General features: G+C 34.1%; 57 protein-coding genes, 2 tRNA genes and 2 pseudogenes (2 of these 61 cut by a window edge). 33 read left to right on the forward strand and 28 right to left on the reverse strand.

Annotated elements, in window-relative coordinates; all coding sequences use genetic code 11:
• Window positions 1–303 carry the 5' portion of an MFS transporter gene (locus N3Z16_RS02235; protein WP_282486570.1) on the reverse strand. 1038 nt of this gene lie to the left of the window's left edge, so only the first 303 of its 1341 coding nucleotides appear in the window; its start codon is at window positions 301–303; the stop codon falls past the left edge of the window.
• Window positions 273–398 carry a hypothetical protein gene (locus N3Z16_RS02240; protein ID WP_282486571.1) on the reverse strand — a complete coding sequence of 42 codons (126 nt, stop codon included), beginning with the start codon at window positions 396–398 and terminating at the stop codon, window positions 273–275. Before N3Z16_RS02240 ends, N3Z16_RS02235 begins: the two co-directional genes overlap by 31 nt.
• Window positions 399–404: 6 nt before the next feature.
• Between N3Z16_RS02240 and tnpA (N3Z16_RS02245) the strand changes: the two genes are divergently transcribed.
• Together tnpA (N3Z16_RS02245) and N3Z16_RS02250 are read left to right on the forward strand one after the other, a co-directional pair.
• Window positions 405–842, forward strand: a complete 438-nt coding sequence (tnpA, locus tag N3Z16_RS02245) for an IS200/IS605 family transposase (protein ID WP_282485546.1) — start codon at window positions 405–407, stop codon at window positions 840–842.
• A 166-nt stretch (window positions 843–1008) separates the two neighbouring features.
• Window positions 1009–1857, forward strand: coding sequence for a DUF2608 domain-containing protein (locus tag N3Z16_RS02250; RefSeq protein ID WP_223939602.1), 849 nt, complete (start codon window positions 1009–1011; stop codon window positions 1855–1857).
• Window positions 1858–1949: 92 nt separating this feature from the next.
• Here the strand turns inward: N3Z16_RS02250 and xseA are convergent, their stop codons facing one another.
• On the reverse strand, window positions 1950–3317 hold the full coding sequence (gene xseA, locus N3Z16_RS02255) for an exodeoxyribonuclease VII large subunit (RefSeq protein ID WP_410519630.1): 1368 nt from the start codon (window positions 3315–3317) through the stop codon (window positions 1950–1952).
• Between the two features lie 84 nt (window positions 3318–3401).
• On the opposite strand from xseA, the gene N3Z16_RS02260 reads away from it, so the two are divergent.
• Together N3Z16_RS02260 and N3Z16_RS02265 are read left to right on the forward strand one after the other, a co-directional pair.
• Window positions 3402–5513 carry an LPS-assembly protein LptD gene (locus N3Z16_RS02260; RefSeq protein WP_282486573.1) on the forward strand — a complete coding sequence of 704 codons (2112 nt, stop codon included), beginning with the start codon at window positions 3402–3404 and terminating at the stop codon, window positions 5511–5513.
• 9 nt (window positions 5514–5522) lie between these two features.
• Window positions 5523–6410, forward strand: coding sequence for a SurA N-terminal domain-containing protein (locus N3Z16_RS02265; protein ID WP_282486574.1), 888 nt, complete (start codon window positions 5523–5525; stop codon window positions 6408–6410).
• A gap of 291 nt (window positions 6411–6701) precedes the next feature.
• Here the strand turns inward: N3Z16_RS02265 and N3Z16_RS11600 are convergent.
• From N3Z16_RS11600 to lpxC, 3 genes and pseudogenes are all read right to left on the reverse strand, one after another.
• A pseudogene (locus N3Z16_RS11600) lies at window positions 6702–7310 on the reverse strand (IS256 family transposase); the annotation flags it as partial.
• A 208-nt stretch (window positions 7311–7518) separates the two neighbouring features.
• Window positions 7519–7595: transfer RNA gene (locus N3Z16_RS02280), tRNA-Arg, on the reverse strand.
• 65 nt (window positions 7596–7660) lie between these two features.
• A complete protein-coding gene (gene lpxC / locus N3Z16_RS02285) occupies window positions 7661–8521 on the reverse strand; it encodes a UDP-3-O-acyl-N-acetylglucosamine deacetylase (RefSeq protein ID WP_282486939.1) in 861 nt (286 codons plus the stop codon).
• A 280-nt stretch (window positions 8522–8801) separates the two neighbouring features.
• Between lpxC and N3Z16_RS02290 the strand changes: the two genes are divergently transcribed.
• Window positions 8802–9545, forward strand: a complete 744-nt coding sequence (locus N3Z16_RS02290) for a sugar phosphate nucleotidyltransferase (protein ID WP_223939368.1) — start codon at window positions 8802–8804, stop codon at window positions 9543–9545.
• A 30-nt stretch (window positions 9546–9575) separates the two neighbouring features.
• On the opposite strand, the gene N3Z16_RS02295 is transcribed toward N3Z16_RS02290, so the two are convergent.
• The 6 genes from N3Z16_RS02295 to rplM form a co-directional block, all read right to left on the reverse strand.
• Entirely contained in the window at window positions 9576–12854 is a 3279-nt protein-coding gene (locus tag N3Z16_RS02295; protein ID WP_282486576.1) for a DEAD/DEAH box helicase, read from the reverse strand.
• A 209-nt stretch (window positions 12855–13063) separates the two neighbouring features.
• Window positions 13064–13804, reverse strand: coding sequence for a DUF2608 domain-containing protein (locus tag N3Z16_RS02300; RefSeq protein WP_282486577.1), 741 nt, complete (start codon window positions 13802–13804; stop codon window positions 13064–13066).
• 149 nt (window positions 13805–13953) lie between these two features.
• Window positions 13954–14460, reverse strand: a complete 507-nt coding sequence (locus N3Z16_RS10890; protein WP_410519620.1) for a DUF6622 family protein — start codon at window positions 14458–14460, stop codon at window positions 13954–13956.
• 75 nt (window positions 14461–14535) lie between these two features.
• Window positions 14536–14612: transfer RNA gene (locus N3Z16_RS02310), tRNA-Met, on the reverse strand.
• A gap of 224 nt (window positions 14613–14836) precedes the next feature.
• Window positions 14837–15325: a 30S ribosomal protein S9 gene (rpsI, locus tag N3Z16_RS02315; RefSeq protein ID WP_223939364.1), complete on the reverse strand. Its 489-nt coding sequence runs from the start codon at window positions 15323–15325 to the stop codon at window positions 14837–14839.
• Between the two features lie 5 nt (window positions 15326–15330).
• Window positions 15331–15804 carry a 50S ribosomal protein L13 gene (rplM, locus tag N3Z16_RS02320; protein ID WP_223939363.1) on the reverse strand — a complete coding sequence of 158 codons (474 nt, stop codon included), beginning with the start codon at window positions 15802–15804 and terminating at the stop codon, window positions 15331–15333.
• 287 nt (window positions 15805–16091) lie between these two features.
• On the opposite strand from rplM, the gene N3Z16_RS02325 reads away from it, so the two are divergent.
• The 7 genes from N3Z16_RS02325 (at window position 16092) to nuoF (ending at window position 21430) form a co-directional block, all read left to right on the forward strand.
• Entirely contained in the window at window positions 16092–16466 is a 375-nt protein-coding gene (locus tag N3Z16_RS02325) for an NADH-quinone oxidoreductase subunit A (RefSeq protein WP_223939362.1), read from the forward strand.
• A gap of 30 nt (window positions 16467–16496) precedes the next feature.
• The gene (locus tag N3Z16_RS02330; protein WP_276571960.1) at window positions 16497–17003 is read left to right on the forward strand and encodes a NuoB/complex I 20 kDa subunit family protein; all 507 of its coding nucleotides are present in this window, start codon (window positions 16497–16499) and stop codon (window positions 17001–17003) included.
• Between the two features lie 2 nt (window positions 17004–17005).
• Window positions 17006–17608, forward strand: coding sequence for an NADH-quinone oxidoreductase subunit C (locus tag N3Z16_RS02335; RefSeq protein ID WP_282486580.1), 603 nt, complete (start codon window positions 17006–17008; stop codon window positions 17606–17608).
• A 12-nt stretch (window positions 17609–17620) separates the two neighbouring features.
• Window positions 17621–18823, forward strand: a complete 1203-nt coding sequence (locus N3Z16_RS02340) for an NADH-quinone oxidoreductase subunit D (RefSeq protein ID WP_282486581.1) — start codon at window positions 17621–17623, stop codon at window positions 18821–18823.
• Window positions 18824–18876: 53 nt separating this feature from the next.
• Entirely contained in the window at window positions 18877–19380 is a 504-nt protein-coding gene (gene nuoE / locus N3Z16_RS02345) for an NADH-quinone oxidoreductase subunit NuoE (RefSeq protein ID WP_282486582.1), read from the forward strand.
• 105 nt (window positions 19381–19485) lie between these two features.
• On the forward strand, window positions 19486–20178 hold the full coding sequence (locus N3Z16_RS02350) for a hypothetical protein (protein ID WP_282486584.1): 693 nt from the start codon (window positions 19486–19488) through the stop codon (window positions 20176–20178).
• Window positions 20159–21430, forward strand: a complete 1272-nt coding sequence (gene nuoF / locus N3Z16_RS02355; protein WP_282486585.1) for an NADH-quinone oxidoreductase subunit NuoF — start codon at window positions 20159–20161, stop codon at window positions 21428–21430. The genes N3Z16_RS02350 and nuoF overlap by 20 nt, the downstream gene beginning before the upstream one ends.
• 70 nt (window positions 21431–21500) lie before the next feature.
• Here the strand turns inward: nuoF and N3Z16_RS10895 are convergent.
• A pseudogene (locus tag N3Z16_RS10895) lies at window positions 21501–21701 on the reverse strand (transposase); the annotation flags it as partial.
• A 54-nt stretch (window positions 21702–21755) separates the two neighbouring features.
• Window positions 21756–21878, reverse strand: coding sequence for a hypothetical protein (locus N3Z16_RS02360; RefSeq protein ID WP_282485841.1), 123 nt, complete (start codon window positions 21876–21878; stop codon window positions 21756–21758).
• Window positions 21879–21884: 6 nt separating this feature from the next.
• Between N3Z16_RS02360 and tnpA (N3Z16_RS02365) the strand changes: the two genes are divergently transcribed.
• Both tnpA (N3Z16_RS02365) and N3Z16_RS02370 read left to right on the forward strand, forming a co-directional pair.
• Window positions 21885–22322: an IS200/IS605 family transposase gene (gene tnpA, locus N3Z16_RS02365; RefSeq protein WP_282485546.1), complete on the forward strand. Its 438-nt coding sequence runs from the start codon at window positions 21885–21887 to the stop codon at window positions 22320–22322.
• Window positions 22323–22408: 86 nt separating this feature from the next.
• Window positions 22409–22792: a hypothetical protein gene (locus N3Z16_RS02370; protein ID WP_282485819.1), complete on the forward strand. Its 384-nt coding sequence runs from the start codon at window positions 22409–22411 to the stop codon at window positions 22790–22792.
• Between the two features lie 10 nt (window positions 22793–22802).
• Here N3Z16_RS02370 and N3Z16_RS02375 read toward each other — a convergent pair whose 3' ends face one another.
• Entirely contained in the window at window positions 22803–23207 is a 405-nt protein-coding gene (locus N3Z16_RS02375; protein ID WP_282485820.1) for a hypothetical protein, read from the reverse strand.
• A 313-nt stretch (window positions 23208–23520) separates the two neighbouring features.
• Between N3Z16_RS02375 and N3Z16_RS02380 the strand changes: the two genes are divergently transcribed.
• Genes N3Z16_RS02380 through N3Z16_RS02390 form a run of 3 tightly spaced genes read left to right on the forward strand, consistent with a single transcriptional unit; the run spans window position 23521 to window position 25714 of the window.
• Window positions 23521–24111 carry a hypothetical protein gene (locus N3Z16_RS02380; protein WP_282486586.1) on the forward strand — a complete coding sequence of 197 codons (591 nt, stop codon included), beginning with the start codon at window positions 23521–23523 and terminating at the stop codon, window positions 24109–24111.
• Window positions 24112–24744, forward strand: a complete 633-nt coding sequence (locus N3Z16_RS02385) for a hypothetical protein (RefSeq protein ID WP_282486588.1) — start codon at window positions 24112–24114, stop codon at window positions 24742–24744.
• Entirely contained in the window at window positions 24734–25714 is a 981-nt protein-coding gene (locus N3Z16_RS02390) for an RP853 family protein (protein WP_282486590.1), read from the forward strand. The genes N3Z16_RS02385 and N3Z16_RS02390 overlap by 11 nt, the downstream gene beginning before the upstream one ends.
• Window positions 25715–25924: 210 nt before the next feature.
• Here the strand turns inward: N3Z16_RS02390 and N3Z16_RS02395 are convergent, their stop codons facing one another.
• From N3Z16_RS02395 to parE, 3 genes are all read right to left on the reverse strand, one after another.
• Window positions 25925–26416, reverse strand: a complete 492-nt coding sequence (locus tag N3Z16_RS02395) for an RNA pyrophosphohydrolase (RefSeq protein WP_223938367.1) — start codon at window positions 26414–26416, stop codon at window positions 25925–25927.
• A 108-nt stretch (window positions 26417–26524) separates the two neighbouring features.
• Window positions 26525–27886 (reverse strand): S41 family peptidase, encoded by a 1362-nt coding sequence (locus N3Z16_RS02400; RefSeq protein ID WP_223938384.1) that lies wholly within the window; start codon window positions 27884–27886, stop codon window positions 26525–26527.
• A 187-nt stretch (window positions 27887–28073) separates the two neighbouring features.
• Window positions 28074–30053: a DNA topoisomerase IV subunit B gene (parE, locus tag N3Z16_RS02405; protein ID WP_282486591.1), complete on the reverse strand. Its 1980-nt coding sequence runs from the start codon at window positions 30051–30053 to the stop codon at window positions 28074–28076.
• Window positions 30054–30521: 468 nt separating this feature from the next.
• On the opposite strand from parE, the gene N3Z16_RS02410 reads away from it, so the two are divergent.
• The 3 genes from N3Z16_RS02410 to N3Z16_RS02420 all read left to right on the forward strand — a co-directional run bounded on the left by N3Z16_RS02410 (window position 30522) and on the right by N3Z16_RS02420 (window position 35590).
• Window positions 30522–32363: a ribonucleoside-diphosphate reductase subunit alpha gene (locus N3Z16_RS02410; protein WP_282486592.1), complete on the forward strand. Its 1842-nt coding sequence runs from the start codon at window positions 30522–30524 to the stop codon at window positions 32361–32363.
• Window positions 32364–32406: 43 nt separating this feature from the next.
• Window positions 32407–33381: a ribonucleotide-diphosphate reductase subunit beta gene (locus N3Z16_RS02415; RefSeq protein WP_282486593.1), complete on the forward strand. Its 975-nt coding sequence runs from the start codon at window positions 32407–32409 to the stop codon at window positions 33379–33381.
• A gap of 157 nt (window positions 33382–33538) precedes the next feature.
• Window positions 33539–35590, forward strand: a complete 2052-nt coding sequence (locus N3Z16_RS02420) for an autotransporter domain-containing protein (protein WP_282486594.1) — start codon at window positions 33539–33541, stop codon at window positions 35588–35590.
• Between the two features lie 403 nt (window positions 35591–35993).
• On the opposite strand, the gene rsmA is transcribed toward N3Z16_RS02420, so the two are convergent.
• The 9 genes from rsmA to N3Z16_RS02465 all read right to left on the reverse strand — a co-directional run bounded on the left by rsmA (window position 35994) and on the right by N3Z16_RS02465 (window position 42020).
• Window positions 35994–36836 (reverse strand): 16S rRNA (adenine(1518)-N(6)/adenine(1519)-N(6))-dimethyltransferase RsmA, encoded by an 843-nt coding sequence (gene rsmA, locus N3Z16_RS02425; RefSeq protein WP_282486595.1) that lies wholly within the window; start codon window positions 36834–36836, stop codon window positions 35994–35996.
• Complete coding sequence (locus N3Z16_RS02430) at window positions 36829–37149, reverse strand: HesB/IscA family protein (RefSeq protein WP_282486596.1); 321 nt, start codon at window positions 37147–37149, stop codon at window positions 36829–36831. The genes rsmA and N3Z16_RS02430 overlap by 8 nt, the downstream gene beginning before the upstream one ends.
• Window positions 37150–37199: 50 nt before the next feature.
• A complete protein-coding gene (gene iscU, locus N3Z16_RS02435) occupies window positions 37200–37580 on the reverse strand; it encodes a Fe-S cluster assembly scaffold IscU (protein WP_223938359.1) in 381 nt (126 codons plus the stop codon).
• A 24-nt stretch (window positions 37581–37604) separates the two neighbouring features.
• Window positions 37605–38828, reverse strand: a complete 1224-nt coding sequence (locus tag N3Z16_RS02440) for an IscS subfamily cysteine desulfurase (protein WP_282486597.1) — start codon at window positions 38826–38828, stop codon at window positions 37605–37607.
• A 39-nt stretch (window positions 38829–38867) separates the two neighbouring features.
• The gene (locus N3Z16_RS02445) at window positions 38868–39977 is read right to left on the reverse strand and encodes a cysteine desulfurase family protein (protein WP_282486598.1); all 1110 of its coding nucleotides are present in this window, start codon (window positions 39975–39977) and stop codon (window positions 38868–38870) included.
• 4 nt (window positions 39978–39981) lie between these two features.
• Window positions 39982–40410: an Rrf2 family transcriptional regulator gene (locus tag N3Z16_RS02450; RefSeq protein WP_223938357.1), complete on the reverse strand. Its 429-nt coding sequence runs from the start codon at window positions 40408–40410 to the stop codon at window positions 39982–39984.
• Between the two features lie 132 nt (window positions 40411–40542).
• Window positions 40543–41034 (reverse strand): hypothetical protein, encoded by a 492-nt coding sequence (locus tag N3Z16_RS02455; RefSeq protein ID WP_282486599.1) that lies wholly within the window; start codon window positions 41032–41034, stop codon window positions 40543–40545.
• A 24-nt stretch (window positions 41035–41058) separates the two neighbouring features.
• Entirely contained in the window at window positions 41059–41481 is a 423-nt protein-coding gene (locus tag N3Z16_RS02460; RefSeq protein WP_282486600.1) for a DUF1284 domain-containing protein, read from the reverse strand.
• Window positions 41469–42020 carry a biotin transporter BioY gene (locus N3Z16_RS02465; RefSeq protein ID WP_282486601.1) on the reverse strand — a complete coding sequence of 184 codons (552 nt, stop codon included), beginning with the start codon at window positions 42018–42020 and terminating at the stop codon, window positions 41469–41471. Before N3Z16_RS02465 ends, N3Z16_RS02460 begins: the two co-directional genes overlap by 13 nt.
• Window positions 42021–42210: 190 nt before the next feature.
• Between N3Z16_RS02465 and N3Z16_RS02470 the strand changes: the two genes are divergently transcribed.
• Window positions 42211–43050, forward strand: a complete 840-nt coding sequence (locus tag N3Z16_RS02470; RefSeq protein WP_223938353.1) for an RMD1 family protein — start codon at window positions 42211–42213, stop codon at window positions 43048–43050.
• A 203-nt stretch (window positions 43051–43253) separates the two neighbouring features.
• Window positions 43254–43928 carry a DUF4131 domain-containing protein gene (locus tag N3Z16_RS02475; protein WP_282486602.1) on the forward strand — a complete coding sequence of 225 codons (675 nt, stop codon included), beginning with the start codon at window positions 43254–43256 and terminating at the stop codon, window positions 43926–43928.
• A 43-nt stretch (window positions 43929–43971) separates the two neighbouring features.
• On the opposite strand, the gene tnpA (N3Z16_RS02480) is transcribed toward N3Z16_RS02475, so the two are convergent.
• Window positions 43972–44409 (reverse strand): IS200/IS605 family transposase, encoded by a 438-nt coding sequence (gene tnpA, locus N3Z16_RS02480; RefSeq protein ID WP_282485546.1) that lies wholly within the window; start codon window positions 44407–44409, stop codon window positions 43972–43974.
• A gap of 6 nt (window positions 44410–44415) precedes the next feature.
• Here tnpA (N3Z16_RS02480) and N3Z16_RS02485 point away from each other — a divergent pair, with 6 nt between their 5' ends.
• The 11 genes from N3Z16_RS02485 to infB all read left to right on the forward strand — a co-directional run.
• Window positions 44416–45780, forward strand: coding sequence for a ComEC/Rec2 family competence protein (locus tag N3Z16_RS02485; protein ID WP_282486603.1), 1365 nt, complete (start codon window positions 44416–44418; stop codon window positions 45778–45780).
• A complete protein-coding gene (locus N3Z16_RS02490) occupies window positions 45780–47195 on the forward strand; it encodes a cbb3-type cytochrome c oxidase subunit I (RefSeq protein ID WP_282486604.1) in 1416 nt (471 codons plus the stop codon). The genes N3Z16_RS02485 and N3Z16_RS02490 overlap by 1 nt, the downstream gene beginning before the upstream one ends.
• 28 nt (window positions 47196–47223) lie before the next feature.
• A complete protein-coding gene (gene folE / locus N3Z16_RS02495; protein WP_282486606.1) occupies window positions 47224–47799 on the forward strand; it encodes a GTP cyclohydrolase I FolE in 576 nt (191 codons plus the stop codon).
• A gap of 101 nt (window positions 47800–47900) precedes the next feature.
• On the forward strand, window positions 47901–49202 hold the full coding sequence (gene proS / locus N3Z16_RS02500; protein ID WP_282486608.1) for a proline--tRNA ligase: 1302 nt from the start codon (window positions 47901–47903) through the stop codon (window positions 49200–49202).
• Window positions 49192–50436 (forward strand): lipoprotein-releasing ABC transporter permease subunit, encoded by a 1245-nt coding sequence (locus N3Z16_RS02505; RefSeq protein WP_223938348.1) that lies wholly within the window; start codon window positions 49192–49194, stop codon window positions 50434–50436. The genes proS and N3Z16_RS02505 overlap by 11 nt, the downstream gene beginning before the upstream one ends.
• The gene (locus N3Z16_RS02510; RefSeq protein WP_223938347.1) at window positions 50429–51115 is read left to right on the forward strand and encodes an ABC transporter ATP-binding protein; all 687 of its coding nucleotides are present in this window, start codon (window positions 50429–50431) and stop codon (window positions 51113–51115) included. The genes N3Z16_RS02505 and N3Z16_RS02510 overlap by 8 nt, the downstream gene beginning before the upstream one ends.
• A gap of 220 nt (window positions 51116–51335) precedes the next feature.
• Window positions 51336–51533, forward strand: a complete 198-nt coding sequence (locus N3Z16_RS02515; protein WP_223938346.1) for a cold-shock protein — start codon at window positions 51336–51338, stop codon at window positions 51531–51533.
• A 553-nt stretch (window positions 51534–52086) separates the two neighbouring features.
• On the forward strand, window positions 52087–53361 hold the full coding sequence (locus N3Z16_RS02520) for a DEAD/DEAH box helicase (protein WP_410519473.1): 1275 nt from the start codon (window positions 52087–52089) through the stop codon (window positions 53359–53361).
• 113 nt (window positions 53362–53474) lie between these two features.
• Window positions 53475–53957 (forward strand): ribosome maturation factor RimP, encoded by a 483-nt coding sequence (locus N3Z16_RS02525; protein WP_223938345.1) that lies wholly within the window; start codon window positions 53475–53477, stop codon window positions 53955–53957.
• Window positions 53958–53995: 38 nt separating this feature from the next.
• Entirely contained in the window at window positions 53996–55486 is a 1491-nt protein-coding gene (gene nusA, locus N3Z16_RS02530; protein ID WP_282486609.1) for a transcription termination factor NusA, read from the forward strand.
• A gap of 97 nt (window positions 55487–55583) precedes the next feature.
• Window positions 55584–57671 carry the 5' portion of a translation initiation factor IF-2 gene (infB, locus tag N3Z16_RS02535; RefSeq protein WP_282486610.1) on the forward strand. Its footprint extends 345 nt past the window's final position, so 2088 of the gene's 2433 nt are visible here — the first part of the coding sequence; its start codon is at window positions 55584–55586; its stop codon lies off the right edge, out of view.

Below are 57671 nucleotides of genomic sequence, written 5' to 3' on the forward strand. Positions count from 1 at the left end.
ACATGATAAAGACATCATCGTTGTGGTTATGATAACAGTAGCTTTACGGCCTATATTATCGCCGATATAACCAAAAATTAGTGCTCCAAAAGGCCTTAAAACATAGGTAGAACAAAACGCAAAAGCAGAATGTAGGCTTGCAGTAAAAGGGTCTGCCTTAGGAAAGAAAAGCTCGTTAAGGAGAACTGCCATGTGAACATACAGCAATAAATCAAAATATTCAAGAAAAGTCCCTATAGATAATAATCCAATTGCTTCTTTTTGCTGGGAGTTTAGTGAATGAGCTGTCTGAGTATTGTACATCTGAAATATTTATAGTCCCTTTGGTGGTGAAAACCTCCATCTTCCAGATGGAAAAGCTTTAGCTTGTCTAATGCGCCATGATGCGGTAGCATCATAAGTCTATGACTTACTATAACAAAAGATCACATTCAGTTTTTTATCATCGTTATCATATAGTATGGATAACGAAATATCGCTATAAGGTACTTACTTACGACATAAAAAAACGTGTTCGGGAACTAGTGTTACAGGTAGCTGAGGAAATGAGTATAAAGATAGAAAATGGCGTTGTATCAAGCGACCATGTCCATATATTTGCAAATATTCCTCCGCATATTAAAATTAGTGAATTTGTTCAGAAAGCTAAGGGAAGATCATCTAAAAGAATACAGGAAGAATTTCCGATACTAAAAAAGAAATACTGGGGTAGACATTTATGGGGCAGAGGATACTTCAGTTCAACTAGCGGTAATGTTACAGATGATATGATTAACGAATATATCAACAAACACACTGACGCTCATGAGACCGACTTTACTTCAAATATTAGGCTAGAATGAGCTTTAGCTTGATAAGCGACTTCTAGTCGCAAAGATCAAACTTTCATCTCTCAGATGAAAGTGGTTGATTTTGATTTTGGTTTACTCTTTTAGTATTACTAATTTATGTTTAAAATTAAACTATTATTTTAAATAATATTCGTAAATTATTCTAAAAATAGTTTTTATGAAAAATATCATTTGGGTAATTATTTTATACATTTTGGCAGCAACGAATATGACCGCATATGCTCAAATAACTCAAATTACCGATTTTCAACTTCTTGAATCTAATATTAAGAATATGGATTCAGATACTCTAGTAATTTTTGATGTAGATCACGTGCTGATCATGCCTACTGATGAATATAGCCTTAACAGAAACCCTTACCGCAAGCAATTATGGCACGAGTTTAAGTTAAGGTCTTCAGAAGAAGATTTCAAGTTTTTACGCAGTATTGCAGTATCATCAGCAAAATGGCGTCTAGTAGATCCTAGTATCATTACTGTCCTGTCTGATTTAAACAATAAAAATATCTCAACAGTTGCTTTAACCTCTCTTGCAACCGGCAAATTTGGTATCATAGAAAAAATGGAAGATTTGCGGATAAAAGAATTACAAAGTGTAGGAATCGACTTTACTAATTTAACACCATTTCATGGAGAATTATCCATAAACGAATTAAAAAGTATGCACGGTACTCCAATGCTAAAGGCCGGAATTATTTTAACAGCAGAAGTAGATAAAGCTAAAGTCTTGGAACATATTTTACACAAAAAAAATTACTATCCTAAAAGAATAGTATTTATCGATGATCAGCTAAATAACCTGGAATCATTGGAAAAACTTTGCGCGAAGCTAAAAATAAAATTTGAAGGATTTCACTATACCGCTGTATCTTTAATGACTACCTCTACTGTAGATGAACAACTGGAAAACTTGCGTTTTGAAATTTTAGAAAAAGAGCATCGCTGGCTCAGTTACAAGGAATTAGCTAGCAGAATGGATATCCCAAATTCTATTATTACCCCATAGAAAATCAGGTAATAAACATCAATAGGTAATTCCAGCCAAGGAAATATATTTTGATATAATACAAGACTTATGGTTTAGCCCATAAGAAAAAGTTAAGCATCTTTAAAGTTATTAAAGCTAGACAGCTTGATTTGACCGTCTTTAAGGTGAGCTGTTATATATTTAGAAGACTGAACTTTTGATACCGTTGAAATATAATTATCATTGGGATCTTTTAACATAGCATAACCTCTGGCTAGTACTTTATTATAATCCAGGCTAGCTAGAATAGAGCTGTTGATTGATAGTTTATGCTCAAATTGATTTAGCAAAGTAGCTTTTCTGATTAACAGGCTATTTTTAAAACTGTTTAACTGCAGATACTTATAATGTAATATTTTTGTTGGTTTAAAACGAGAATAAGGAAAATATTGAAGGGCAAGATTTTTTTGCTTTAGCAAGCTCGGTAGGGAGCCAGTGAGTCTGAAACCTAAATCATCCAGTTTCTGTATATTATAATTTAAATAGTTTATTGGGTATTGTAATAACCGATTATAATTGCTCAAAATGTGAGCTTTATGTTTTAATAATATAGAAATTCGCCTTTCTATATTATTGTATAGAGAATTTAATGTATACTTTAAATTCTCTCCCACCGGAACAGCAAATTCAGCGGCAGCGGTAGGAGTAGGAGCTCTTAGATCAGCAACAAGATCAATAAGTGTATAATCAGTTTCATGTCCTACAGCCGATATTATCGGAATAGCTGAATCAAAAGCTGCTCGTACTACTTCCTCTTCATTAAATGGCCATAAATCTTCTATTGATCCTCCTCCCCTTGCTACAATTATCACATCTGGTTTTAGCCCCTCATCTAATAAATTAAAGCCATTTATAGCAATAGTAATTTCGCTAGCAGCTGTTTCTCCTTGAACCGTCACTGGCCAAATACATAAATTGACCGGAAATCTGTCAGTAATTCTATGAATAATATCTTTTATAACTGCGCCGGTTAATGATGTTATAATTCCTATTTTTTTTGGTAAATAAGGGATCTTTTTTTTATACTCTAATTTAAATAACCCTTCTTTTTCTAATTTTTCTCTTCTCTCGTTCAAAATCTTTATAAAAGCACCAACCCCTGCTGGCTCAATCATTTCTACTGAAATTTGATATTTTGATTGGCCGGCATAAGCAGTAATTTTTCCAGTAACAATAACTTCTAGTCCTTCCGCAAGGGAAAAATTAACTCTAGAAAGACAATGCTTCCAGCAAGTTGCAGCTATGACGGCATTTGTATCCTTTAAATTAAAGTATCCATGGCCTGAGGCAGCAACTTTAAGACCGGAAATTTCTCCTCTGATCCTGATAACAGAAAAATTATTCTCAAGTAACCATTTAATTTTATTTGATATTTCAGTTACTGAAAATTCATTTTTGCCGGCAGGGCGATCAATATTAAAATCATTACGATTAAGCATAATATTTATTACTAGCATTTACTAATATTAAATCAGCATCTATAATAGGCTTTTTTAATTATAATTAGTTTTAAATTAATTTAAATGCAGGTTTTTTGCAATTTTTTATTAGCTCTAAGCATTTTTTGTACCGCACAAAATAGTTATGCGCTAGATTCCACAGTAAAAGAAAACGATTTATTAACATTAAAAGCCGATCTTATAAAATATGACGATAATTCTGACACGTTAGCAGCAAACGGCAACGTTTTTGTTGTTATGGGGTCATATATACTAAGAGCCGATAGTCTATATTATGATATTAAGAAAGATGTACTATTTGCCGAAGGCAATATCAGAATTAAAGATGAGCAAGGAAGAATTGCAACCGGGCAAAGAGCAGTTTTAAAAGACAAACTCAAAAAGGCTCTTATCGATGAATTCCTGTTGAAACTGCCAGATGATTCCCTGATTATGGCCGCATATGGTAGTAGAAATGATACAAATAAATTTGGCTTATATAAAGCAATTTTTAGTCCCTGTAAAATTTATTGCGCAAATAAACCTATTTGGCAAATGAGAGCAAAAGATACGGATATAGATTATGAAAAACAAAGAATAACATATAAAAATATGTTTTTTGAGGTTTTTGGCCTTCCGGTAGCCTATTTTCCCTATTTTTTTCATCCAACACCGACGGCTGATGCTAAATCAGGACTCCTAGTGCCTGAAATCACACGAAGTAAATTTGTTTTACCAATATATTTTAGGGCCAAACCAAATCTGGACTTTACCTTAAGCCCCCACATGTCAAAAAGCCATACGATTTTTCACGGAGAACTTAGGCATCTTATTAAATATGGGAGTTATGAAGTAAAAAGTAGTTATAGCCATCATCCATACTATAAAGGAGAAAAACATTCAAAACCTCACAGATATACCATATTTGCCAAAGGTAATTTTTACAAAGATAAAATTAATTATGGTTTTGACTTAAATAGAGCTTCTGATAAAGCTTATCTTGTAAATGATTTTGAAAATTATTCAAGCTACCTGGAATCAAAAATTTATGCAAATAAGGTAGATAAAACTGATTATTTCTCTCTTGAAGGATACTCATTTCAAGGTTTTAGAGCAGATGATAAAAAGAATAAAGCTCCAATTGTTTTTCCGAGGGTTAAAGTACAAAAAGTAATAGCTATAGATGATGCTGAAACCACCCTTTTTCAACTCAAAAACAACTCTATAGCTTATAACGAAGATTATGAAAGGCAATTGGCAAGAAACGCTTTGGAATTAACATTAAGTAAAAAAATAATGACTCCAACTGGGCATTTATTCAACCTTGCCTTAGCAAATAGAAGCGATTTATATTGGTATAGTTCTACTAACTCTTCATCCAATACAGAAAAAGAAAAGATATGGGCCAGAAATATTCCTGAATTTCATGCGAAATGGCGTTATCCACTAGTACGCGATATCTTTGGAACTACAACAGCCAAAATAGAGCCGATTGTAGCTGCTTTTATCGGCAAAAATTACCATAAGGATTTTGAGAAATTTGCTCTTATTGATGTAAGCAAATATGAATTATCAGAATATAACCTATTTAGTTCTAATAAATTTAGCGGTATAGACTACCACGATTATGGTAAAAGGTTTAGTTACGGAATCAATGGCTCTTTACTTTTCGAACAATATTATTTGGATCTCTTCTTAGGGCAGCTAATTTATCAGAATAATATTAATACAAAAGGTAATAAAGATTACGTGGGAAACTCATCAATCGATATAGCTAATAATCTGAAGTTGTATTATAGATTTAGAAAAGATAAAAAATTAAATCCAATAAGAGATGAAGTAGGTATTACAACTACTTCAAAAAAGTTAACTACGAGCTTATCCTTTTCCAAATTGAATAATATTTCAAAATGTTACTCAGATGATGGTTTAATATTTCCTGAAAATAAAGTTAGCCAAATTAGCTTGAGTGTAGGTTACCAAATATTTGAATCATTAAGAGTTGATACTGGTGCGCAACTTGATATAACAAAAAAAACCAGGCTGTTAAATAGGAGTATACACGTGACATATGTCATGGATTGTGTTAGTATTACGGGACGCTTTTATGATAATTTTACCCATGACAAAAGTAGAGGAGTCAAAAAAAATAGTAGCAAAACTTTTGCTATAGGATTAAAAGTCTTAAACATGTGAGATTAATTTATGAAATATTTAATTGGTATAGTTATCTTCTTCTTTTCAGTAAACATTTTTGCAAAACAGCAAGATATAGTGGTTATCGTAAATGACAAACCAATTACCATGTACGAATTTACCGCTAGAAAAAAGATGGTTATTGCTTTAAATAAAGTGGATAATTCTGATATAAATACCGACAAGCAGTTGAACAAAAATGTCCTGAATCTTCTTATCGAAGAAGAACTATTAAATCAACATGCAGAAAAAACAGGTATTAAAATCTCTGAACTAGAAATTGATAGTGCAATATTAACGATCGAGGAGAGAAACAAAATGCCTAAAGGTCATTTACTACAATACATGAGAGAATTAGGTGTAAGTGCCGATAGTTTTAAAAAACAAATAAAAAGTGAGCTAATTAAGTATAATATAATTAGTAATCTGTCTAACTCAATTTCCGTTAGTCCAAAAGAATTAGATGTCGCTGTAATTAATAGCGGATATGAAGATTTTAATATTACAGCCTGGATATTTGCTTCCCTTAATTCTGATGACAAAACCTTAAATAAAATGCAAAAACTTCAGAAAAGCCTTACAGATTGTAACAAAATAGAAAATAAATTATATGCTGATTTTGCAATTGGCAAAAAAATCGAAGGTAAATTAAAGGATTTAGGAGATAAAACAAAATCTGTTATCCTTGACACAAACGAAAACAGCTGCAGTAACATTTATCAAGAAGATGGTAAGTTTAAACTAGTTTTAGTTTGCTCAAAAAAAGCTTCTGTATCAGGAGAGGAAATTGATAAAGTTAAAGGCTTCTTATCAAATCAAAAAATGTCTAAGAAAGCCGAGAAATTTTTTAAAGATCTAAAATCAAAAGCATATATAAATATTTTACTTAACGAGTAATAGGTAAATAATTAGCTGCCTTCTTGTTAAGAAATCAAGCTAATTTATCAAAAAATGGGCCATAGCTTCTCCCCAATTTTGAATAGGAATACTCCATTTTCATACAATAGAAAAGCCAAGACAAGTATAAAATGATCAAATATCCTTTTTGTAGGATGGGTAAATTGGGTTCATTTTTAATTTTCGAAGCCGTACGCGAGCATAAATCCATCTTTTAGGAATGACTACGAACGGATGTCGAAAGGATTAACCTTGTGTATGAGTACGTAGCATCTCCATTTATATTTATAACAAATCAGTAAAATTATTTAGCCAAAACTTAGCTCCTTCGTTCTCACTGATCCATAAAATATCTTTCCTACCGGTTAAATCTATAACCAAAGCTACATATACCGCCTTGTTAATAATCCTCTTATCTTGTCTTACTTTAACTACTAAAGCATCAAAATATATAATAGCATAAATCGATTCTAAAGGCCTATGCTGCCAGCTTCTGACCTCATCCATTATATTATCCGTAGCTCTGCTAATTAAGCTCTCACTTATTTCAGCTCCATATAGTTCCTGAATTTGCATCATAATATCAGAGACACTCATTCCCTTTGCATACAGTGATAAGATCTTCTGATCTAATCCATCTATCCTACTCTGGCGCTTCGGTACTAGCATTGGAGAAAATTCAGCATTTCTATCACCGGGGTACTTCTAGTTCTAATACTCCCCCTTCGGTAATTAGGCTCTTCTTGCCAACTCCATTCCTGCTCCGCCATATTTGCTATAACCAAGATGCTCGTCCATTTCTCCCTTTAAAGCTCTTTCAAATAGATTTTTTGTAAGCGCTTTTAATATCCCGTCTTTAGCAAAAAAACTTGTTAAATCTGTATCTTTATCTATTAACAAATCTACCGCTTGCTTTATTTTTTCTTGATCGCTCTTACTCTTATTTTATTCCTATTAAGTTATATTACCCTTAATATAACCTATCCTAGAAATTTACACACTTACTTGGAAAGAACCTTATCGACAGTAAAATTGAACCACCGTAAGCTATATATACTATTCGCATCCAGCGTTTGATATGTTTGTAAAATTACCTAAAAATGAAGAATGGCGCACCCGAGAGGAGTCGAACCCCTAACCTCTTGATCCGTAGTCAAGTGCTCTATCCAATTGAGCTACGGGTGCGTATAAGGTCAATTATATGAACCAGTTACTTTATAGGACCAAATATATCAATTGTCAAGGATATCTCAGGAAATTGCGTTTATAAAAGAGTATGCATAAGGATCGCTAAATAACTTCCTTAAAAATTGATTATTCAAATTATGGCTAGTTTTATAACCATTGATCGTGCCGATAAAATGTGCACCTGTGGTGTATAAATCACCCATTAAGTCAAGCATTTTATGGCGAGCAAATTCGTTGTCATGACGAAGTCCTTCATGATTAAGAATTGTATCTTTATCAATTCCAATAGCATTATCAAGTGAAGCTCCTTTAGCTAGTCCTTTACTTTGCAGGTAATTAAGATCTTGAAGGAAACCAAACGTTCGTGAATCAGCTATTTCCTCTTTAAAATTATTGTCCCTGCAAAAAGTATGTTTCTGTTTTCCAATTACCTTACTTGCGAAATCAATTGTTAAGTCAATTACCATACTCTCTGAAGGGGAGGCACAAATTTCAGTTCCAGAATCTTCAATTCTAATTTCTTTAAGTAATTTTAAATATTTTTTATGCGCATTTAAAATCCTGAACCCAGCACATTCAAGCATGAACACAAATGGTTTGCTGCTTCCATCCATTATTGGTACTTCGGAACCATCAATTTCGACAATTAGGTTATCAATACCACATCCCCAAATTGCTGCCATTAAATGCTCAATCGTTGAAACAGAGATATTAGCGTTATTTTTTATAGAAGTAGATAAAGAAGTATCGAACACGCTAGAGTAATTTGCTAAAATTTTATTATATACAGAAGAAACATCAGTTCTAATGAAAACAATACCGACATTTTTGCTAGCAGGTCTTAATGTTACTTGAGTCTTATTGCCAGAATGTACCCCTATACCGAAACAGCTTATAGGGTTTTCAATAGTCAATTGGTTCATCATTTGTTAACTAATGTAAAAAATATTTAATGTCTGAATTCTAGGTGCTGCAATATATAAATGGCAAATAAAATTTTATTACGTAATGTTTCATACGTAATAGCTAGTGGCTAAAATTAAAATACTAAAATACTTCGTCTACAATTTTGTTATTAAGCAAAATAAAAAGCTAGGTTTTGTTCTGGAATCTGTTATTATTCTCTTGAATTTTAGGGGATCTTGGATTTATATTCCCCAATATTACTAACTTTTAAAGTTACTATATAATTAAAATAAATTTATGCAAAGGCAAATTGTTATTTTAGCTGCCGGAAAAGGTAGTAGGATGAAATCAAATCTACCCAAAGTAATGCACAAAATAGGCGATAAGACAATGCTTCAAATGGTAGTAGATAATGCCTATGCTGTTACTAAAGATATTATATTGGTATATTCAGATCACATAGCTGAATATTTATCTGCTTTTGCAAATCAGTGTAAGTTTGCTCTGCAGAATGAACAACTTGGTACTGCTCACGCAGTCTGGGTTGCTAGTGCTTTAATTAATAATAATATACAAAATGCGGTTATCTATGGAGATAACCCGCTTATTACCCCGGAAATAATTACAGAATTATTCAATCATCTTGAGACCTCTAGGTCTGCGGTAGTAACATTAGCATTTAAACACGAAGAACCAAATGCATATGGCAGAATAATCCAAGATGCCGGAGGGAATTTTAAAAAGATAGTTGAATTTAAAGTAGCTACTGACTTGGAAAAGAAAATAAAATTATGTAATTCTGGAATAATGGCTTTTGCTCCAGGTATTTTACAAAAATATTTACCTGCTTGTATTAATCGGTCTCGGAATGTTAATAATAGCGAATTATACTTAACTGAAATAATAGAAATCTGTAGCAATGCGGGTGAAAAAGTAAGTTATTATACCTCTAAAAATCACCATTTAGTGATAGGAATAAATACGCAAGAAGAACTGCAGGCGGCTAATGATATTATTAACAATCGCAAATTTCTTCTATAGGAAAACAAAATAGGTGAATAAAACTTTATTTTATGCTTCCTCTTTTTCTGCTATGTGGCTTACCTCATTAGATATTTTTGTTAAAGGAATAACAGCTGCTAAATCTTGAAAATGAGGTTTTGAAGACCAAAGCTTATAGTTACCAATAACAAAAAATTTATATTTAGCTCGAGTAAGTGCAACATTTAGTATATTAGGGATATTGGATGCCCAGTTTATTGCTCCTGGTTTGGAAGGATCGCCACCTAAAAGCAATATAACTCCTTCCGATTGTTTGCCTTGAAAGGCATGAATTGTCCCTACTGATTTATATATCCAGTTGCTCAGCATTGACTTTTCTACAGGTTTTAATCTACTTTCCAAATATTTGGATTTATCTTTTAATAGCTTCTTCATCTTATCAGCTACAACCTTAAAAGGTGAGATGATATACAAATCTGGTAAAGAATGAGTTTGCTCTATGATACGTTGAATAATTTTAAAAGCTTTCTTGCCTTCTTGTTCGCACCAATGACCATTCCATTCGTTACTTTGCACGTCGAACCATTGGCTTCTAGAGTATATTTGGTCAAAGTTAGAGCTTTTTTGTGTAGTTGCTTGGATCATTAAATTATCATAAGCGATCTTATTTGCAATGCTAAACATTGGTTCGATACATCTCCTATGAACACGAAGTGGACATCCAACCCACTGGCTGTTAGCATCTTTAATAATCTCTGTTCCATATACATTTACTCTGTCGGATAGTGTTTGAACGGATTCTTCCAAAACACTCCAAGTTTTATCCACTTGGTAATATTCTAATAAGGTGTCATTCATTGCTGATGGCATTGTAGTAACTGGTTGTACTTGGAGTGGATCACCAACTATTATCGCCTTTTTTGCACGATAAATTGCTCCTAAAGCTTCCTGGGGACAAGATTGTCCAGCTTCGTCAACTAGTAACCAACCTAAAGATTCAGCTTCATTAAGACCTTTAAACAATTTGCTAAATGAAGCAAATGTAGTTGAGATTGAAGGCACAACGAGAAAAAATACCGCCCATATATGTTTTAACAAATATTGTGAATCTGAGGGCCATTTACCTGAAGTAAGAACCTGCTTTATGGCTTTAAAATTATTACTTATACAATCCGATGAATTAACAATAAAAGAATAATGTAGTTTCATGGCGTCAACAAAAAGCCTAGCTCGGACGTCCTGTAATTCGGTATGAATCCATGGTGAGGATAACTGTATCTCCTGATCTGATAATTGCCAAAAATTTTTATTTGGTATCGTAGAAGACCATGAATACTTATTCTGTATTAAATTTATATACTGATAATTTTTTTCTGTTGACGCAATCAATTCCTCCCTTTTTTTTATAAGATCAGAAGCTTTGCTTTCTAGCTTAGATATTACCTTCCGTAAATCCGATATAACCAGCTTTAATTCTTGATTTTTTTCAAATAATTTGGATATTTCCTCAATAATACTTAAACATTTATCTGACCATTTTTGATGGGAAGATACTTTTTTAAAAAACTCAAAGAGCATTAAATACCATTTAGGTTCCAATTTTTTAATTTCCTCAAGTTGAAATTTTTTCTGTTGAGTAATTGTATCAATTTGGGCGCGTTCATTTTCGTAGCTTTCGAGTTTTTCCTGAGAAATTTTTAGTTCGTCATTAGCCTTATTAATTTCGTTAAAAATTTTGTCCTCTTCCTCATCAAAAGACTCATATTCCTTAAGCTTATTTTTAAACTCTATAAGTTCTAGTTTTAATTCCGTAAACTCTGCTAAAGTGGATAAAAACTGCTTTCTATTCTCGTTCCAATCAGATTTGGGCTTTTTCGTTTTCAATAGATAATCTAACCCGTAATTATTATCGAACTCATTATTTCCATTTTTACTAGGCTGCTTACTCCAAAATTTGTCAAAAAAAGCAGAACGGTTTGATTTATTACCAAGAACAGCCGATCCAATTCCCCAACATTCTTCATTATTAACATAAGTAGCAATTTCAGAAAAATATTCTAAGCCATAATTTTTATCAACCTCAGCTAGTCTAGGTATTTCTTTGGAAATATTTTCAACTGCAGTATTATTACTACTAGCTATAACTATTTCGTGCCCAAGTAACCTAGCATCTACATTCCAAACTTTATAGTTATATCCATCAATTAATATACTTTCTGGATTATTAAATGCCTCTTTAGGATTTGCAAAATCAGCGAGAATTTTTGCTCTAGTGGTAATTATTTCGCTGATTATATCTCGCAACAAAGTTGTTTTACCAGTACCTGGCGGTCCATTGACCGAAAAAAGACCTCTAGTCTCACTAAGAGCAAGGTTAACAGCTACTTGTTGCGCAATTGACAAAGCTAGTTTATTATCAACAGGCCACCTAGAACTCGGTAAAAACTCAAGGTTGGATAATTGTTCTAACTGGAATCTGTCTTTCCGAAGATCATGTTTTTTACCTTTAGGAGTTAGCCCTAAATAATCTTTTAATGCGCTGCCAATAGTTTCTTTACCGTCATTTAAAACGTTATTAACCATTTTAATATCATCTAAATAGAAGCTATTGAGAATATTTAAATCCGGAGCGGTGATTGTCTCTAATATTACTTCGTAATATTTTATATCCCTAAATTTTTCGTCACCTTTTTCTTTATCATCTTTAAATCTATTAGGGACTGGAATACAGCTAGAATAAATAATAGCGTTATTTCTAATAAGATTATGGAAATCAGAAACCTCTGAGACTTTAATTATGTCAGTTAATAATGCTTTTAAGTCTTCAAACTTTACAGTACAATTAGGTCTGTTGCTTAATACATCCACCCAATTTTTATAAGTATCTTCAACTTGCTGCTGTATTTTAGATGCCAAATCAAGCCAAGTTTTTGGGTAGCTATGTTTCTTATTAAGGCAAGCTATAGAGATGAAATATTCAGGGATTGCAAACGTATCTTTTAGTATTTCTCCATAATTGTTTAATTGAAATGTACATAGGTAACTGACATTATTATTACTCTGTAAATTATAATCCTCTTTATTATTTGCCAACATGGTTTTTAATAGCTTTGTAATATCAGAGGAGTTTACAACACCTAAAAACACATTATACACCCAGGTTTTATCTGGAGTTTGCTTATGACTAGAATCTTCTCGGCTTTTCCACAGAATACTTTCCTGTCCTGAAATTCCTCGTTGAATCTCTTCTACATAGCCTAATTCATTTTTTGTGTCTAAATGATGAGGAGTAAATCTTTCTACTGCATTCCAGTAGTTAACGATATTCTTACACGGTTTATTATTCATATTAACAGGTTGATGTATTTATTCCTAAGTTAGATCAAAAATAGATAAACGTGTTAGATTATTCAACTAAAGTTTGAGATCACTTTTATATTTTCCTTATTGTTTAAGGATATAGTGTAGCTTAATTTCCCTTATTCCTTATTGGTTCACAATACACTATTGATAATACTACAAATTGATTAATGATTACAATTAATAACTTTAGGTTTTTATTGTTGGCTGTTATTTGTGAGATAATTGGCTACTTCATTATCTTGAAGCCAAATTTGTTTTTCGTCGAGTATTCTAATTTGTACCCTAGCAATTTCTGAATTAACTTTTTTATCTTGATTAAAGACCTCTGCTAGATATTGAAAACCTATAAACTCTATCGAGTTTTCTTCACACATATAACTTACGCTTTCTAAATAGTCGGCATTATCGTCGACAAAAATTATTTTCTTAGGTTTCCACTTAACGACATTTTTTAAAAAATAGTCTAACGCTTCCCCTTTGGATTGTTTCCCGGAAAAAACTATACCCTTTTCAAACCCAGCTTCTTTTTGCCATAATATCCTTTTGTTATGGGGAGGATATATGAATGTAATGCCTTTTTTTTCTAACTGAGATAACCTCCACTTCATCGGATCTACGATACTGCCGAATTTCTCAGTACCTTTAGCAGTTAATGCTATTGTTGGGATACCTTTCTGTTGTAGGCTAGAGATTATTGTTTTTATGTCTGGTTCAACTAATTCTCCTTTTGCTTTTAACATATAAAGAGCATGAATTTTTTTAACTCTTTCGATACCATATTTATTCTCGTATTCCTTAAAAATTTCTTGCCTTATTTTACGTGCTTTGGGCCTCCCTATTAAGTCCGCTGGAGCTGATATTACATTATCTACGTCAAAAACAACTAGAGTATTTTTATCTGCTTTCTCTAGAATAGGAATAATATCTCTTATCAAAACAATGACAGTAAATTGGTTAGCGTAAGCACTTTGGATTGATAGGCTTAATAATAAAATTAAAATTAAATACTTTCTTATACTGTACTTGTAGTTCATGATATTAACTTTTTTGAGAAAGGGGAGGACTAAGATGGAAATTTATTCTTTTAAGTTGATTGCTTTCTTTTTCTAACCCCTTGTAGCTCTTTTAGAACTGCATATCTATAATAAAAAAGGGCTTTAGATAATGTTATGCCTATCATTAAGCTTAATGTTATAAGTTCTATTATTTCATACTGCTGAGCCAATTGAGGCTCGACAGTTCTCATATATCCAAACAAGTACTTTATCGAGAATATGGCAATTATTACTAATAAAGGCTTCTGCGAACCTGGTATAATTAAAGTGTTATTATCAGTATGGACTGGAGGAGGTTGGAGCAGTTTCAAATTGATAGAAATGGAAATAATTATTAATACAAAAACTAATAAAAAATCTTCAATTCTATTTAACTGTTTTATAAAAAAGGCCAAAAATACTAATGGCATGATAAATAGCTTAACTGGATACAACACAACTCTTGGTTTTGTAGCTTTAATTCCTATGAACATTAGATAAATAAACAATAAATAAACATAAAATGGAGTAGATTTTAAAATATAAACAACTTGCATTTTAATATTTTTGTATGTTTTTTAATATGAACTGGTTTTTTTAGAGGAGTAATTTAGATTAGTTTTATGTAAATATGGTAGCGAGGGAGGGACTTGAACCCCCGACACGCGGATTATGATTCCGCTGCTCTAACCAGCTGAGCTACCCCGCCATTTTGGTAATAAAATCAAAACGTTACAAGTATTTACTAGAAACTGCTTAACACAAGGACCATATATGATATTGTACCATGTATCTAGCAAACCTCTTAATTGAACATTACTCAATAATTACCACCGTACTTAAGAGTGTGATATTAAAGCACAATTGGTATCAGCCAAGTATTGAAGCTTTAATAAAATGCTCAATTTAGAAAAATAATGCCAAAATGTAATTTTAACGTTTAGAGAATTGAGTACTTTTACGTGCTTTACGTTTACCGTATTTTTTACGTTCTACAACTCTTGAATCTCTTGTTAAAAAACCATTTTTACGCAACGCTGTGTGGAAATCATCAGAAATACAGTCTAAGGCTCTAGCGATGCCATGGATAATAGCACCAGCTTGGCCTGTTGTTCCGCCTCCTTTTATTGTGCAAACTACATCATACTGCCCAGAAGTGTTAGTATCAACGAAGGGCTGTAATATTAACTTTCTATATGACTCACGAGGAAAATAATCAGACATATCCCTTTTGTTAACAATTACCACACCTTTTCCAGGTTTTACCCAAACTCTGGCTACAGAATTTTTTCTTCTTCCAGTACCGTATGCACCGCCCCCGGGAAGTAGCTTCTTGGCTTTATGAAATGTAGATTTTGTTACAACTGCGGTATCAGCAACTTTTGCGTTTACATCTAATTTTTCGAGTATTGATACTTCCATGGCTATTACTTGTTATTCTTGTTTTTTGGATTTTTACTTGCGAGGTCGAGTAATTTAGGTTGCTGCCCGTCATGCGGATGTACACCTTCTGCATAAACATACAAGTTACCAAGTTGCTTAGCGCCTAAACTGTTTCTGCTTATCATTCTTTTAATGGCCATTTTTACAACCCGCTCAGGATACTTTCCTAAAAGAATTTTTCCAGCGGTTGTTTCCTTGATGCCACCTGGAAATCCAGTATGGCGATAATACATCTTACCATTTTTTGGATCAGCTTTGTTACCGGTTAAATGTACGTGTTTTGCATTAATAATAATTACATTATCACCACAATCCATGTGAGGGGTAAATGTAGACTTATGCTTACCACGAAGCAGTATAGCTGTTTGACTTGCAAGACGGCCAAGTATTAGATCTTTTGCATCAATTATCCACCATTTTTTATCGATATCAGATGGTTTTGCTGAATAAGTTTTCACACCAGTTCTTTCATTAAATTAGATATTTTGTGCATAATAAATAACAGTTTATAACATATGATGTCAAGGAGAATTTTTGCGATGTGGTTTTTTTCGAGCTTATTTTGCTAAAACATTTTATTTATATATCGAATCATTTATAATATATCGATTAAGTCCTGCGGCTTAAATAACATAAAAGAGATATAGAGTTTTTAGCTATGTGGTTAATTTCTGTTGCCAATATTTCGTCTTTAGTGTAGCAATTAAGGGATAAGGAGTCAATAATGTATTAGAGAATAAAATTAATGCATCCTAACCCAAAAATTCTTGTTGAGTATTTACCTATTGCAGTTTTTTTTAGTATAGCTGCTTTCATTTCTTTAGTTGTAATTATCTTACCTAAAATTTTTGCTAAAGAAACTCCTCAAAAAGATAAACTTAAAAGTTATGAATGTGGTTTTGACGCTTTTGGAGATGCCCGGGGTAAATTCGACGTTCGTTTTTATCTGGTAGCAATTTTATTCATTATTTTTGATTTAGAAGTGGCCTTTCTAATCCCCTGGGCTATTAATTTAAAGGCAATAGGTATGTTTGGTTTTTGGTCAATGATAGTTTTTTTGGTAGTGCTAACTATTGGATTTATTTATGAATGGAAAAAAGGCGCCTTAGAATGGGAATAATTAGCAGAGCATAATTTGAGGGATATAGCGATGGAAAATATGATGCCCTCCCAGGATCATTTTTTTAAAGAAGAACTATCAGACCGTGGTTTCGTTCTAGCTAAGGTCGATGATCTAGTTAGCTGGGCTAGAGCAAATTCGTTGTGGCCTATGACTTTTGGCTTAGCGTGCTGTGCTGTTGAAATGATGCAGGCAGCAGCTTCCCGCTATGACATGGACAGATTCGGTTTTCTGTTTCGTCCTAGTCCAAGGCAGGCTGATCTTATGATAGTTGCAGGCACACTTACTAATAAAATGGCTGCTCCAATGCGCCGAGTCTATGATCAGATGGCTGATCCTAAATATGTTATATCTATGGGAAGTTGTGCCAATGGCGGTGGTTATTATCATTATTCTTATTCAGTAGTAAGAGGTTGTGATCGGATTGTGCCAGTTGACGTTTACGTCCCGGGTTGTCCTCCCACTGCTGAAGCGTTAATTTACGGATTAATGCAATTGCAGAGGAAAATTAAAAGAACCAGTAGATTTAAAGGTTAATAATGCAGCCTATAGAGATTATTGATAATTTTTTAAAAACAGAAAAATTAGAATTTTCCAAGCTTTCAATAGGTAATTTTATTGGTTATAAAATATTACCAGAAAACCTCATCAATGTGCTTGAGTTCTTGAAACACCATAAAGAACTAAGGTTTACAGTTCTAACTGATCTTTTTGCGGCTGATTTTCCTGAACGTGATAAGCGTTTTGAAGTTGTATATAGCTTATTAAGCTTAAAACTCAATAAAAGAGTCCTGTTAAAAATTGACGTAGCAGAAGATGATCCTGTACACTCAATAACCTCAATTTATAGTGCCGCCTGTTGGTATGAACGAGAAATATTTGACATGTTTGGAATCGAATTTAAAGATGCTCCGGATTTAAGGCGTATTCTAACTGATTATGGGTTCAAGGGACATCCTCTACGTAAAGATTTTCCTCTTACCGGTCATGTGCAAGTTAGGTATGATGAAACACTAGAAAAAGTTATATATGAGCCGGTGTTACTGGAGCAAGAATTTCGGAATTTTGATTTTACCTCGCCTTGGCATGGATCTAGGGAAAATATTTTGCTTGGTGACGAAAAGGCAACAAAACAGGAATAAATATATAACTATATGGCAATAAGCGAAGAAGAATATTTACATAAAGATGATAATGAGCTGACTACCATTAATTTTGGCCCTCAGCACCCCGCTGCACACGGAGTTTTGCGTCTTATCTTGCAAATGGATGGGGAGGTTATAAATAAAGCTGACCCTCATATAGGGCTTCTCCACAGAGGAACAGAAAAATTAATTGAACATAAAACATATGCGCAAGCAGTTCCTTATTTTGATCGCCTTGATTATGTCTCTCCTATGTGCCAGGAACATGCCTATGCACTCGCCGTGGAAAAACTCTTAAAGATAGAAGTACCAAGGCGTGCTAAATTCATAAGGGTTCTTTTTTCTGAACTTACAAGAATTTTAAACCATACCCTAAACATAGGTACTCAAGCCGTAGATCTAGGAGCTACTACACCTCTTCTCTGGTTATTTGAAGAACGTGAAAAAATTATGGAGTTTTATGAAAGGGTTTCTGGTTCTCGCATGCACTCTAATTATTTTAGGCCAGGGGGAGTGGCATCTGACCTTCCTGATGGATTGCTTGATGACATAGGAGTTTTTGTTCAAAAGTTTCCACAATGTTTAGCTGATGTTGAAACATTGTTAACTAACAACAGGATATGGAAACAAAGACTTGTGGAGATCGGAGTTGTTAGCCAGAAACAGGCTATGGACTGGGGTTTTTCAGGTCCGATGTTAAGGGGGTCTGGAATTGAATGGGATCTTCGCAAGTCTAATCCTTATGAAGTATATGATGAAATGGAATTTGATATTCCTATAGGAGTTTCCGGCGACTGTTACGATAGGTATCTAATTAGAATAGAAGAAATGTACCAGTCGCTTAAAATTATCAAACAATGTATAGAAAAAATCCCGACAGGACCTGTTAAATCATTAGATGCTAAAATAACTCCGCCATCACGGACGCAGATGAAGGAATCCATGGAAGCTATGATTCACCATTTCAAGTTATATACCGAAGGATATAATGTCCCCGCAGGAGAAGCTTATGGTTTTGTCGAAGCTCCAAAAGGAGAGTTTGGTGTTTATTTATACGCAGATGGAACTAATAAGCCTTATAGATGCCGTATCAAAGCTCCAGGATTTGCTCACTTACAAGGGCTTGATTTTATGGCACGCGGCCATTTAATGGCTGACGTGGTAACTATCATTTCGAGCCTTGATATAGTTTTTGGAGAAATTGATAGATAACAGAAGCTAAAACTTAAATACCTATAAAATGATATAATGATGTGTAAATAAACATGTTTAGTTTTAACAAGGAAAATATTAAGAAGGCCAAGGAAATATTAGCGAAGTATCCGGTGGGTAGGCAAAAAAGTGCTGTTCTTCCTCTTCTGGATTTAGCTCAAAGACAAAATGGGGGGTGGTTATCGGTAGAAGCCATTGAATATGTAGCGGATTATATTGCAGAACCATATATGAGGGTCTACGAAGTTGCTTCGTTTTATAGCATGTTTTATTTAAAACCGATTGGTAAATATCATATTCAAGTATGTGGCACTACTCCTTGCTGGCTTAAAGGAGCTAACGATATCCTAAAAACCTGTGAGGAGCGTATAGGAATTAAATGTGGTAATACTTCGGTAGATGGTCAATTTACTATCTCCGAGGTTGAATGTCTTGGAGCGTGTGTAAATGCCCCTTTAGTCCAAATAAATGATGATTACTATGAAGATTTAACCCCTGATAAAATGAACGATATTATTGACAAATTATCTGCTCGTCAAAATGGGCAAAAAAGCTGAGTAATGGAAAAAAAGTAAGATATTATGGTTAAAATATTTGGCCTACTATTATCCATTTTATCTGATATGTCAGGCAAAGTCTTGTTATCCAGAAAAAGTCATATCATGTCTAGGAGTTTGGTAAAGAGCTATGTTTTTTTAGATCTTTCCTCCATGCAAAGAGGCGTACTTGCTATAACCATGCTAATTTTAATTTCTTCTTCAGCTTACTCTGATTACATAGCCGGTTCATTTTCTGTTAGTGAAAAAACTCAGGAATTTACTAAATCTGTCGGATCTGGAAAATGTAGCGGAAAAATAACTTATCCTGTACTTTATAATGAAAATCAGGAAATAATAGATGAAATCAATCATGAAATAACCGATTTTGTCCATTCATATGCAATCTGTAATCAAGGCGAGAGAAGCAATTTTTCTGTAAGTCTTGATTTACCACCATCTGGGTCAGAAGACTACTTTAGCGTTAGATGGGTTACACAAAAAGATGGAAAAATCTATCGTATAGATAGCTTAAACTTTGATATAAACAACTCTGACCTAATACAAATTGATGACATTTTCAATTCAATGAGTAGTGGTGTTTTCAAGGAAATAATAAAACTTTCTGATGGTCACTTAAAATCTGATGATAATTGGGAAATTTTTCTGGATAAAATTGGTAAAAGAGATATACAGTATTATATCAAAAATGGAGAATGGTATTTAATTTTTAACAGCTCTCCATCTTTAGAGAAAATTGTTGAGGTTAAGATTCCACAATATTTTTTAGAAGGTGATGATGTTACAACAGCAAGATAAAATCTTTACTAACCTATACGGGCAATATTCTCCTGAACTGGCATCAGCAAAAATGCACGGTGATTGGGATAATACAAAGTCATTAATTGCTAAGGGACGTGATTGGATCATTGAGGAAATTAAATCTTCCGGTTTACGGGGGAGAGGAGGAGCAGGATTTTCTACCGGCATGAAATGGTCATTTATGCCAAAGAATCATCTCAACCCCTCTTACCTAGTAGTTAATGCTGATGAATCTGAGCCGGGAACTTGCAAAGATCGGGACATCCTTAGATATGAACCGCATAAACTTATAGAAGGGTGCTTGCTTGCTTCTGTCGCAATAGGTGCTCATAGTTGTTATATATATATAAGAGGTGAGTTTTATAATGAAGCATTGGCGGTCCAACGAGCAATCGATGAAGCTTACCAAGAAAAATTAATTGGTAAAAATGCTTGTGGTTCTGGTTATGACCTAGATATCTATCTTCATAGAGGGGCGGGAGCTTATATTTGCGGAGAAGAAACAGCTCTGCTTGAAAGCCTAGAGGGAAAAAAGGGACAGCCTAGGCTTAAGCCTCCTTTTCCTGCAGGTGCTGGCTTATATGGATGTCCTACTACAATTAATAATGTGGAATCCATTGCTGTAGTACCAACGATTTTAAGGCGTGGGGCATCATGGTTTGCTGCTATCGGTAAGCCAAATAATACCGGAACAAAATTATTTTGCATCTCGGGACATGTTAATGCGCCTAAGAATATAGAAGAAGCTATGGGGATTCCTTTAAAAGAATTAATTGAAAAACATGCTGGAGGTATTCGTGGCGGCTGGGATAATTTAAAAGCTGTAATTCCTGGTGGGTCATCCGTACCGATGATTACAAAAGAAATGTGTGAAACTGTTACTATGGATTTTGATGCTCTTCGTGCTGCTGGTTCAGGACTTGGTACAGGCGGAGTTATAGTAATGGATAAATCAACTGACATAATTTATGCTATTGCCCGTTTAAGTAAATTTTATATGCATGAATCATGTGGTCAATGCACACCGTGCCGAGAGGGTACTGGTTGGATGTGGCGAATGATGATGAGCCTTTGTAGAGGGGAAGCTAAAATTGAAGAAATTGATGAATTGCTGGATATAAGCAAACAAATTGAGGGACATACAATTTGCGCTCTCGGCGATGCAGCTGCGTGGCCTATCCAAGGATTAGTTAGGCATTTTCGCCATGAGATTGAAGATAGAATCAAAAATTTTAAGAAACTTGCTTAAATAGATTAAGCGACCAAAATTGTACTTTATACTGATACCTAATTTTTTTATTGATTCCTATTACGGATGCTCGCGTAATGTAATCTATTGTCAAGTATAAAGTCTTAAAAACAGAATCATCGCTAGGAAAAACCCGCTTATTATTTGTTACTTTGCGTAATTGGCTATTTAGACCCTCTATCGCATTGGTTGTATAAATTATCCTTCTAATAACCTCCGGATATTGTAAAAAAACTACCAGATTTCCCCAATTATTTTCCCAGGATTTTGCTGAACTCATTGCGGGTTTGAATTTTTACGAAATAAAACCATTATAGCCTTGTATTTAAAAGGTTTGTAGATATATTGAGTATTCATTAATTTTATAGTCCCTTTGGTGGTGAAAACCTCCATCTTCCAGATGGAAAAGCTTTAGCTTGTCTAATGCGCCATGATGCGGTAGCATCATAAGTCTATGACTTACTATAACAAAAGATCACATTCAGTTTTTTATCATCGTTATCATATAGTATGGATAACGAAATATCGCTATAAGGTACTTACTTACGACATAAAAAAACGTGTTCGGGAACTAGTGTTACAGGTAGCTGAGGAAATGAGTATAAAGATAGAAAATGGCGTTGTATCAAGCGACCATGTCCATATATTTGCAAATATTCCTCCGCATATTAAAATTAGTGAATTTGTTCAGAAAGCTAAGGGAAGATCATCTAAAAGAATACAGGAAGAATTTCCGATACTAAAAAAGAAATACTGGGGTAGACATTTATGGGGCAGAGGATACTTCAGTTCAACTAGCGGTAATGTTACAGATGATATGATTAACGAATATATCAACAAACACACTGACGCTCATGAGACCGACTTTACTTCAAATATTAGGCTAGAATGAGCTTTAGCTTGATAAGCGACTTCTAGTCGCAAAGATCAAACTTTCATCTCTCAGATGAAAGTGGTTGATTTAAGTAACCAAATAGAATGAGCAGAATTAGACGATACAACAAGCTTCCTACTGTTTTGAGAGAAGATGAATTTAACGAATTTGTCTTACCGCATCTTAAAAAAGGCACACGTGGTCCAAGTAAAAAGATATCATTTTTCAAATTATTTAATTACATTCTTAAACTCATGCATACTGGTTGCCAATGGGAACAGATACCAATAGACAAAAATAAAGACGGCATGCCAGAAATTCACTATACTAATATCTATAATGCTTTTAAGTTCTGGGTTAAGCACGGATGCTTTGATAAGATTTTCGAAGCTTCGGTGGCAAGGTTATTTAAAGCTGGAATGCTTGATACTGATATATTACATGGTGATGGTACTTGTACTTCTGCTAAAAAAGGGGTGACAACTTAGGGTATAATGGTCATAAACACACTAAAGGAGACAAGGTTGTACCGTTTTGTGATAGAAACTGCAATGTTATTGCGCCTTTTGTTACTGCTCCGGGTAATAGGAATGAAGGAATCCTGCTTACTCCTGCAATATCAAACTTAAAAAAGATTGTAAAACTAATAGGTATAGATCTCAAGGAAAGTACCATGAGCTTAGATGGTGTATATAATTCACGTAAAAATCGTAAAGCAATTTTTAATCTTGGCATGACTCCTAATATGCCAGAGAATAAAAGGAGTCGCAAGAAATCTAAGCGAGGAAGAAAGCAAACTTTTTGCCGGAAAATCTTTAAAGAAAGGTTTAGAACGATAGAGAGAATATTTGCCTGGGAAGATAAATTCAAACGGTTGTTACTGAGATTTGAATTCCACAGCATAAACCATTATGCTCTGAAAACTATAGCCTACAGCATGGTTAACCTGCGGCATTTTTGTGGATAACGGCTAAGCATGGATTAAACAAGGTGCGGATGAAGCTAAAGGGAGAATACTGCCCAAATTGCCAAAAATTAAGCAATTTGATTATAAAATCATCAAAAATTCCAATACAAAAGCTGCAGTTCCAAAATCTTATCGACGAGAATAAAAACCCACCCGTTTTTAAACTATGAAACCAGCAATGAGTTCCAGGATAATAAATTATTAGAGTTATTTATAGAAAATAAAAAACATCTAGCATCGAATCAATTATTGAAGTCAATTACTAAACTTACTAATATCAATTCAGTAATGTTTAAACCTTTATCTTTAGTAATAATAGGAATTATTGTATTTCTAATTTACCTGAAATATAATTCTATTGTAGTCCAACAAGAAACAATAGAGCTTAATAATAAATATTATTCATTTTCTGAAAAATACCGTACTATAAAAAAACGTCATCCAGAAGTGGAAAATATTACTAATTTAACAGATTTCTATAATCTCCAAACAATACTCAGTATTAAATCACCAAATCCCTTTGATTTTCTTGAAAAACTTTTTTCTTTAAGTAATAACCCTAGCATTAAAATAGTTAACATTGATTGGTATACAGAAGATACAGATTTTACTGATAAAAAAATAATACTCAGTACTGATATATATATTATGTATATAGGTGATAAAAAAAATGAACATGAAGCACAACAAGTTTTACAGGATTATGTAAGTTCAGTAAGGCTGCTCTTTCCAGATTATCAGGTAAGTTATTCTATAGAATATGACCATACCACTGAATTATTAACTACCCTAACTATACCGGCTAAATTAACTATTAGTAAAAATATAGAGGGGTCATAAATGCTTGACAAAGTAGTAATTCACCTTAAAAACATAATATTTTTTAAATTAGTTGTATATACTATATCTATTGTTTTACTTGGAGTGCTTATTCCTGAGTTTCAGGATCAGTTAGTAAAATCTCTACATGGAAAAGAAAGAGCAGAAATTTTATTTAATCAGTCCATAATCCAGCTTAACTCAATTGTGGAATTTGAACAAAAAATTCCTGAAATTAACTTGCAATATAAAGAGTTACTTGCTAATTCCAATAATAAAATTTGTGATACTAGAGAAGGCTTGTTAAGTAATTTAAGCTTGATTTCTCAAAAACGTAATTTATACGAACCAATCAAAGCGAAAGTGGTTCGGGTATTTGACAACCCATCCATTCAAAATAAGAATAGCGAAATTATCCTTTATCAATATGAAGTAACCATAAATTTTGCAGTGGATTCATATGAAGAAGTTCTCAATGTAAGCGACGACATCTATAAAACTTTACCAGTAGGAGCTGTTATAATAGGTATGCAAATAAGAAAACTTCAAGCGTTGACGCCGGAGATTATACAAAAACTTTCAACCAAGGATTTTCCAGGCCTTACAGAGGTTTCTATAAAAGTTCTACTTAGAGAGATTGTATATGAAGAATAATATAGATATTTTAAAAAATATTGATAATTCTGCTTTCCTAAGCAAAATAAAAAGCCATTTAGGTAATAATTTAAATAATTATTTAATTACTTCCCTCTCCAATATGCTTGCTATTGATTATGTAAATAGATTGAAGAAAGAACCTAAAATAGAGGAATATGTCCAGAAATGTGTGGAGAGGCTAAAAAAGCATTTAAAGCATATGGTAGTTACTGACGAAAGTTTTGCAGGGGTAATGACTTTATTTGCAATTGCTATTACTGATAAAAAAGAAATAGGTGATGGGCTAGTTAACACCCAAGAAAAAAACCAAGATATTTTAATAGACGGTTTAGTAGCTGATCAATTCAGTGATTTATCACCGACAGAGCAAAAAAATGTAAAAGAAGTGTTGAGAGCTTTATTAAATGGACGTGATGGAAAAGAAATAATGAATTTTATCCATTCAGACCCCAAATTATTCTATTCAGTAGTGTTTAGTGCTTACAAAGAAAAAACTAAACAGAAAGAAATCATGGAAGTTGTGACAATTAACCTAAATAAAATAATTGCTGATACCAAATTTATTAATAGAAAAAGAAATAATATAAAAACTCTAACGGCAAAAATTACGATGGCAGCAGGACTAGTTGCTATTGCCTCAACTGGAGTCTTTATAGGAGGGCTAATGCTTCCGGCACTTATTGTTCCAGCTTTTGCTCTTTCTGCTAAGTTTGCTCCAGTTGTAGGCGAGAAAGTAGGAGAAATTATTGCACAAAATAATAACATGGTGCAAAAAAAGCAAACTCACTTAAAAGAGTTTATGGCGTCAATTGTACAACCGGAATTAGGCCAAAAACTTTCGCATTCTAAAGCCCATAAAAAAGATCTAATATTAAAACCAGAATTAGAGATCAAATCTCAGGTCGTTGATATATTAAATCAAACGCGTACCAAAGATATTAATAAAAAGAATTCTAGGCAAAGGTAAAGTAAGGTAAACTCATTTAGAAAAAATTGTTATATAAGCCCTCGATAACTTATTTAACAATATCGTCAAACTTCCAATTATTAGTAGATGTCATTAAATTTCTTAATAGTAGATTTTGGTTAGGGTTTTTAATTTATCTCATATTTTTATGAAGCCTTAAAGCGCTATTTACTTATTTCCGGGAAAGTGGACTGAAACGTTATCCATCTTCTACATAATCAATTCTTTAAATTCTGCTATTATTTTTGAATATAATTTATACTTAAATGGGATAATATTTTCTAATAATTCATGTACTTCTACCCACTGCCAGCTGTCAAATTCTGGGTGCTTAGTTTTAACATTTATATCAGAATCTTGGCCGGTAAATCTTATTAAAAACCATTTCTGCCTTTGTCCGCAATATTTTCCTTCCCAAAGTTTATGAACGAGAAACGGAGGTAAACGATAACTATACCATTTTTTACTTTCGGCAATTATTTTACCTTGGTTACTTCCTATCTCTTCTGCCATTTCTCTTAGGGCTGCTGCACTTGGAGTTTCACCCAAATTGATTCCTCCTTGCGGCATTTGCCAGCCGTTGGTTTTAGAATCAATTCTTTTTCCTACAAAAATTCGATTACTTTTATTAATGATCATCATACCAACGCCTTGTCTAAAAGGGAGTTCCTGACCGGGTATCTCTACTTTTTTTTCTGCCATGTTTATTTCTGCTCCTTTGAAAGGATAAAAGCCAAAACAACTATATAAGCTTCGATATTAAAAAATATAAAATACCCTTTTATAAGAATTCTGGCTCTTTCCACTACGCTATTTACTTTTCTTTTCTCTAATTATTAATCCACGAATTAAGTCGTAAGCCCGAGCGTACTGATAATCTTTCTTATATTTTTCAGACATTTTATGGTCCTCAATTTTTTCTGGTGTACCAGCAGGTTTAGAATCGGGTTTATCTTCGTTATTATATTTCTTTAGATAACTCTTTATGGAAGATTCATTAAACGCACTGCCTTTCTTTTCTTTTTCTGCATACTCAACTTTTGCATTCTCAATGAAAATATCCGGTTCTATGCCTTTACCATTTATAGATCTACCATTTGGCGTGAAATATTTAGCAGTAGTAAACTTTACTGCTGCTCTTTTGTTAATTTGCGTAAAGGTCTGAACCAACCCCTTACCGAAAGAAGTAGTGCCAATAATAATGGCCCTATTATGATCTTGTAAAGCCCCTGCTACAATTTCAGAAGCAGAAGCAGAACCAGAATTAATCAGCACTACCATAGGAATCTGGGGAGCTTTTTCAACGAATCTGCCTGCAGAAATAACCACATTTTCTTCGTCTTTTTTTCCTTTAGTTGATACTATTATTCCATGGTCTAAGAAATATTCACAAACGGCTACCGCTTGATCGAGCAGTCCTCCTGGATTATTCCTTACATCTAAAATTAAACCTTTTAGATCTTTCTTTTCAAGTTGGGCTTTTTTAGATAAATCTTTTATTGCTTTTTTAAGTTCGCTGATAGTTTGATTGTTAAAAGTAACAATTCTTATATAGCCAATTCCACCATAATCATCTAATTCCAAATCAGATTTTATTGGTTTTATCTTAACAATTTCTCTTATTAAGTCAATTTCAGTAGTTTGGTTGCCATCTTCTTTTACTACAAGTAAATTAAGCTTAGTTCCAGGTTCACCGCGCATCTCACGAACGGCTTTATTATAGCCAAGAGTAGAAACTAATTGACCGTTAACGCCTACAATATAATCGCCTGCCCTAATTCCTGCTTTATAGGCAGGTAAATCGTCAATAGGTGAAATGACTTTTATAGCACCTTGATCAGGGATTATTTCTACGCCAATACCTCCGAATTCGCCGTCTGTTTGATCAAGGAAAAACTCAAGATCATCATCAACAAAATACCCGGAATATGGATCAAGAGAAAGCAACATACCGTTAATTGCCTCGTCAGTCATTTTCTGATAATCTACCTCTCCCATATAATCCTTACCAACACGTTGCAGAACTTCCTGGAACTGTTTGCAATAGTATGGCAGGGGTTGATTATTAATTTCTTTTTTTTTCTCTTCTTCAGCAAACGTTACCGAAGAAAACAATAGAACTATAAAGGCCGTTAGTAAGGTTAAAGAGGAAAAAAACGAGTTTAATGACATTTTAAGGTAAGGTGTTACAAAAGTTTGCACCTTCTTTTTTCTCAATTTACAAGATTCTTCCCTAACTATTGCTATAACGTTGCTTATCGGAACAATAATTAATCGTGTATTTATACTAGCTGGTTGCCAAGTAGGCGTTTCATAGTGACAACTTTTTGGTTTGTAATTTTTTTGCTTTTTAATAAAATCAAACATATATTTCGAGGTTTCCTTCCTTGTTTAATAACGCTTTTTCCTGAATAAACTTAAATCTTTTTTCAGGATTTTTCCCCATCAGATTATCTACTATTACATTTGTATTGTCAAAGTCATCTATGCTTACTTGGTATAAGAGCCTTAATTTAGAATCCATAGTTGTCTCTTTGAGTTGTTTTGGAGTCATTTCGCCTAGGCCCTTAAATCTTCCAACTTCGATTTTTGCCTTACTTTCGGAAGATAATTTTTCTGTGATTAATAGCTTTTGCTCATCATTAGCAGCGTAATAGGTCTTATTATTCTGCGTTATCCGGTATAAAGGCGGTTTCGCTAAATACAAGTGGCCATTAACTATCAGCTTACGCATTCTGATAAAAAAGAAAGTCATTAACAGGGAAGCTATATGTGCGCCATCTACATCCGCATCTGTCATGATTATTATTTTTTCGTAACGTAAGTCCTCCTCTCTGTAATGGTTCATTGAACCGCAGGCAAGGGCTGTTTCAAGGTCTTGGAGTTCCTGATTGGCTAGAATTTTTTGCAAAGGAGAATTTGCAACGTTTAAAATTTTACCTCGCAGCGGCAATATTGCCTGAGTTTCCCTGTCTCTTGCTTGCTTTGCTGATCCCCCTGCAGAATCCCCTTCAACTAAAAAAAGTTCTGTTCCTTGCGCATTACTCCGTGTGCAATCCGCAAGCTTACCTGGCAATCGTAATTTCTGAGTAGCGTTTTTTCTATTAACCACCTTCTCGTTTTTCCGGTTTAACCTATATTCAGCGTTACTTATAATGTGAGATATTAATATATCAGCTACTTTTTTATTACTGCTAAGCCAATGATCAAAATGATCCTTAACCATATTTTCAACGTGCTTTGCAATACCATTTGACACTAGCTTTTCCTTGGTTTGCCCTTGAAATACAGGATTTGTAATAAAAACTGAGATAACAATACACGCCGACTCTAAAATGTCTTCAGGCGTTATTAAAGACACTTTTTTAAGCCCTGTCATTTCCCCATAAACCTTTATACTTCGGCCCAGCGCTGCTCTATTACCTTGTTCATGTGTTCCGCCTTGAGGAGTGGGAATAGTATTACAGTAAGATTGAACAAAACTTTCTTCTTCGTGCCAGCAAATTGCCCATTCTATTTTGATGTTTTCTGCTGTTATCTCAGCATTACCAGAAAATATTTCCCCTCCGACAATTTTATCCTTATCAAGCTTTGAGTCTAGATAATCTCTAAGACCATTTGGAAAATGAATAACTGATTTTTCTGGAACTTCCTGATTATGAATTAGTTCTGGGGCACAAACCCAATGAATTTCAAAGCCTTTATATAAATAGGCTTTGGATTTTGCTAAATCATAAACTTTTTTTGGTTTGAGGGTTATCCCCCCAAAAATTTCTAGATCAGGGATGAAGGTAATTTTAGTTCCTCTTGATTTTCTAGAGGCTTCTTTTTTCTCTAATTTTGTTAAAGCATGGCCTTTAGAATAATCCTGGCTATAAACAAAACCATCCCGGTAAACTTCTACATTTAATTTTTCTGATAAAGCATTTACTACTGATATTCCAACACCATGTAGCCCCCCTGAGGTCTGGTAAGACTTATCCGAGAACTTTCCACCCGAGTGTAATGTGGTCAAAATCACTTCTAGAGCCGATTTATTAGGAAATTTGGGATGATTATCAACTGGGATGCCTCTTCCGTTATCCGCTATTGATACACTGCCATCAGCAAACATTTCAATAGTAATACGATTGGCATAACCAGCAACAGCTTCATCCATAGAATTGTCAATTACTTCTGAAACTAGGTGGTGCAACGAAGTTTCGTCAGTCCCACCAATATACATCCCAGGTCGCATGCGCACCGGTTCTAACCCTTCTAAGACTTCTATATCACTTGCAGTATAGGATTCGTCCTTAAAGCTTTTCTTAGTAGTAGCAAAATTAAACAAATCAGACACTCAATATACCAATCTTAAATAGTAAAAAATAATTGGAATAAATTTATATAATTTTCTAATAAAAAGCAACAATAACCATCAAGCAGCAAACAACCATAAGGAATTGGTTTTGGCTTAAGTAATATAAAAATTTAGTAAATAAATTATCAATGATAATAACGGTTTTATTAACCATTTTTTATCCACATACACAATATTTATTAATAATAAAATATTCTTATTACGGTTTAACTATCTTATGAAACCAATAAACTGGATTTATTTACTCATATACAGCAATACAATTAACAACTACATATAGTATGTCAAGCAAAAAAACATACAATATTCGCAAAAATAACTATTGAAGAAAAATGAGTTTATGCGTTATGATCAAGGCAAGTTGATCTAAAATTCTAAACAGTTTTAGTTTTAAAATTTTTGATTGTAAGATTTGTATCATTCATCTTAAAAAGGAAAAAAGAAATAATGTCTAAGGCTAAAGGAAATAAATATAAGGTAAAAATCGATAGAAGTCGTGATAGTTTACTTAGTGATTTTGGTAAAGCGGTGTTAAAGGATCGTTACCTAATAAAAGGCGAAGATTATCAAGATCTATTTGCAAGAGTTGCAAGCTATTATGCAGATAATGAATCTCATGCCAATAAAATCTACGATTATATAAGCAAGCTGCATTTTATGCCAGCTACCCCTATACTTAGTAATGGCGGAACAGATAGAGGATTGCCGATTTCTTGTTTCTTGAATGAAACTGACGATAGCTTAGAAGGGATTGTGGGGCTCTGGACTGAGAATGTTTGGTTAGCGTCTAAGGGGGGCGGAATCGGCAGTTATTGGGGGAATGTTCGTTCTATTAATGAAGCAGTACATGGAAATGGCAAAACCTCTGGTATTGTTCCATTCTTAAAAGTTCAGGATTCTATGACTCTGGCAATTTCCCAAGGTTCCCTGCGGCGAGGTAGTGCAGCAGTTTATTTGCCTATTGATCACCCGGAAATTGAAGAATTTATTGATTTGCGTCGTCCTACCGGAGGTGATATAAACCGTAAGGCTCTAAATCTCCATCATGGAGTTGTAATTCCCGATAGCTTTATGGAAGCAGTTGAAAATAATACTACTTGGGATCTAAAAAGCCCTCGTGATGGAAGTGTAATAAATACAGTTAGAGTACGAGATTTATGGATAAAATTACTCACTACCAGAATTGAAACCGGAGAGCCTTATATACTCTATATTGATGCAGTAAATAAATATATTCCGGACCATCATAAAAAGTTAGGTTTAAAAGTAAAAACTTCTAACCTTTGCTCTGAAATTACTCTTCCAACAGGTATTGACCATCTCGGTAATAATAGAACCGCAGTGTGCTGCTTATCGTCTCTTAATCTTGAATATTATGAAGATTGGAAAGATAACAAAGAGTTTATTCCAAATATTATGAGATTTCTTGATAATGTCCTTGAGGATTTCATCACAAAAGCTCCAGATAGTATGAGCAGAGCTAAATATTCAGCAATGCGTGAACGTAGTGTCGGTCTCGGGGTAATGGGATTCCATTCATTCCTCCAAGCACAGAATGTGCCTATGGAGTCAGTAATGGCTAAGGTTTGGAATAATAAAATATTTGAACATATAAACAAGGAAGTAAATGCTGCATCTGTGCTTCTGGCAGAAGAAAGAGGTGCATGCCCAGATGCAGCTGAAGTGAGTGTTAAAGAGCGTTTCAGTAATAAAACATCTATAGCCCCAACTGCTTCTATTTCTATTATTTGCGGTAACTCTTCTCCTGGAATAGAACCTTTTGCTGCTAACAGTTTTACCCAAAAAACTTTAACCGGGTCTTTTAATGTCAAGAATAAGAATTTAGTAAGGTTACTAGATAAAAAAGGCTTTAATACCGATCAGGTCTGGTCTTCTATTTCAACCCATGAAGGTTCGGTACAACATTTAACATTTTTATCCGACCATGAAAAAGACGTTTTTAAAACAGCCTATGAAATTGATCAGAATTGGATTATTGAGCTGGCAGCCGATAGAACGCCTCATATATCTCAAGCTCAATCTTTAAATATTTTTATGCCAGGAGACGTTAGCAAAAAATATTTACATGAAATTCACTTCAAAGCCTGGAAAAAGGGAATCAAGAGCCTCTACTATTCTCGTTCTACTTCTATCCAAAGAGCAGATAAAGTATCTCATGCAGTTTCAACTGATAAAGGGATGGCGGATTTAGAGAGAAAAAATAATATTAATTTAGAACTAAAAGCATCTTCAAAAACTGAATATGATGAATGTTTATCATGTCAGTAAAATAAGAGCAGTTTATTACGAATAATATCAAGGAGAAATTAAAATGTCATTATTGTCAGCAAAACCAATTTACAAACCTTTTTCATATCCTTGGGCTTATGAAGCATGGCATATTCAGCAAAAAATCCATTGGTTACCGGAAGAAGTACCACTAGCTGATGATGTAAAAGATTGGAAATATAACTTAACGCCTGGAGAAAAACATTTACTGACTCAAATTTTCCGTTTCTTTACGCAGGCTGATATTGAGGTAAACAATTGTTACATGAAACATTATGCTAAAGTGTTTCAACCTACTGAAGTGCAGATGATGCTTTCTGCTTTTTCGAATATGGAAACAGTTCATATAGCTGCTTATTCGCATTTACTGGACACTATAGGTATGGATGAAGCTGAATATCAAGCATTCATGAAATATAAAGAGATGAAGGATAAGTACGACTATATGCAGAAATTTGGGGTAGAAACCAAAGAAGATATAGCAACTACCCTTGCAGTGTTCGGTGCTTTTACGGAAGGTCTGCAGCTTTTTGCCTCTTTTGCTATTTTACTGAATTTTCCTCGTTTTAATAAAATGAAGGGAATGGGCCAGATTGTCACTTGGTCGGTTCGGGATGAAACTTTGCATACTAACTCTATAATTACTTTGTTCAAAACTTTTGTGCAAGAAAACCCTGAAGTTTGGAATGAAAACTTAAGAAGTAGACTTTATGAAGCTTGTGCAACTATAGTCCATTTTGAAGACGCTTTTATTGAACTAGCTTTCGAAGTTGGCGGTATTGAAGGGTTAACAGCTAGAGAAGTACGCCAGTATATAAGATATATAGCCGACCGCAGGCTCATGCAGCTTGGTCTAAAGGAAATATATCTAGTAGATAATAACCCACTTCCCTGGCTCGATGAAATGTTAAACGGAGTAGAACACACTAATTTTTTTGAAAATAGGGTTACCGAGTATACTAAGGCTGCAACAGTTGGTACTTGGGAAGAAGCTTTCGAAAATATGGATAAAAGCTAATATAATAGAGTAAGCAGTTTTCAAAATAATATGTTTTACAGCATTTATCTGGCTTCTAATTTTTGATTTTTGGAAGAATATATTTGTTTAATAAAACTACAATGTTATACTATAACCTTATTAATTGACAAAGATTATTATATTAGGGGGTATCTTAATGTCTAATAAAAAGAAAAATTTTTTAAAAACCTTTGCGTGCTTTTCACTTTTGTCGCTTAGTACTTCGTCGATTGCTTTAGCTTCAAAAAACACCCAGGATTTTACCAATGTTATTACCTTCGGTGATAGTTTTGCAAGTGGCCATAACTCACCGGTTAGCGGCGTGCTAGTTAATACTTACGCACAAACTTTAGCGGAGCAACTAGGTTTTGCCTTTACAAGAAATGAAAATAATTTTGCTTCTGGAGGGCATAGTTCTGCACATCTGAGTGGATGGAGATACGCACCAGGAGGTGGAGTAATTATTGATTATGCTCCAGGCGATCTAAATAATTATTTAAACCAAAAAGGAAAGTTTGGAACCAATGACTTGGTTATTTATGATCCTTTATCTAGTGAAATTGCAAATCTTTATATACCAATATCTGATAATAAAGTTGCCGCAGCAGGTTTGGTGGGTTTTTCGTTTCTCGAAGAAGTTTTTGGAGAAGGCTTGAATGTTATCACCGGTGGTGTATTTACCAGTGATACCGACACTTTAATGAATAATGGCCAGGTGGCAGGTTTTGCAGATATGGATGCTAAAGTGGTTAATGGTATTCTCGCTGTAAATCGTACCAATTTTCCTGTATTATTTAGCTATTTAGACATAACAGAAAATAATGCCAAAAATTTCGTAGAAAAAGCAACTCTTAGCGGTGCTAATTACATTTTGCTTGGAAACCATTATAACGAGGCATTAAGACAAGCTTTTAATGGTTCTAAAGAGTTTGCTAAAGCAATTTCCTTGGAAATAGGAAAAGCGCAAATAAGAGGGGCGTTAAACGTACCGGGAGCTAATATCATAGTCTGGGATGAAGCGAATCTTATACAAGAACTAGTTGATAATCCGAGCAAATATTTAACAACTGAAGAGCAGGCTCTTGGTAATAATAGATTTGGACCTGGAGTTTTTGATAGAAGAGCACCAGCAGGAGATATCCACGCTACCCAGCCTGTCAATAATATCAAACGTCAGTTTGTTTATTCTGTCATTACCAGCCCGACGCTGGTTTCATTGCTACGTGAGTCCCCGCTTAGCTTCGGGATGAAAACTGCGGAAAGAAATCTTGCCTTAGCTCAAGGTTTTTCCAAAACCGGCCAAGTAGAAAATAATATTGCCGCTTCTGCTGACGCTCCAAATAGTAGTGATCAGTTTGCCCTCCAGGTTTTTGGTGATTTTGGTAAGAGCCGTACTGGGACATTCAGCAACAAAACATTAGGTTTCAAAGATGACAGCGCAGTAGATGTCGGAATGGGTCTAAATTACAAGATAAAGGATAATTTACTGATCGGTACAAGAATAGGTTATGCGGAAACCAAAACTAAATTTGTAGCAGATAGAGGTAAAGCTAAAATCAGGGAACAAGCAATATCATTACACGGGGTTTATAGCTTTGAAAAACCGATGTTTGTTTATGCATCTGCAGGTCTTGGTAGACTTCACTACAATATTGACCGTGATATTAAACTCGGTTTAGCTACTTACAAAGAACATGGTAAAACATCTGGAGATCACTTATTTACTACGCTTGGTACAGGTTATCGCTTTGATTTTGCTAGAAATATCAGTGCTACACCTTTTATTGCAGGACATTACCAATCTGTGACAATGAAAAACTACAGCGAAAAAGGTGCGGCGGGTCAAAAAACTTCTACTCAAATGGACTTTAATATACCAAAAAGAGAATCCGTAATGGGTGAAGTTGGGTTAACTCTTGCTACTGATTTCTCAATCAAGGAAAGTGTAAATTTAACTCCTTCATTTACTGTAAGTTATTTACATGATTGGAAAGATCCAATAAGCCAACAGGTCCAAGGCCGAAACGTTAGTGAATTTAATTACTTTAAAGTTCCAGCATATAAAGTACGCAAGTCTAATATGCAAATCCAAGGGGACGTTTTAGCCGAAATTAACCACAAATATAAGGTTGGGCTTAATGTGAGTACTCGCCCGACTGGCAGGGTAAAAAGCTGGTCAGTAGGACTTAGAAGTGCTATAAATCTATAAAAACCTACTTATAATAAAAATTTAAAAATGCTCTGTGCAACCTGAACCTGCACGGAGCTTTTTTATCTTTTATAGATGCGTGCTAAAGCGCAGTGATTGATTATAAAGAGTCTAGTGGCTATTTTAAGAATATCTCTTAAAGTAAAAAAATCATGTTTTTTCTACCTTTGCCTGGAATTTTTATCCTTTGTAGACTTGGAAGGGGAAGTATTGACTATAAATATAAACAGCCTAGTGGTTATTAAAGGCACTTTTTAACGTACAAAAAATTATGTTTTTTCTATTGTTGCTGGGAATTTGTATTTTTTGTACGTGTCCTAGTAGAGAGCAACGATTAGTTATAATACCTAAGACCTAGTGCTTATTTTAAGAATACTTCTTAGAGCAGAAGATCATTTGTCATTTATCTTACCGGATTTTGCATCCCTAAAATTGCCTTAGCTAAAGCTAAATAATCATCTGGCGAGAGATTTTCAGCGCGCAGAGATTCCTTAATGGATAATTTTTCCAATATGGGAAGGATATCTGGAGATAAGGCTTTCAAAGATGATTTAATCATTTTTCTGCGGCCTGAAAAGGCAAGATTTGTAATTTGTTCAATTGTTGTCAATAATTGCAGGCTAGGGGCATTTTTTTTAGGTTCAAGCCTTACCACACTAGACCAGATCTTAGGTTCAGGGTAAAAAGCTTTAGGACTAACGTCAAAGCATTTTGTTATTTTACAGACAATTTGGCAAATAACAGATAATCTGCCGTAAGATTTGATGCCAGGTTTAGCGATAATTCTATCTACTACCTCTTTTTGCAGCATCAAGGTCATGCTGTTTATTTTTTTAGATTGAAGTAACCATGATGTTAACAAGACACTACCAATATTATAAGGCAAATTAGAAATTATGGTTACTTTTTCATTAGTTACTAGTTCCGATAAATTTACTTTTAAGGCATCAGCTTGTTTTATAATAAGATTAGGATAAACGGTTTTTATTTCCTCAAGCAGGGGGATACACCTTGCATCCATTTCAATAACTGTTAGTTTTCCAGATGAAGTCTTTAAAATAGATCGAGTCAAGCCGGCTGGACCAGGACCTATTTCCAAGGCAATATTGCTATCCTGCAAGCCGCTCGCTTTTACAATTTTATCGCATAGGGTTTCATCGAATATAAAATTCTGGCCCAGTTTTTTTAAAGGAATGATACCATGCTTAGCTGCTAATTTAGCTATTGATGGAAGGTTATTAGACATTAAATGAACTTCCGCAGCCGCATTTCCCCTTCTCATTGGGATTTGAAAAAGTAAAACCGGACTTAAATTTTTCGCTAACATAATCCATTTGAGTGCCAAGAAGGTACATAACCGCTTTGGGATCTATTAAAATAGTTACCTCTTGATTCTGGATTACTTCATCATATTTGCCTTTTTCATCGGCATATTCTACGAAATATTTCAAGCCTGAACAACCGCCGGATTTAACTCCGATTCTTATCCCTAGGGATGACTTTCCTCTTTGCTCAAGCAAATGTTTTACTTGAGCAATAGCCCTTTCGGTTAGAGACATTATTTGCTTTTTTTGAAGGGAATTATCTTGTAAAACAGCTTTCATAGCAGTTATTTTTGCTTTTGTTTATAATCATTTACTGCTGCCTTAATAGCATCTTCCGCAAGCAAAGAACAGTGTAATTTTACGGGCGGCAGTGATAAATGCTTAGCTATCTCGGTATTTTTTATCTCCATTGCTTCCTCAAGTTTTTTTCCTTTTACCCACTCGCTAACAAGGGAACTAGAAGCAATAGCTGAACCACAACCAAAAGCTTTAAATTTAGCATCAGTAATAGTCCCTTCTTCATTAACCTTAATCTGTAATTTTAGAACGTCTCCACAAGCCGGAGCTCCTACAAGTCCCGTGCCGACCGACTTATCTTTTTTATCAAGAACCCCTACGTTTCGTGGATTCTCGTAATGGTCGATTACTTCTTTACTATATGCCATAATTATACCATTCCAATTTTATTTTTAATGAGTTGCCCACTTAATTTCGTTAATATTAATTCCCTCTTGTGCCATTTCCCATAGCGGGCTAAGCTCCCTTAATTTATTTATCTTCGATAGCAATAATTCTATTGCGTAATCAATTTCCTCTTCTTTAGTAAAACGCCCAAACCCAAAACGAAGGGAAGTGTGAGCTAACGCTTCGTCTACCCCAAGAGCTCTCAGGACATAAGACGGTTCAAGCGAGGTAGAAGTACAGGCAGATCCGGAAGAAACAGCTAAATCCTTAATTGCTAATATCATTGACTCTCCCTCAATATAGGCAAAACTCAAGTTTAAGTTACCAGGATATCTGTTATGTTTATCACCATTTAAGTACACTTCTTTTGCTTCTGAGGTGATTCTGCTTAAGAATTTATCGAACAGTTTTTTTACATGTCTATAATCCTTATCCATTTCGTTAGCGGCAAGTTCTGCGGCTTTACCAAGACCGACTACTAAAAATGGAGCAAGAGTACCGGAACGAAGTCCACGTTCTTGCCCGCCACCATTAAATATTGGAGCAAGACGAATTCTTGGTTTCTTGCGTAAGTATAAAGCACCAACACCTTTTGGGCCATAAATTTTATGCCCTGAAATGCTAGCTAGATCAATATTTAGCTCATTTACATTAATAGGAATTTTCCCAAAAGCTTGGGCTATGTCAGAATGAAAAAATACATTATATTTACGGCAAATTTGGCCTATTTCTTTCAAAGGCTGGATTACCCCAATCTCGTTATTTACCGCCATTATGGAAACTAGAATCGTTTGCTCGGTAATTGCATTTTCCAAGACTTGAAGGTCAACAATACCATTTGCCATAACCGGTAAATAGCTAACTGAGAAACCTTCCTGCTCAAGATGTCTACAGCTATCTAAAATACATTTATGCTCGGTAACCAGGGTTATAATATGTTTCTTTTTTTCCCCATAAAATTTGGCAATTCCTTTTAGGGCTAGGTTATTCGACTCTGTTGCACCGGAAGTAAAAATTATTTCCTTTTCTTCAGCTGCGATTAAATCTGCAACTTGTTTTCTGGCGATATTACAAGCTTCTTCTGCTTCCCAGCCATAAGGGTGGCTTCTTGAATGGGGATTGCCAAAATCAGAGGTTAAATAAGGCATCATGGCTTCAATTACTCTTGGGTCTACCTGAGTTGTTGCCTGATTATCGAGATAAATCGGGAATCGGCAATTTTTACTCATTAGCTCTTTTTTTAAATTTTCTAATTTTCCCATATTTACTTAACTATTTATTTCTCTGTATATTCTTAAGAATTTATCTATATCTTGTTTTGTGGTGGTGTATCCAAGAGAGATTCTAATCGCAGAATCTCTTTCTTCTTCGCTAAAACCCATTGCTTCAAGAGTTTTTGATGAACCTATTTTTCCCGAAGAACAGGCTGCGCCAGAACTTATAGCAATATTTTTTAGATCAAAAGCAATAATTTGCGTTTCAGACTTTTTGCCCAAATTAATAATTAAACTAGTATTTGGTAAGCGCTCTGATTGCTGATTTACAATCTTGATTTTTGGAAAAATTTTTGCTATTTCCTTTTCTAAATAATCCCTTAATCCCTTTAAATGATTATATCTTGATTCCAGCTCCCTGTTTGCAATTTCAGCAGCCACACCAAAACCGGCAGTAGCAGCGACATTTTCAGTACCTGAGCGAAGTCCTTTTTCCTGCCCCCCGCCAATAATATGTGGAACTAAATGGTGTATTGCTTTGCTAATTAGAGCGCCAGAGCCTACAGGTCCACCTATTTTATGGGCAGAAATTGTGGCAAAGTCGAGGTCTAGATCCACTAAATCTACTGGTATTTTGCCAAACGCTTGGACGCAGTCGCTATGGACAAGTGCCCCAAAATCATGAGCTATTTTTGTGATTTGCTTAATGTCTTGAATTACCCCAGTTTCGTTGTTAGCAAATATTATAGAGACCAATTTTTTTTCTGCGGCGCTTTTAGATAACTTCTCTTTCAAATCTTCCGGGTTAACCATACCGTTTTCATCAACTGAGATTATCTGAATATTATTTCCAAATTTTACATGAGCCAGAATAGATGCATGTTCGATTGCAGAAACAAAAACTTCTCCGTTATTAAAATTAGATATTATTAAGTTATTTGCTTCTGTTCCAGAGGAAGTAAAAGTAATATAATAATCCCGAAAATGGTTAATAATTCCGCTAAGACCGGCTACTTGCTTTCGTGCCTGTTCAATTATTTTTTTTCCTTCCCTGCCCAAACCATGTATAGCTGAAGGGTTAAAAGGTTTTGCAAGTGCAAGCAGCATGGCATTTTTAGCCTCTTCTAGAAGATTAGTAGTGGAATTATGATCAAGGTAAATCATCTAACTATTCTTTAACTATATGAAAATCTATTTCTCCTGCCATAACATCTGCTACTGAAATAGATGAAAAATAATTACGGATCTGATTACCAAGACCTTTCCATAAATCATGAGTCATACATTTAGTACCATTTTTCCGACAGGTCTTGTCTACCGAACAACGGGTCATTTTAGTATTTTCCTCAACTGCATCTATAATCTCTATAATATTAAGAGATTCTGAAGGGATATTTAGAAAATAACCACCACCTGGCCCCTTGACTGACCTGACTATATCAGCTTTTTTTAGCTTCAAAAAAATTTGTTCCAAATAATTTAGAGGTATAGTTTGCTTATTGGAAATATCAGCTAGTTTTATGGGCCTCGTTGTCTGGCTAGCAGCAACCTCTACTATTGCCATAACTGCATATCTGCTTTTCGTTGTGAGCATCATATAATCATTACTCCGTTTAACCCTAAAAAATACTAAAACTATAACCTTTAGAAACTAACTTAGACAACTAAAATAGTCAAGTATTATATGTAAAAAATATCAGATTTATTAAATCCATATTTACTAAGTTTATTATAGTTCTTTTATAGCAACGGTAATATGAAATTTAAAACCATTCAGTAATTTTGGTAATCCATATTTTAGCCTAAGTTTTTCTAACTCATGGCTTTCTATTTCCAGAACGTAATAGGATTTCCCTTTAGATTCAACCAGTTTTAATTTATTGAGAGTGAAATTAAAACTTTTGTTTATTTCTTCAATATTTAAATTCTCTGTTTCTTTTTCATACATTACGCTAATATGCGATCCTAGGGGATCAGCCTTGCGGAAATAAGGAGGCTTTTGGAATTTATTATCAAAATTTTGTATGATAGGATATAGAGAATGGATATATTGATTATCCAATGCTAGGTACACATAATTTTTTCTTTGCTTAAGTATCCCAGTTTTAGGGAGCTTTTCTGCTTCCTGTAATATTGAGGAGTTCAGGGCACTTGGTATCGGGGAGCAAGATGAAACCAAATTTATAGATACAAAAATTAATAGCAATAAATATTTCTTCATATTTAATTATTATGCTTAACGTAACTAAAAACTTTCACCTTCCTTTAGCATATTTTCTAAAGCTTTTTGACAAATTCCATATTCTTTCCAGGAACAGCCATCACAAGTATAATCAAACTTTTGAACTGTCATATATTTTTTGATTTTTACCTTTGCTTCTTTCCAGCTCAATATTTCACCGATTTTAAGGCCAAGTATTTGTTGATGCCTGGAATCGAGCTTAGTAATTTTACTTTGAGTGGTACATAAGCTTTCATTTATTTTATTAGGGCAGGCAAAACAGATGCTATCCATATTGCCTACTACTTCAATTAGCGTATTTTCATCAGATGTTAGTCGCTGGACAATTTTTTTATAATTTTTTACAAAGCCAAGAGAATAACCGTGACCTTGAAAACCAAGGGTGCATAAAAAATGATGGGGACGAAATTTTATTATTTCTTCCACTTAATGTTTCGTTTTAGCAGATTAACGGAAGCTGCGGTAAAGAGGGCTTTTATTATTCCTGGAATAATAAATGGCAATAAGCCAAATTCTATAGCTTTCTCTAAACCAACAAGTAGCGCTAATTGAGGTGTACCAATCATAAATACACAAATAGAGCCAATAATACTATATACAATTAGTTTTAAAATTGTATCTTCACCAAATTTTTCTCTCATTGTAGCAACTACATAAACACAAAGAATCATACCAAATAAATACCCACCCGTTGGCCCAAATAATACTGTTAGTCCTGCAAAGAAACCGGCAAAAACAGGCAAGCCTATTGCTCCGAGGGTTACATACCCAATGATAGCTTGCATAGCCTCTTTTTTATTATAGCAAAGAGCGATTATTAGGACACCGACCGTATGTAATGTTATGGGAACTGGTTCTAGAGGAATTTGTACTTGAGCTGCTAGAAACATCAAAATTATCCCAAGTACGACTCTTAAAAGCTTAGATTCAGTAATCGATTTTTTTATAACGGAATTTAAATTCATTTTAGAGACTCCATAACCTAATTAATGTCGTAATTATAAATATGATTTTTAGCCGGTCAACTATATTATATGTATTTATGGTTGAAATAGCTATTAGTGTTAAAAGGGTTATTAACCTAATTGGTTAAATTAGTTTGACAACAATGATTGGGACTCGTAGAATCCGAAATAAATAATTTTAATACTAATTATGAGATGCTCGTCTTATTGTACTGCTGAGGAATATACATTAAATCAAGAAACTATTTCGATATTAGAAAAAACTACAATTAATCCAGAATTCGTTGAAAAAGTACTTCATTATCAATTAGCTAACGAACATGATTCTCATCCAATAGATGTATTTCTATTTACTTTTGGATGTATTATCATTTGGGGCGCAGATGAAAAGAAAGAAGAGGAAATATTAAGAAATATCGGTTTTGTAGAAAAAAGAAAATTGAAAGAAGCTCATTCCGAATTTATTGATTTTGATTATAACGATATTGAAGATAGAACATATATTAACGAAGAGAAAAACATAATTATTCTTGGTAATGATTCTACTCTAGTAAAATTATCAGTTTCTCATGCACTAGCCCAATCTGTTAAACTAAATGATCTAGAAGAATCAGTAATTACCCTGCTTAAGCGCATCAAGCCTATCCAAAAAGAATTAGCTCAAACAGGACGAGTTTCTCTATCTAGGTCTCAGTTGTCAAAACAGTTAGGCGAGTTATTTAATGCAAGGTTTTCAATTAATTTACATAGTGATATCCTAGATATTCCTGAATTTTTCTGGCGTAGACCAAGTTTTGAGCCAATCTATAATATGACGGTTGAGTTTCAGGACATTATCCTAAGGCAAGGTATATTAAATAACCACTTGAACCTAATCCATGAGCTTTATAGCGTGCTTTCAAGTGATTTAAATCATAGGCATTCAACAAGATTAGAACTGATTATTGTCCTTTTGATTACTATCGAAGTAGTGCTGGCTCTAACAAGTCACCATAATATAATCGGCGGCTTGCTCAAATTATTTTCTTAAATATTTTGCTAATTTATATTGAGAATTATTTTTCATTTCTAGCCTTGGCTTTCTAAAAAAGGGATTTTTGGTAATATGCGTGCGTATTTTAACACGGATTAGATGGTTAAATGTTTACCTACTTTATCAAGAAACTAGAACAAGAATACCATCATTTAAGCTTATGGTATTTTGTTTTCTTTTTTTATGGTATTGCTTTTTATTTGAAATCCGTTGAGCTTTTTAATCAGGGTGTTTCATTTAACTCCTGTTTTATAACTTCATCTGTTTTACTCTATTTCATATTTTCTCTAAGGAAAAAAGAAAAACTTATATTTAGCTTATTTCTTACCATATTATTTTCTTTTGCCTCTGGAGTAGTAATTACTCATCTTAGGGTCACTAACGCTAAAACTAGCCCAAGGCCTATATCAAAGACGGATGTTTTTGATATAGAGGCGAAGGTTTTAGAAGTAAAACCTACGATAGGTGGATCGCAGTTAATTCTCGATAATGTAGTAATTTTAAATAAAAATGATAATATTTTTGGTAAAATCAAAGTAAGTTTAAGAGGAGAGAGTAGCCTAGATTTTCTAAAAAATGACGTAATAAATTTACGCGTTCAGCTTTTCCCTCTTAATTCCGCTTTGCTACCCGGGGGTTACAATTTTGGCCTTTATATGTATTTAAATGGTATTACAGCGACAGGATTTGCTGTTAGTTCTCCTAAAGTTATTAAATCCCAATCTGGCTATTTTTATGATAAGCTTCAAAATATAAGGGGTATTATATATAAGGAATTGATAAGAATTCTTGGCACTGATCAAGGTAATTTTGTAGCGGCCATACTTATCGGCGAAACTAAAGCTATAAATCAACCACTTTCATCTGAGAGATGAAAGTTTGATCTTTGCGACTAGAAGTCGCTTATCAAGCTAAAGCTCATTCTAGCCTAATATTTGAAGTAAAGTCGGTCTCATGAGCGTCAGTGTGTTTGTTGATATATTCGTTAATCATATCATCTGTAACATTACCGCTAGTTGAACTGAAGTATCCTCTGCCCCATAAATGTCTACCCCAGTATTTCTTTTTTAGTATCGGAAATTCTTCCTGTATTCTTTTAGATGATCTTCCCTTAGCTTTCTGAACAAATTCACTAATTTTAATATGCGGAGGAATATTTGCAAATATATGGACATGGTCGCTTGATACAACGCCATTTTCTATCTTTATACTCATTTCCTCAGCTACCTGTAACACTAGTTCCCGAACACGTTTTTTTATGTCGTAAGTAAGTACCTTATAGCGATATTTCGTTATCCATACTATATGATAACGATGATAAAAAACTGAATGTGATCTTTTGTTATAGTAAGTCATAGACTTATGATGCTACCGCATCATGGCGCATTAGACAAGCTAAAGCTTTTCCATCTGGAAGATGGAGGTTTTCACCACCAAAGGGACTATAAACATATGGCCGATAATATGAGAAATAGCGGAATTGCTCATATCTTAAGTGTTTCAGGACTGCACCTATCATTAGTAGCGATGATTTTTTTTATCAGCAGTAGGTTTTTGCTAAATTGCTCAAATTATTTGTCATATAAAATAAACATAAAAGTTGCTGCAGGAATTATTTCAATTATAGGAAGTTTCGGTTATTTGCTACTTAGTGGTGCAAATATAGCTGCTACCAGAGCCTTTATAATGACATTATTCGTTATTCTTGCAATTATCATTGAGAGGTCCGCATATCCTCTTCGTTCAGTAATGGTAGCGGGAACGTGTATCTTGTTATTTTCTCCGGAATATGTCCTGCACCCAAGTTTTCAGTTATCGTTTTCAGCAGTACTATGTTTAATCTCTGGATATGAGCTTTATCTCCGTAATCAGAAATTAATCGGTAGAAGCAAAGGAATTTTTGCTTCTATAAAACTTTATGTTTTTGGCAACCTTTATTCTAGTTTCTTAGGCAGCATTGTTACGGCGCCTTTTGTGATCTATCATTTTTATAAATTTGCTACATATTCTCTCTTGATGAATTTGCTAGCAGTACCCCTTATGTCATTTTTTATGATGCCTTTAGCTATTATTTCTTTGGTACTGATGCCTTTTAATGCATGTAATTATAGCCTGAAATTACTTGGTTTTTTTGTTAAAATTATTACCAGTAGTGCTGAGTATGTAGTTAATCTACCAATATCGACAATAGATACCGGATATATAACTGATTTTAGCATGTTAATATTTACTTTTGGATTTTTTTGGATTTGCTTGTGGCAAACTACCTGGCGCTATTTTGGTCTTCTGATTATTCTTATATCTTTAGTTATGATGTATTTATCACCAAAACCTGATTTTATCTATGATCATAGAATTAAAGCAATTGGCGTAAAAAATAAAGATGTTATAGATATATATTCAAAATATCGAATCTCTAACTTTACCCAAGAATATTGGTTAGGTTGGTATGGTACAAAAAAAAGTAGATATTTTGAAACTGAGCTAAAGGATCAATTATTTGAACTAGCTGGGAGCGACGAAAACTTTACTGTATCTTTAAATTATACCAATTGCTCTGATGCTAAGGTGCAAATTATAATGTCTCCGAAACTAGTTTGTAATAACAACGGCTTAGTTGTAAATTATAGTGATTTGGTTAATTTTGGAATAGTACTAGTTTTTTGTCAGAAAAATAGTTGTTATGCAAAATTTGGACAAGAACCTATTTGGAAAATTAAGGAATAATGATTGAAACAGAAAACAAACTAGCAATTTCCTGGCTTAAAAACGGCATATGGGCTCTAGCGCTTGCTGGTTTCTATTCTATAGTTTTAGTTATTTTAAGAACGCCTCAATTATCTCAAATAATCAGCGATAAATCCGTATTTAAGTCTTCTTTGGTAATACATGTAAATTTATCAGTATTAGCTTGGTTACTTTCGATTACATGTATAATTTGGTCCTATGGAAGCCGGCGATTATATTTTAGCAATATTTTTAGCAAATTGGCTTTAGCTGGGATAGCTCTAATGACTATTAGCCCTTTAATAGGCCAGAGTAATCCAATAATGAATAATTATGTACCTATACTTGAGAATGTTTGGTTCATAATTGGTCTTAGCTTGTTTGGTTCTTCCATCTTATATTTTTCAATATTAGTCTTTATAAACAGTTTTCACGATTTTTCTCTTAAAGAGGAAAAGTATACAGCCCAAATTTTACCTGTGGTAAAATTGACCTCATCGCTAATGTATATTATGGTATGGGGGTGTTTCGCCTTGTCTTATAAGGAGGTTATGGCTCTCTCCAATGTTTTTCCAATAGAAATTGATTATTATTATGAATTGTTATTTTGGAGTGGTGGTCATCTCTTGCAGTTTATATATACGCAAATAGTAATGTTTGTGTGGCTGATTTTAGCCGAGCTCTGGATAGGAAAAAGGCTAATTTATTATGAAGTCTATAGCAGTCTTTTTATAATTAACTTTATCTTAAGTTTATTTGTTTTTTATGGCCATTTAGCCTATCAAATGCCCGAATATGAGTTTACAGTATTTTTTACTAAACATATGCAATATTGCGGAGGAATCGCACCCACATTATTAATGGCAGTGTTAATTATCGATATTTTTAAATTTACTAGAATCAAAAATCATCTATCCTTTGTTGCCATAGCCTTTATGGCCTCAATATTGGTATTTTTTGCCGGTGGTTTAATTGGTGTTTTAATTTCCGGAATAAATTTATCGATACCTGCTCATTACCATGGGTCAATAGTTGGTATTAGTATTGGATTTCTTGGATTTGCCTATATATTCTGTTTCCGTGATTCGGGTTTTGCCACACCTGATCAAACTCTTAGCAAGAAGTTATTTACATTCTCTCTCTCCTTAAAACAGCCAATTTATGGCAGTAATAGCCTTTCTTGCTATTCTAAGTGGCCTAATATTCAGCTTATTATTATTACTTTTGGTCAGTTATTGCATATTGCCGGACTTGCTCTAGCAGGAGGATATGGAATATTGCGAAAAAATCCTGACGGGGAAATAGCCTTGGCGGCCAAGTTTTATATGGGAATACTGGGAGGAGGAGGATTAATTGCGATTATTGGCGGGTTGATGTTTGTTTATATTTGTGCTAAAAGGCTATACGCTTTGTAAATTTTATAACACATATCAGAAAATAGTTATGATAGGGGAAAGGCCAACAAAACAACAGGCAGAAGAAGCAGTTAGAACTTTGCTTCGCTACATAGGAGAAGATACAAGCCGAGAAGGAATGCAAGCTACTCCAGCTAGGGTAGTTAAGAGTTATGATGAACTTTTTTCCGGTTATAAAGTTAATATAGAGGAAATACTAAACACCAGATTTTATGATATCAGCAACTTTAATGATATAGTTTTACTGAGATCCATTAATTTTAGTTCCTCTTGTGAGCATCATATGTTACCTTTTACTGGTTTTGTCGATATTGCTTATTTACCAGATGGTTTTGTTGTCGGAATAAGCAAACTTGCAAGACTGGTAGACGCATTTTCTAAACGGTTACAAATTCAGGAAAAAATGACTGCAAATATTGCGGAAGCCCTAGATACATACTTGAAGCCTCGTGGAGTTGCAGTAAGGGTAGCAGCGACACATAGTTGCATGACGTCAAGAGGGACTATGAAAGGTGGCAGTATACTAGAGTCTACCCATTTTACAGGAGTATTCAAAGACCAAGCTGAGTATCGCCGGGAGTTCTGGCATCTGGTCAAGGGGTAATAATTTAAATGTCCGGTAAAGCGGGTACTAGATTTTATTCATACTATTATTAAGCAATTGTAAAAACCACTTAAAGTATAATTTATTAGGTACATAATATCATGTTACAGTCTGAGTTTTTTTTACCAGTATTGAAGGAAAGTCCTGCTGAGGCAAAGGTGATATCACATGCCTTGATGTTAAAAAGCGGAATGATTCGGCAGCATGCTGCAGGAATTTATAATTGGTTACCTCTTGGTATAAAAGTACTTAAAAATGTAGAAAACATTGTTAGGTTTAACATGGATGCGTCCGGATTTATTGAAATGTTAATGCCATGTATTCAAAGTGCTGATTTATGGGTCGAATCCGGTAGATTTGATACATACGGCAAAGAAATGCTTAAGTTCAAGGACCGTCATGACCATGATTTGTTATTTGGTCCGACCAACGAAGAAGTTCTCACCGATATTGTAAGACATTCGATGCAATCTTACAAAGATTTACCAAAAGTTTTTTACCAAATTCAATGGAAGTTTAGAGATGAAATAAGGCCGCGTTTTGGTCTCATGAGAGGACGGGAATTTTTGATGAAAGATGCTTACTCGTTAGATATAGATGAAGAGGGAGCTATTAAGACTTATAATCAAATGTTTACAGCTTATATGCGTACGTTTAGCGACCTTGGGCTTTTGGCCATACCGCTTGCAGCAGATACCGGTGAAATTGGCGGTAGTCTGAGTCATGAATTTCATGTTATAGCAGATACTGGTGAAAGCACGCTTTATTACGATAAAAAATTTGATCTTTTAAAAGAAGAGTTGGCAGATGATCTTTCTTTAGTTAAATCATTATATGCAGCAACCGAAGAGAAACATAATCCAAAAAACTGTCCTATAGATGAAAAAGAATTATCAGTCCGAAAAGGTATTGAAGTTGGCCATATTTTTAATTTCGGCGATAAATATTCAAAACCTATGAATGCGTTTGTTAATAATGAAAAAGGGAAGTTAGTTCCAATTCAGATGGGGTCTTACGGAATAGGGGTTTCAAGGCTGGTAGCAGCTATTATTGAAGTTAGTAATGATGAAAGGGGGATAATTTGGCCTGTTTCTGTCGCACCTTTCAAGGTATCTGTTATTAATCTAAACATAAATGATCAAAACTGTAATGACGTTGCCTATAGTATATATAACAGGTTAAAAGCTCAAAATATTGAGGTTCTCCTTGATGATACTGAAGAACGCCCTGGGTCAAAATTTGCTACTCATGATTTAATAGGTTCTCCTTGGCAAATTATCGTAGGGCCTAAAAAAGCGTCTCAAAATTTAGCAGAGCTAAAAAACAGAAGAACAGGGGAAATGCAGGAGATGGATTGGCAGATAGCGATTAATGAAGTAATTGACGATCTGAATGTTAGATAAATTCGCAATCATAGTAGCCCTGAGATATTTCAGAGCGAAAAAAAATGAAAAATTTGTCTCTATAATATCTGGGATATCCCTAGCTGGTATAACAATTGGCGTGGCAGCCTTAATTGTTGTGATGTCAGTCATGAATGGTTTCCATATTCAGTTAACCTCTAATATTATTGGTATAAAGGGGGATATTTCTGTTACGCCAATAGGTAAGGCTATAGCTGATTATCCAAGCGTTCTAGAAACCATAAAAAAACACAATTTTGTAAAAAAAACATCTCCTATTGTTTCTGGCCAGGCTTTAGCTCTAGGTCCAAAAACCAATAGTGGTGTTCTGATTAAGGGCATAGATCTTGTTGATTTAAAAAATAAAGGAGAGATCTTAACTAACGTATTTCAAGGAAGTTTTGAAGGTTACGAAGGAACTACCGCCTTAGCAGTAGGCGCAGAACTTGCTCATAATTTAGGGGTTTCGGTCGGTTCTAAAATTAAATTGATTTCACCGAATGTTATTTCTACAACGTTTGGTACTATGCCCAGATCCAAGGATTTTACTGTAATAGCAATTTTTAGCAGCGGACTGTATGATTATGATTCGGCCACTATGGTTATGCCAGTTAGCGCTGCCCAAAAATTTCTGTCACTTGGAGAGGAAATTAATTTAATCGAAATAAATGTTGATAACCCTGAACTTGCCAAAGCTTATGCTAGTTTACTGCAGAAAGAACTTGGTCCTGGTGTTAGGGTTTCAAGCTGGCTAGATAGTAACCAGCAATTCTTGAAAGCTCTTGAGATAGAGAGAACGGCTATGTTTACTATTCTTTCTTTAATCATAATAGTGGCAGCTTTTAATATTATCTCTAGCTTATTTATGATAGTAAAAGACAAAACCAAGGATATTGCAATCCTTAAAACTATGGGGGCATCCGTTAGCCAAATAATGGGAATTTTCGTAATTAACGGTTTGCTCATTGGTGTGATAGGGACATTTTTAGGTATATTTTTAGGCCTTGCCGTTTCTTATAATATAGAAAATATTCGGCTATTTCTGGAGGGTATTTCTGATACCAAAATCTTTGATCCGGCTATTTATTTTCTCTATAGTCTGCCGTCAGTTGTCAGAATCTCTGATGTTGTTATTGTTGGCTCATTATCTTTAGTTCTTTCATTACTTGCAGCTATCTATCCCTCATTTAAAGCGGCAAGGTTAAATCCGATCGAGGCGATGAGATATGAGTGATAAACAAGTAATTTTAGAATTAAAAAATATTAATAAGGATTATCGTCAAGGAAGATCAACGATTGAGGTTCTAAAAAATATCAATCTTCAAATTGTTAAAAATCAGATGGTAGCTATAGTGGGGGCTTCTGGAAGTGGAAAATCTACCTTACTTCATATTGCTGGTCTTTTAGATTCTTCTGATTCCGGATCTGTTTATATTGAAAATATTCCTGCCCACAAATTATGTAATTTAAAATATGCTTCCCAAATTAGACTGGAAAATTTGGGTTTTATATACCAGTACCATCATTTATTAGGTGATTTTACCGCTCAGGAAAATGCCGCAATGCCTTTACTAATTTCTGGTGTTGAAAAAAAACAGGCTCTCGAAAGATCTGAGGATTTATTAAGAAAATTAGGTTTAGGCGGTAGATTATATAATTTTCCAGGAGAATTATCAGGTGGTGAACAGCAACGAGTAGCGATAGCCCGTGCTCTAATTAATAACCCAAAGCTTATTTTAGCTGATGAACCCACAGGTAATCTGGATTCTAATACAGCAGAAGAGGTATTTGAACTTTTCCTAGATAGAGCAGAAAATTTAGGCACAGCCATAATTATGGTTACCCATAATATCTCTTTAGCCAAAAGGATGCACAAAACTTATAAACTCGATTATACATTAGAAATAATGTGAGATATTTTTGGCATATTTATTACGATTACAGAAAAAATAATATAGTTAACAACAAATATCCTTAAGTAATATTAATTGACACTCTTCTTAAAAAGAGGTACACTCACTTTCAAGTTTATTATTATTTACGGTCTAGTTTCGATTTTTAGAAGTTCTATTGATTAAAACTGAATGTAAAATTTTAAACCAGTTTTTAACAATTTAAATCGAAGATTAAACTATGGAAGGCAAAGTTAAGTGGTTCAACCCTACAAAGGGTTATGGTTTTATTGAATCAGCAGAAAACAAGAAGGATGTTTTTGTTCATATATCAGCAGTACAAGATGCTGGACTAAAAACTCTAGATGAAGGTCAAGAAGTAAGATTTGACTTAGAAGAAAAAGGCGGAAAAACTTCAGCTATAAATCTTCGCGTATAAGCAAATTAGAGTTTAAGTACAGCTTTTTACCTTAAGTTAATGCTCGTGAGCCTATAAAACCGGACACAAACACTTTCAAACCCATCTAAATCCTGTCATAAAACAAGTAACATCTATTTGAAATATGGCGCTACTTTCTTGGGTTTTGCTTAAAGGATTTTAAATTAAATCCCAATAGCTGTACAAAAAAAAGATTTTACTACCTTCCTATTTACATTTTAGGTAGTAAAATCCAAATCTTAAAAAAAACTTCTTATAGTTTTTAGGTGCGTAATTTAATACCAGCATTTTGTTGTTAATGTGATCATAAAAATCTAGTCTTAATGATTAGGGATTATGGGATAGGATATGCAATGCAAAAAAGCTGGTTTGTCCTGATGCAGAAAGCATTTTTCAGTATTAAATAATTTATGCTGAATTTTTGACGGCATCTAAAACCGACTCCTTAAAAACAATCTTAAGAGTCTTGAGAATTTGATTACTTGTTAAATAGGGTTCAATCAATATTTGCGGAGTGATCAAAAATTTTAACATGTAATTTGAGCAAATTTGTATGAATTTTAATGAAATGAACTTACCGACCGAGATATTAGGTAACTTAACACGTATGGGAATTTTGATCCCCACGGAAATACAAAAACAATCTATTCCAAGTGCAATTCAAGGATCAGATATACTAGCTTCTAGTCAAACCGGTTCAGGGAAAACACTTGCTTATTTATTGCCAGCAATCACAAAAATTTTACAAGAAAGGGCAAAAATATTAGTATTAGTACCTACACGTGAATTAGCTGTGCAAGTTTGTGCGGCACTTAACAAAACTGCCGGGAGAATAAAAATTTCAGGTACTGCCATTATTGGAGGTGAACCTTTTGGTAAACAGGTCTCAAAATTAATGACTAAACCGGATGTGATAGTTGCAACTCCTGGTAGGTTAATTGATCATTTAACTCGCAAAACGGTCAATCTTAATGAGTTTAAGTATTTAGTCCTAGACGAAATGGATAGAATGCTTGATATGGGGATGAAAGAGCAGATTGATCAAATAAATAAATATTTACCTGCAACTCGTCAAGTTCTGATGTTTTCCGCCACTATGCCAAATCATATAGTCGAAGCATCGCATAAATATTTAAATAACCCTCATAAAATTACTATAGGACAAGCTAATAAAGCTGCTCCTGAAATTGACCAGCAATTTATTGATATCAAAGAAGAACTCAAATATAGTGAACTTGATAATCAACTAAATTCAAAAGATGGAACTATAATAGTTTTTGTAAAAACTAAAAGAGGGGCAGATAAGTTAGCAAGAAATCTAAAAAATAATGGTCATAAAGCTGAAGCTATTCACGGTGATTTAAACCAAGGTAAAAGAACAAAAGTACTTGATGCTTTCCGAAAAGAAAAAACTCGTATTTTAGTAGCTACAGATGTTGCAGCAAGAGGCCTTGATGTTGATCATATAAAATATGTGTTTAATTATGATTTACCATCGTGTCCTGAGGATTACCTGCACCGTATAGGTAGAACAGGTAGAGCTGGAGCTAAAGGTTTTGCAATATCATTTGTTGCTGGAGCAGATATTATTCGTAAAAAAGCTATTGATAGATTAATAAACAAAGGTCAGTCTAGTAGAGAAGTTTTTAAATCTTCTTCAAAAAATGGAGGAAGTAGGAATGAAAAAAGATCATCTGATGCTTTCCAATCAATATCTAATAGAAAACAAGGAAGAAAAAGAAGCAATAAGCCTTTTGATTACAAAGCCGATGCCGGAAGTCCTTTTCCTAGGAAAAGAAAAAAATCAGGTCAAAAAAGAGCTGCTTAAATTATTTCCTTGAACAGTTAAAATAATTATTATACAATTCAGGAAATTAAATAATAATTTTATTTAAAGGTGGGCTTTGCCTGCCTTTTTTGTTGTAAGCATATTGAGTGCAAATGGAAGAAAAAATTAGACCATTAATAGAGTCAGTTATTGATGATCTCGGTCTTGATCTTGTAAAGGTAAGTTTTCAAGGCGGAAGCAGAAAAGTTCTTGAAATTCTCATTGATCGTAAAGACGGTAATAAAGTACAAGTTAAAGATTGCAGAGAAGTCAGTAAAAATGTTTCAGCTATTTTAGATGTTGAAGATATAATTAAAGATAAATATTTTCTTGAGGTAGCATCGGCCGGAGTAGAGCGACCATTAGTTAAGCTACAAGATTTTGAAAGGTTTTTAGGAAGAGAAATTAAATTAAAATTAAAAGAACCCCATAATGGCAAAATCGGTTTTAAGGGAAAACTGATAGAAGTAAAAGGAAAGGAAATAACAATAAAATCAAAAAATGTCCAATTGATTTTTGCTTATGATAACATAAAGGGAGCTAATCTGGTTTTAACTGATGAGGAATTTAGGCAATTATTAAAAGGGATAAAATAAATAATTATTAGTTATATTTAGTAAGGAGAATTATCGGAATGAGTAACGTAGGTAATGCAGAAATCCTGCAAATAGTTGAAGCAGTATCCAGGGAACGTGGAATACCAAGAGCAAATTTAATCGATGCTATGGAACAAGCTGTTCAAGTGGCAGGACGTAAAAAGTATGGTCATGAACATAATATCAAGGCCGAAATTAACCACAATACCGGTGAAATTATATTATATCGTGTTCGTAAGGTAGTAGAAAAAGTTGAAAACACATTTACAGAAATTTCCCTTTCTGATGCTATGTCTATCAAGCCTGACATTAAAATTGATGAAGAAGTTTTAGAAAAATTACCTCCAATTGATTTGGGTAGGGTTGCAGCTCAAACAGCGAAACAAGTAATAGTGCAAAAGGTCGGAGAAGCAGAACGTTTACGTCAATACGAAGATTATAAAGATCGTAAAGGTGATATTTTAAACGGGACGGTTAAAAGAATAGAATTTGGCAATATTATTGTTGATGTGGGAAGAGCGGAAGCAATACTTGGAAGAGATCAACAAATAAGGGGAGAAGTCTTTAAAATCAATGATAGGATCAAAGCGTTTGTTCTTGATGTCAGACCCGAAATGAAAGGTCCTCAGATCTTCCTGTCAAGAACGAACAATAAATTCCTTGAAAAATTATTTGAAATGGAAGTGCCTGAAATATACGACCATATTATTGAAATAAAAGCTATTGCCAGGGAACCTGGTTCTAAAGCAAAAATTGCAGTATTTGCTGCTGATGTTAGTGTTGATCCTGTTGGATCTTGTGTTGGGGTAAGGGGAAACAGAGTTCGCGCAATTACTAACGAATTAAACGGAGAGAAAATTGATGTAATACTATGGGATAAAAATATAGCTCAATTTGTAATTAATTCAATGACTCCGGCCCAAATTTCAAAAATTGTTTTTGATGAAGATAAAAGGAAAGTCGAGATAGTAGTGCCGGATGATCAACTCAGTCTTGCTATTGGCAGGCGCGGTCAAAATGTACGACTTGCATCTAAAATTACCGGTTGGGCAATTGATGTGATGACTGAAGAACAAGAATCAAAAAGACGGACCGAAGAATTTACTAATACTACAGAACTATTTATCAAAGGTCTTGATGTAGAAGAGGTTTTAGCTCAGCTACTATCAGCAGAAGGTTTTACGACTATAGATCAGATTGCCAGTACCGATAATGCAATTCTTGAATCCATACAAGGATTTGATCCAAAATTGGTAAAAGACCTAAAAAATCGTGCTATAAAATATATTGAAAACCAAAATGAAAAAATTATTACTAATCTCGAGCAGCTTGGAGTCGAGCAAGAGTTGGTAGATGCTCTTGACCTTGCTCCTGAATATATATTAAAATTAGCCGAGTATGGAGTAAAAACTATTGAAGATCTTGGGGAGATGTCAGTTGAAGAATTTAGAAATATTGTACCAGAAGATCATATAAACACAAAGGATATAGAGGAATTAATTAGTTTCGCTCAGGCACAAAATAAATAAGCTGTGAAAAATACTGCTGTGAAGCAAAATTTGGGCCATGGCAAGATAACTAAGTAGTTTATTTTACGCAAAAAATATAAAGCATTTAAATTTTAACATGACAGATAATAAAGATATAGAAGACAAAACAACAAAAAAGCTAACTCTTGGGGGGGCAAAACTGACCTTAGGGAAAACCGTTCATCCTAGAAATTTGTCTAGAACTATGGGTTCTTCGGGATCTACTGTCGTGGTAGAAGTTAAACGTGGTAAAGCAGTTTCTTCTGAGGTTAATATTAGGGACGATAGAGAAAATATTCCTACAGATCACTTACAAGTAACTAGAAGATTATCTGTACTTCAAAAAGCGCGTGAAGAGGATAAACTTGATGATAGCAAAATTAGTACGCTTTCAAAGATTGTTGAAATGAATCAGTCTATGCAAGTGGAAAAGGAATCGGATAATCTATCCGCATCGGAACACATTACATCTTTAGGTCTTGAACCTAATACTAGTAGAGCTGATAAAAATGATTTAGAATTAAAAGCTAATAAGCAAAAGCTTCTTCAAGAAGAGGAAGAGTTCGAAAGGAAAAAATTAGAAGATGCTAAAGCTCTAATAAAACAGAAAGCTATCGAACCTAAAAAAATTAAGAAATCTGATATCTTCAATATGCTAAGTGAAGATTCCGGTGATATTCCAGCTAAAACAAGAAGTTTAGCTTCTATACAACGTGCTAAAGCAAAACAAAGGCGCAAGAGTGATAACTTAGATGGTAAAAAACAGGATAAAGTTTACAGAGAAGTGGTTATACCAGAAGTTATTACTGTATCTGAATTATCCAACAGAATGACGGAAAGGGTCACCGACGTTATACGTGAGTTAATGAAATTAGGCGTTATGGCAACAGCGAATCAGTCAATTGATGCCGATACTGCTGACCTTGTTGTTACTAGTTTTGGTCACTCTGTTAAGAGAGTACAAGAGTCAGACGTAGAAAATATTCTTAATACTGAAGAAGACAAACCTGAATATCTAAAGCCAAGAGCTCCTATAGTTACAGTAATGGGACACGTCGATCATGGTAAAACATCACTTTTAGACGCTTTAAAATCCACTGATGTAGCAGCGGGTGAAGCAGGCGGTATAACCCAGCACATAGGGGCTTATAGCGTCAAAATGTCTGATAATAGGATGATTACTTTTATTGACACCCCGGGTCATGAAGCTTTTACTGAAATGCGAACAAGAGGAGCAAAAGTTACTGATATTGTAGTGTTAGTAGTTGCAGCTGATGATGGAATTAAAACTCAAACAATTGAGGCAATAAGCCATGCGAAAGCTGCCGGTGTTCCTATAATAGTAGCAATTAATAAGATTGATAAACCAGAAGCAAATATTGAAAAAGTTAAAAATGAGTTACTGCAGCATGAGTTAGTCCCCGAGGATCTTGGTGGTGATGTAGTAGTAGTGCCAGTATCTGCTAAAGAAAAAAAGAACCTTGACAAGCTTGAGGAAGCGATTTTACTGGTTGCAGAAATGGAGGATCTGAAAGCAAATCCTAATACTATAGCTTCTGGTGTAGTAATTGAGTCAAAAATAGATAAAGGGCAAGGGGTAATTGCAAGTATTTTAGTTCAACGTGGTACTTTAAAAAACGGCGATCTGTTAGTGGCGGGAACAACTTACGGTCGTATTAAGAAAATGAATAATGACAAAGGCAGACCTGTTTTAGAGGCTCTTCCCTCCTATGTAGTTGAAATTTTTGGCCTAAATGTTGCTCCCTTAGCCGGAGATTTATTTAATGTTGTGATGACAGAAAAACAGGCTAGAGATATTACAGAATATAGGATGCGAAAGTTAAAAGAAAATAAGGTTACTGCCTCAAAAACTAGTTTAGAAGATTTGTTCCAAAAAGCCTCCGGCGAGGGTAAGATCAAAGAACTGCCAATAATTATTAAAGGCGATGTACATGGTTCAATTGAAGCCATAATTGGCAGCTTAAATAAAATTGTTAGTGACGAAGTAAAATTAAAAATCATTCACCAAGGAGTCGGAGCTATTACTGAGTCTGATGTTACACTTTCTAAAGCAACTGGAGCGATAATTCTTGGGTTTAATGTTAGATCAAATACGGCAGCGCGGGCTGATGCTGAAAAAAACAAAGTTGATATTAGATATTATTCAATAATATATAATTTAATT

Source organism: Candidatus Megaera polyxenophila, from assembly GCF_029982035.1.
In the GTDB taxonomy this organism is placed as follows: Bacteria; Pseudomonadota; Alphaproteobacteria; order Rickettsiales; family Rickettsiaceae; genus Megaera; species Megaera polyxenophila.

Bases quoted from the DNA above. Each gene is read 5' to 3' on its own strand.
- N3Z16_RS02510 (WP_223938347.1), top strand. From the start codon at position 50,429: ATGAGTGATAAACAAGTAATTTTAGAATTAAAAAATATTAATAAGGAT.
- N3Z16_RS02260 (WP_282486573.1), top strand. From the start codon at position 3,402: ATGCAGGTTTTTTGCAATTTTTTATTAGCTCTAAGCATTTTTTGTACC.
- N3Z16_RS02390 (WP_282486590.1), top strand. From the start codon at position 24,734: ATGAAGAATAATATAGATATTTTAAAAAATATTGATAATTCTGCTTTC.
- N3Z16_RS02335 (WP_282486580.1), top strand. From the start codon at position 17,006: ATGCAGCCTATAGAGATTATTGATAATTTTTTAAAAACAGAAAAATTA.
- N3Z16_RS10890 (WP_410519620.1), bottom strand. From the start codon at position 14,460: ATGCAAGTTGTTTATATTTTAAAATCTACTCCATTTTATGTTTATTTA.
- N3Z16_RS02360 (WP_282485841.1), bottom strand. From the start codon at position 21,878: ATGATGCTACCGCATCATGGCGCATTAGACAAGCTAAAGCTTTTCCAT.
- N3Z16_RS02375 (WP_282485820.1), bottom strand. From the start codon at position 23,207: ATGCTGTGGAATTCAAATCTCAGTAACAACCGTTTGAATTTATCTTCC.
- N3Z16_RS02445 (WP_282486598.1), bottom strand. From the start codon at position 39,977: ATGATTTACCTTGATCATAATTCCACTACTAATCTTCTAGAAGAGGCT.
- N3Z16_RS02420 (WP_282486594.1), top strand. From the start codon at position 33,539: ATGTCTAATAAAAAGAAAAATTTTTTAAAAACCTTTGCGTGCTTTTCA.
- N3Z16_RS02525 (WP_223938345.1), top strand. From the start codon at position 53,475: ATGGAAGAAAAAATTAGACCATTAATAGAGTCAGTTATTGATGATCTC.
- N3Z16_RS02450 (WP_223938357.1), bottom strand. From the start codon at position 40,410: ATGATGCTCACAACGAAAAGCAGATATGCAGTTATGGCAATAGTAGAG.
- xseA (WP_410519630.1), bottom strand. From the start codon at position 3,317: ATGCTTAATCGTAATGATTTTAATATTGATCGCCCTGCCGGCAAAAAT.
- lpxC (WP_282486939.1), bottom strand. From the start codon at position 8,521: ATGAACCAATTGACTATTGAAAACCCTATAAGCTGTTTCGGTATAGGG.
- N3Z16_RS02340 (WP_282486581.1), top strand. From the start codon at position 17,621: ATGGCAATAAGCGAAGAAGAATATTTACATAAAGATGATAATGAGCTG.
- tnpA (WP_282485546.1), bottom strand. From the start codon at position 44,409: ATGACTTACTATAACAAAAGATCACATTCAGTTTTTTATCATCGTTAT.
- rsmA (WP_282486595.1), bottom strand. From the start codon at position 36,836: ATGTCTAATAACCTTCCATCAATAGCTAAATTAGCAGCTAAGCATGGT.
- folE (WP_282486606.1), top strand. From the start codon at position 47,224: ATGATAGGGGAAAGGCCAACAAAACAACAGGCAGAAGAAGCAGTTAGA.
- N3Z16_RS02485 (WP_282486603.1), top strand. From the start codon at position 44,416: ATGATGCTACCGCATCATGGCGCATTAGACAAGCTAAAGCTTTTCCAT.
- tnpA (WP_282485546.1), top strand. From the start codon at position 405: ATGACTTACTATAACAAAAGATCACATTCAGTTTTTTATCATCGTTAT.
- N3Z16_RS02395 (WP_223938367.1), bottom strand. From the start codon at position 26,416: ATGGCAGAAAAAAAAGTAGAGATACCCGGTCAGGAACTCCCTTTTAGA.
- N3Z16_RS02430 (WP_282486596.1), bottom strand. From the start codon at position 37,149: ATGTCTCTAACCGAAAGGGCTATTGCTCAAGTAAAACATTTGCTTGAG.
- N3Z16_RS02265 (WP_282486574.1), top strand. From the start codon at position 5,523: ATGAAATATTTAATTGGTATAGTTATCTTCTTCTTTTCAGTAAACATT.
- N3Z16_RS02520 (WP_410519473.1), top strand. From the start codon at position 52,087: ATGAATTTTAATGAAATGAACTTACCGACCGAGATATTAGGTAACTTA.
- N3Z16_RS02350 (WP_282486584.1), top strand. From the start codon at position 19,486: ATGTCTAGGAGTTTGGTAAAGAGCTATGTTTTTTTAGATCTTTCCTCC.
- N3Z16_RS02250 (WP_223939602.1), top strand. From the start codon at position 1,009: ATGAAAAATATCATTTGGGTAATTATTTTATACATTTTGGCAGCAACG.
- N3Z16_RS02410 (WP_282486592.1), top strand. From the start codon at position 30,522: ATGTCTAAGGCTAAAGGAAATAAATATAAGGTAAAAATCGATAGAAGT.
- N3Z16_RS02490 (WP_282486604.1), top strand. From the start codon at position 45,780: ATGATTGAAACAGAAAACAAACTAGCAATTTCCTGGCTTAAAAACGGC.
- N3Z16_RS02240 (WP_282486571.1), bottom strand. From the start codon at position 398: ATGATGCTACCGCATCATGGCGCATTAGACAAGCTAAAGCTTTTCCAT.
- nuoE (WP_282486582.1), top strand. From the start codon at position 18,877: ATGTTTAGTTTTAACAAGGAAAATATTAAGAAGGCCAAGGAAATATTA.
- N3Z16_RS02290 (WP_223939368.1), top strand. From the start codon at position 8,802: ATGCAAAGGCAAATTGTTATTTTAGCTGCCGGAAAAGGTAGTAGGATG.
- nusA (WP_282486609.1), top strand. From the start codon at position 53,996: ATGAGTAACGTAGGTAATGCAGAAATCCTGCAAATAGTTGAAGCAGTA.
- N3Z16_RS02440 (WP_282486597.1), bottom strand. From the start codon at position 38,828: ATGAGTAAAAATTGCCGATTCCCGATTTATCTCGATAATCAGGCAACA.
- N3Z16_RS02455 (WP_282486599.1), bottom strand. From the start codon at position 41,034: ATGAAGAAATATTTATTGCTATTAATTTTTGTATCTATAAATTTGGTT.
- N3Z16_RS02385 (WP_282486588.1), top strand. From the start codon at position 24,112: ATGCTTGACAAAGTAGTAATTCACCTTAAAAACATAATATTTTTTAAA.
- proS (WP_282486608.1), top strand. From the start codon at position 47,901: ATGTTACAGTCTGAGTTTTTTTTACCAGTATTGAAGGAAAGTCCTGCT.
- nuoF (WP_282486585.1), top strand. From the start codon at position 20,159: ATGTTACAACAGCAAGATAAAATCTTTACTAACCTATACGGGCAATAT.
- N3Z16_RS02370 (WP_282485819.1), top strand. From the start codon at position 22,409: ATGAGCAGAATTAGACGATACAACAAGCTTCCTACTGTTTTGAGAGAA.
- rpsI (WP_223939364.1), bottom strand. From the start codon at position 15,325: ATGGAAGTATCAATACTCGAAAAATTAGATGTAAACGCAAAAGTTGCT.
- N3Z16_RS02415 (WP_282486593.1), top strand. From the start codon at position 32,407: ATGTCATTATTGTCAGCAAAACCAATTTACAAACCTTTTTCATATCCT.
- tnpA (WP_282485546.1), top strand. From the start codon at position 21,885: ATGACTTACTATAACAAAAGATCACATTCAGTTTTTTATCATCGTTAT.
- iscU (WP_223938359.1), bottom strand. From the start codon at position 37,580: ATGGCATATAGTAAAGAAGTAATCGACCATTACGAGAATCCACGAAAC.
- N3Z16_RS02465 (WP_282486601.1), bottom strand. From the start codon at position 42,020: ATGAATTTAAATTCCGTTATAAAAAAATCGATTACTGAATCTAAGCTT.
- N3Z16_RS02325 (WP_223939362.1), top strand. From the start codon at position 16,092: ATGCATCCTAACCCAAAAATTCTTGTTGAGTATTTACCTATTGCAGTT.
- N3Z16_RS02400 (WP_223938384.1), bottom strand. From the start codon at position 27,886: ATGTCATTAAACTCGTTTTTTTCCTCTTTAACCTTACTAACGGCCTTT.
- N3Z16_RS02295 (WP_282486576.1), bottom strand. From the start codon at position 12,854: ATGAATAATAAACCGTGTAAGAATATCGTTAACTACTGGAATGCAGTA.
- N3Z16_RS02470 (WP_223938353.1), top strand. From the start codon at position 42,211: ATGAGATGCTCGTCTTATTGTACTGCTGAGGAATATACATTAAATCAA.
- N3Z16_RS02505 (WP_223938348.1), top strand. From the start codon at position 49,192: ATGTTAGATAAATTCGCAATCATAGTAGCCCTGAGATATTTCAGAGCG.
- N3Z16_RS02515 (WP_223938346.1), top strand. From the start codon at position 51,336: ATGGAAGGCAAAGTTAAGTGGTTCAACCCTACAAAGGGTTATGGTTTT.
- N3Z16_RS02330 (WP_276571960.1), top strand. From the start codon at position 16,497: ATGGAAAATATGATGCCCTCCCAGGATCATTTTTTTAAAGAAGAACTA.